47 protein-coding genes (1 of these 47 cut by a window edge) are annotated in these 57,671 nt (G+C 61.6%); 21 read left to right on the forward strand and 26 right to left on the reverse strand.

Annotated features, from left to right (window positions below; genetic code table 11):
* Both ACILSE_RS12220 and ACILSE_RS12225 read right to left on the reverse strand, forming a co-directional pair.
* Positions 1 to 3,007: the 5' portion of a DUF1553 domain-containing protein gene (locus ACILSE_RS12220; protein WP_395717678.1), read on the reverse strand. The gene continues 377 nt to the left of window position 1, outside the view; only the first 3,007 of its 3,384 coding nucleotides appear in the window; the start codon lies at positions 3,005 to 3,007; its stop codon lies beyond the left edge, outside the window.
* A 93-nt stretch (positions 3,008 to 3,100) separates the two neighbouring features.
* Entirely contained in the window at positions 3,101 to 3,511 is a 411-nt protein-coding gene (locus ACILSE_RS12225) for a type II secretion system protein (protein ID WP_395717679.1), read from the reverse strand.
* Between the two features lie 207 nt (positions 3,512 to 3,718).
* Here ACILSE_RS12225 and ACILSE_RS12230 point away from each other — a divergent pair, with 207 nt between their 5' ends.
* A complete protein-coding gene (locus ACILSE_RS12230; protein ID WP_395717680.1) occupies positions 3,719 to 6,613 on the forward strand; it encodes an alanine--tRNA ligase in 2,895 nt (964 codons plus the stop codon).
* Positions 6,614 to 6,640: 27 nt separating this feature from the next.
* On the opposite strand, the gene ACILSE_RS12235 is transcribed toward ACILSE_RS12230, so the two are convergent.
* On the reverse strand, positions 6,641 to 7,372 hold the full coding sequence (locus tag ACILSE_RS12235; RefSeq protein ID WP_395717681.1) for a zeta toxin family protein: 732 nt from the start codon (positions 7,370 to 7,372) through the stop codon (positions 6,641 to 6,643).
* 43 nt (positions 7,373 to 7,415) lie between these two features.
* Between ACILSE_RS12235 and ACILSE_RS12240 the strand changes: the two genes are divergently transcribed.
* Complete coding sequence (locus tag ACILSE_RS12240; RefSeq protein ID WP_395717682.1) at positions 7,416 to 8,111, forward strand: pseudouridine synthase; 696 nt, start codon at positions 7,416 to 7,418, stop codon at positions 8,109 to 8,111.
* A gap of 33 nt (positions 8,112 to 8,144) precedes the next feature.
* Here the strand turns inward: ACILSE_RS12240 and ACILSE_RS12245 are convergent, their stop codons facing one another.
* Complete coding sequence (locus ACILSE_RS12245; protein ID WP_395717683.1) at positions 8,145 to 8,405, reverse strand: hypothetical protein; 261 nt, start codon at positions 8,403 to 8,405, stop codon at positions 8,145 to 8,147.
* Between the two features lie 83 nt (positions 8,406 to 8,488).
* On the opposite strand from ACILSE_RS12245, the gene ACILSE_RS12250 reads away from it, so the two are divergent.
* Positions 8,489 to 9,181: a YceH family protein gene (locus tag ACILSE_RS12250; RefSeq protein WP_395717684.1), complete on the forward strand. Its 693-nt coding sequence runs from the start codon at positions 8,489 to 8,491 to the stop codon at positions 9,179 to 9,181.
* Between the two features lie 40 nt (positions 9,182 to 9,221).
* Entirely contained in the window at positions 9,222 to 11,036 is a 1,815-nt protein-coding gene (locus ACILSE_RS12255) for a hypothetical protein (RefSeq protein ID WP_395717685.1), read from the forward strand.
* 13 nt (positions 11,037 to 11,049) lie between these two features.
* Here ACILSE_RS12255 and ACILSE_RS12260 read toward each other — a convergent pair whose 3' ends face one another.
* Positions 11,050 to 12,600, reverse strand: a complete 1,551-nt coding sequence (locus tag ACILSE_RS12260; protein ID WP_395717686.1) for a PDZ domain-containing protein — start codon at positions 12,598 to 12,600, stop codon at positions 11,050 to 11,052.
* A 39-nt stretch (positions 12,601 to 12,639) separates the two neighbouring features.
* On the reverse strand, positions 12,640 to 14,142 hold the full coding sequence (locus tag ACILSE_RS12265) for a PDZ domain-containing protein (RefSeq protein WP_395717687.1): 1,503 nt from the start codon (positions 14,140 to 14,142) through the stop codon (positions 12,640 to 12,642).
* Positions 14,143 to 14,289: 147 nt separating this feature from the next.
* Here ACILSE_RS12265 and epsC point away from each other — a divergent pair, with 147 nt between their 5' ends.
* The 3 genes from epsC to ACILSE_RS12280 all read left to right on the forward strand — a co-directional run bounded on the left by epsC (position 14,290) and on the right by ACILSE_RS12280 (position 18,214).
* Entirely contained in the window at positions 14,290 to 15,168 is an 879-nt protein-coding gene (gene epsC, locus ACILSE_RS12270) for a serine O-acetyltransferase EpsC (protein ID WP_395717688.1), read from the forward strand.
* A 3-nt stretch (positions 15,169 to 15,171) separates the two neighbouring features.
* Complete coding sequence (locus tag ACILSE_RS12275) at positions 15,172 to 15,795, forward strand: SprT-like domain-containing protein (RefSeq protein ID WP_395717689.1); 624 nt, start codon at positions 15,172 to 15,174, stop codon at positions 15,793 to 15,795.
* Between the two features lie 97 nt (positions 15,796 to 15,892).
* Entirely contained in the window at positions 15,893 to 18,214 is a 2,322-nt protein-coding gene (locus tag ACILSE_RS12280) for a heparinase II/III family protein (RefSeq protein WP_395717690.1), read from the forward strand.
* Here the strand turns inward: ACILSE_RS12280 and xerA are convergent, their stop codons facing one another.
* The 3 genes from xerA to ACILSE_RS12295 are packed head-to-tail and all read right to left on the reverse strand — an operon-like array spanning position 18,215 to position 21,585.
* Entirely contained in the window at positions 18,215 to 19,135 is a 921-nt protein-coding gene (gene xerA / locus ACILSE_RS12285) for a site-specific tyrosine recombinase/integron integrase (RefSeq protein ID WP_395717691.1), read from the reverse strand.
* On the reverse strand, positions 19,108 to 19,896 hold the full coding sequence (locus ACILSE_RS12290) for a hypothetical protein (protein ID WP_395717692.1): 789 nt from the start codon (positions 19,894 to 19,896) through the stop codon (positions 19,108 to 19,110). The genes xerA and ACILSE_RS12290 overlap by 28 nt, the downstream gene beginning before the upstream one ends.
* 24 nt (positions 19,897 to 19,920) lie before the next feature.
* Complete coding sequence (locus ACILSE_RS12295; protein WP_395717693.1) at positions 19,921 to 21,585, reverse strand: FMN-binding protein; 1,665 nt, start codon at positions 21,583 to 21,585, stop codon at positions 19,921 to 19,923.
* Positions 21,586 to 21,687: 102 nt separating this feature from the next.
* Here ACILSE_RS12295 and ACILSE_RS12300 point away from each other — a divergent pair, with 102 nt between their 5' ends.
* Genes ACILSE_RS12300 through ACILSE_RS12325 form a run of 6 tightly spaced genes read left to right on the forward strand, consistent with a single transcriptional unit; the run spans position 21,688 to position 29,159 of the window.
* Positions 21,688 to 22,245 carry a YceI family protein gene (locus tag ACILSE_RS12300; protein ID WP_395717694.1) on the forward strand — a complete coding sequence of 186 codons (558 nt, stop codon included), beginning with the start codon at positions 21,688 to 21,690 and terminating at the stop codon, positions 22,243 to 22,245.
* Between the two features lie 6 nt (positions 22,246 to 22,251).
* Positions 22,252 to 23,415, forward strand: a complete 1,164-nt coding sequence (locus ACILSE_RS12305) for a type III polyketide synthase (protein WP_395717695.1) — start codon at positions 22,252 to 22,254, stop codon at positions 23,413 to 23,415.
* Between the two features lie 4 nt (positions 23,416 to 23,419).
* Entirely contained in the window at positions 23,420 to 25,390 is a 1,971-nt protein-coding gene (locus tag ACILSE_RS12310) for an FAD-dependent monooxygenase (RefSeq protein ID WP_395717696.1), read from the forward strand.
* A gap of 56 nt (positions 25,391 to 25,446) precedes the next feature.
* The gene (locus ACILSE_RS12315; RefSeq protein WP_395717697.1) at positions 25,447 to 26,094 is read left to right on the forward strand and encodes a hypothetical protein; all 648 of its coding nucleotides are present in this window, start codon (positions 25,447 to 25,449) and stop codon (positions 26,092 to 26,094) included.
* 29 nt (positions 26,095 to 26,123) lie between these two features.
* Positions 26,124 to 27,545 carry a sulfatase gene (locus tag ACILSE_RS12320; RefSeq protein ID WP_395717698.1) on the forward strand — a complete coding sequence of 474 codons (1,422 nt, stop codon included), beginning with the start codon at positions 26,124 to 26,126 and terminating at the stop codon, positions 27,543 to 27,545.
* A gap of 42 nt (positions 27,546 to 27,587) precedes the next feature.
* Entirely contained in the window at positions 27,588 to 29,159 is a 1,572-nt protein-coding gene (locus tag ACILSE_RS12325) for a hypothetical protein (RefSeq protein ID WP_395717699.1), read from the forward strand.
* Between the two features lie 84 nt (positions 29,160 to 29,243).
* Here the strand turns inward: ACILSE_RS12325 and ACILSE_RS12330 are convergent, their stop codons facing one another.
* Positions 29,244 to 30,818, reverse strand: coding sequence for a peptide ABC transporter substrate-binding protein (locus ACILSE_RS12330; RefSeq protein WP_395717700.1), 1,575 nt, complete (start codon positions 30,816 to 30,818; stop codon positions 29,244 to 29,246).
* A 106-nt stretch (positions 30,819 to 30,924) separates the two neighbouring features.
* Here ACILSE_RS12330 and ACILSE_RS12335 point away from each other — a divergent pair, with 106 nt between their 5' ends.
* Both ACILSE_RS12335 and ACILSE_RS12340 read left to right on the forward strand, forming a co-directional pair.
* Positions 30,925 to 32,595 (forward strand): sialate O-acetylesterase, encoded by a 1,671-nt coding sequence (locus tag ACILSE_RS12335; protein ID WP_395717701.1) that lies wholly within the window; start codon positions 30,925 to 30,927, stop codon positions 32,593 to 32,595.
* Positions 32,596 to 32,621: 26 nt separating this feature from the next.
* Positions 32,622 to 33,212 (forward strand): xanthan lyase, encoded by a 591-nt coding sequence (locus ACILSE_RS12340; protein WP_395717702.1) that lies wholly within the window; start codon positions 32,622 to 32,624, stop codon positions 33,210 to 33,212.
* Here ACILSE_RS12340 and ACILSE_RS12345 read toward each other — a convergent pair.
* Together ACILSE_RS12345 and ACILSE_RS12350 are read right to left on the reverse strand one after the other, a co-directional pair.
* The gene (locus tag ACILSE_RS12345; protein WP_395717703.1) at positions 33,206 to 33,790 is read right to left on the reverse strand and encodes a hypothetical protein; all 585 of its coding nucleotides are present in this window, start codon (positions 33,788 to 33,790) and stop codon (positions 33,206 to 33,208) included. The genes ACILSE_RS12340 and ACILSE_RS12345 overlap by 7 nt on opposite strands.
* A gap of 56 nt (positions 33,791 to 33,846) precedes the next feature.
* Positions 33,847 to 34,737, reverse strand: coding sequence for an RNA polymerase sigma factor RpoD/SigA (locus ACILSE_RS12350; protein WP_395717704.1), 891 nt, complete (start codon positions 34,735 to 34,737; stop codon positions 33,847 to 33,849).
* Positions 34,738 to 35,104: 367 nt separating this feature from the next.
* Between ACILSE_RS12350 and ACILSE_RS12355 the strand changes: the two genes are divergently transcribed.
* The 4 genes from ACILSE_RS12355 (at position 35,105) to ACILSE_RS12370 (ending at position 38,052) form a co-directional block, all read left to right on the forward strand.
* A complete protein-coding gene (locus ACILSE_RS12355) occupies positions 35,105 to 36,100 on the forward strand; it encodes an alpha-ketoacid dehydrogenase subunit beta (protein ID WP_395717705.1) in 996 nt (331 codons plus the stop codon).
* Positions 36,101 to 36,158: 58 nt separating this feature from the next.
* Positions 36,159 to 36,377: a type II toxin-antitoxin system HicB family antitoxin gene (locus tag ACILSE_RS12360; RefSeq protein ID WP_395717706.1), complete on the forward strand. Its 219-nt coding sequence runs from the start codon at positions 36,159 to 36,161 to the stop codon at positions 36,375 to 36,377.
* Positions 36,374 to 36,559: a type II toxin-antitoxin system HicA family toxin gene (locus ACILSE_RS12365; protein WP_395717707.1), complete on the forward strand. Its 186-nt coding sequence runs from the start codon at positions 36,374 to 36,376 to the stop codon at positions 36,557 to 36,559. The genes ACILSE_RS12360 and ACILSE_RS12365 overlap by 4 nt, the downstream gene beginning before the upstream one ends.
* Before the next feature lie 62 nt (positions 36,560 to 36,621).
* Positions 36,622 to 38,052 (forward strand): sulfatase, encoded by a 1,431-nt coding sequence (locus tag ACILSE_RS12370; protein ID WP_395717708.1) that lies wholly within the window; start codon positions 36,622 to 36,624, stop codon positions 38,050 to 38,052.
* On the opposite strand, the gene ACILSE_RS12375 is transcribed toward ACILSE_RS12370, so the two are convergent.
* Genes ACILSE_RS12375 through ACILSE_RS12385 form a run of 3 tightly spaced genes read right to left on the reverse strand, consistent with a single transcriptional unit; the run spans position 38,039 to position 45,165 of the window.
* Positions 38,039 to 40,219 carry a thioredoxin domain-containing protein gene (locus tag ACILSE_RS12375; protein WP_395717709.1) on the reverse strand — a complete coding sequence of 727 codons (2,181 nt, stop codon included), beginning with the start codon at positions 40,217 to 40,219 and terminating at the stop codon, positions 38,039 to 38,041. The two genes, ACILSE_RS12370 and ACILSE_RS12375, sit on opposite strands and share 14 nt — an antisense overlap.
* A 54-nt stretch (positions 40,220 to 40,273) precedes the next feature.
* Positions 40,274 to 42,199 (reverse strand): DUF3999 family protein, encoded by a 1,926-nt coding sequence (locus ACILSE_RS12380; RefSeq protein ID WP_395717710.1) that lies wholly within the window; start codon positions 42,197 to 42,199, stop codon positions 40,274 to 40,276.
* Positions 42,196 to 45,165, reverse strand: a complete 2,970-nt coding sequence (locus ACILSE_RS12385; RefSeq protein ID WP_395717711.1) for a DUF2339 domain-containing protein — start codon at positions 45,163 to 45,165, stop codon at positions 42,196 to 42,198. The genes ACILSE_RS12380 and ACILSE_RS12385 overlap by 4 nt, the downstream gene beginning before the upstream one ends.
* Before the next feature lie 92 nt (positions 45,166 to 45,257).
* Between ACILSE_RS12385 and ACILSE_RS12390 the strand changes: the two genes are divergently transcribed.
* Positions 45,258 to 46,133, forward strand: coding sequence for a LysR family transcriptional regulator (locus ACILSE_RS12390; protein ID WP_395717712.1), 876 nt, complete (start codon positions 45,258 to 45,260; stop codon positions 46,131 to 46,133).
* 18 nt (positions 46,134 to 46,151) lie between these two features.
* Here the strand turns inward: ACILSE_RS12390 and ACILSE_RS12395 are convergent, their stop codons facing one another.
* On the reverse strand, positions 46,152 to 47,423 hold the full coding sequence (locus tag ACILSE_RS12395) for an SGNH/GDSL hydrolase family protein (protein ID WP_395717713.1): 1,272 nt from the start codon (positions 47,421 to 47,423) through the stop codon (positions 46,152 to 46,154).
* Between the two features lie 48 nt (positions 47,424 to 47,471).
* Here ACILSE_RS12395 and ACILSE_RS12400 point away from each other — a divergent pair, with 48 nt between their 5' ends.
* Complete coding sequence (locus ACILSE_RS12400) at positions 47,472 to 48,491, forward strand: dihydrodipicolinate synthase family protein (RefSeq protein WP_395717714.1); 1,020 nt, start codon at positions 47,472 to 47,474, stop codon at positions 48,489 to 48,491.
* Here the strand turns inward: ACILSE_RS12400 and ACILSE_RS12405 are convergent, their stop codons facing one another.
* The 10 genes from ACILSE_RS12405 to infA form a co-directional block, all read right to left on the reverse strand.
* Positions 48,492 to 49,508, reverse strand: coding sequence for a C40 family peptidase (locus ACILSE_RS12405; RefSeq protein WP_395717715.1), 1,017 nt, complete (start codon positions 49,506 to 49,508; stop codon positions 48,492 to 48,494). It abuts the gene before it with no gap.
* A 44-nt stretch (positions 49,509 to 49,552) separates the two neighbouring features.
* Positions 49,553 to 50,500, reverse strand: a complete 948-nt coding sequence (locus ACILSE_RS12410; RefSeq protein ID WP_395717716.1) for an AEC family transporter — start codon at positions 50,498 to 50,500, stop codon at positions 49,553 to 49,555.
* 51 nt (positions 50,501 to 50,551) lie between these two features.
* Positions 50,552 to 51,154, reverse strand: coding sequence for a class I SAM-dependent methyltransferase (locus ACILSE_RS12415; RefSeq protein ID WP_395717717.1), 603 nt, complete (start codon positions 51,152 to 51,154; stop codon positions 50,552 to 50,554).
* Complete coding sequence (locus ACILSE_RS12420) at positions 51,151 to 52,200, reverse strand: NAD(P)/FAD-dependent oxidoreductase (protein WP_395717718.1); 1,050 nt, start codon at positions 52,198 to 52,200, stop codon at positions 51,151 to 51,153. Before ACILSE_RS12420 ends, ACILSE_RS12415 begins: the two co-directional genes overlap by 4 nt.
* Positions 52,201 to 52,219: 19 nt before the next feature.
* Entirely contained in the window at positions 52,220 to 53,023 is an 804-nt protein-coding gene (locus ACILSE_RS12425; protein ID WP_395717719.1) for a hypothetical protein, read from the reverse strand.
* Between the two features lie 12 nt (positions 53,024 to 53,035).
* Positions 53,036 to 54,886: a glutamine--fructose-6-phosphate transaminase (isomerizing) gene (gene glmS / locus ACILSE_RS12430; RefSeq protein ID WP_395717720.1), complete on the reverse strand. Its 1,851-nt coding sequence runs from the start codon at positions 54,884 to 54,886 to the stop codon at positions 53,036 to 53,038.
* A 108-nt stretch (positions 54,887 to 54,994) separates the two neighbouring features.
* On the reverse strand, positions 54,995 to 56,407 hold the full coding sequence (locus ACILSE_RS12435) for a DUF1501 domain-containing protein (protein WP_395717721.1): 1,413 nt from the start codon (positions 56,405 to 56,407) through the stop codon (positions 54,995 to 54,997).
* A gap of 49 nt (positions 56,408 to 56,456) precedes the next feature.
* A complete protein-coding gene (locus ACILSE_RS12440; RefSeq protein WP_395717722.1) occupies positions 56,457 to 56,861 on the reverse strand; it encodes a hypothetical protein in 405 nt (134 codons plus the stop codon).
* Complete coding sequence (locus ACILSE_RS12445) at positions 56,861 to 57,409, reverse strand: ribonuclease H-like domain-containing protein (protein WP_395717723.1); 549 nt, start codon at positions 57,407 to 57,409, stop codon at positions 56,861 to 56,863. Before ACILSE_RS12445 ends, ACILSE_RS12440 begins: the two co-directional genes overlap by 1 nt.
* A 21-nt stretch (positions 57,410 to 57,430) precedes the next feature.
* Positions 57,431 to 57,631 (reverse strand): translation initiation factor IF-1, encoded by a 201-nt coding sequence (gene infA / locus ACILSE_RS12450; RefSeq protein WP_395717750.1) that lies wholly within the window; start codon positions 57,629 to 57,631, stop codon positions 57,431 to 57,433.
* Positions 57,632 to 57,671 lie beyond the last annotated feature (40 nt).

Here is a 57,671-nt window from a genome sequence, read left to right on the forward strand (position 1 = left end):
TCATGCAGACCTCACGATTGCCGGCGTCGAAGGTGGTGAAGCTCGCATACGGCGAGTTGCGGCGCACTTCGGTGTAAAGGCTGCGGCGGTGCCCGTCCTCGCCTTTGCTGACTTCCCAGTCGTTGCTGCGACCAAACGCCGTGCTCAGGCCGAGGTTCGGCGTCATCGGCCGCACCGGCACGCCATACATCTTTTCTGAAAGTAGCCCGCTCACCGCGAGCGCTTGATCACGCACCTGCTCGCCGGTCGGGCGGAAACGCGGCCCGCGTGCCAGCAAGCGATTGTCGGGATCACGTTCGTTAAGTTCAGGCGTCGATTTGGAGTTCTGCTGATACGCCTGGCTCGTCACCATCAGATTGAGCAGGTGCTTGATGTCCCAGCCGCTGTCCATCAGCTCCGCAGCGAGCCAGTCGAGCAACTCCGGATGAAACGGCAGGTCACCTTGGCTGCCAAACTCCTCGCTGCTGCGCACGAGGCCGATGCCGAAAAGGCTTTCCCACAGGCGGTTCACTGTCACACGGGCCGTGAGAGGGTTGTCGCGGCTCACGAGCCATTTGGCCATCGTGAGGCGGTTTTTGGGCTCATTCGCCGGAAGCGGATGAAACACGGCCGGCGTGGCCTCGCTGACTTCATCGCCGAGCGACTGCCAGTTGCCGCGAAGCTGCACTTTCGTCACCCGACGCTGCTTTGGATCGAGATCGCGCATGATCGGCACGGTCACCGGCTTGATCGCGGCGAGTTCTTGGGTCGCGGCAGCGAGGCGCGTGCGCTCGGCGGCGGATTCCTTCGCGATGTTGCGCACATAATAATCCACGACGGCCTTCTGCTGGTCCGGTGTGCGTTTCGGCTGCGCCAGCGCGGCGATGACATTCGCGGGAATCTTTGCCGCTTGCTGCACACGGGCATCGCCGGTGAAGCTGAGGCGGAAGTTGCCGAGCGTGTGCTGCTTGAACTCGCTCTTTTGGTCCAAAATCACGCGCAGCTTCGCACCCGCAGGCACCACGATGGGTGAGTTCGTCAAAAGCGTGAGCGTGAGCGGCTTTTCCGCCGCTCCACCGACCGCCCAGCCCTTGCTTTTGGCTTCCAGGAACTTCGTCGCCTCAAAACCGCTCTGCGAATAATCCGCGAGGGTGGTCGTGAAGCTCAGAGCCACCGGCCCGCTGATCGCGAAGGCTTTTTCCTTCTCCGGCGCGGGCGTGGGATCGCTCTTCCACAGGATTTGACGCTTCTCATCGAGCAGCACCACGCGGAAGCCATCGAGACGCTTGCTCACGCCATCGAGCCGGTTCCACACCACCACGCGATCGACAGGCTTCGCGGCCTTCAGATCGACTTCCCACCACGGATCGTTGTCCGTGCCGGCCGTGTGCGACACGCTGCCTTTCTTGTAGTCGCCATCGGTGTTGCCATCGTTGGCACGCTTCGCCGCCGCGTCTTGATACTGGCTGCTGTGACTCGCCACGCCCTTCGGCGCGATGTTTTCCGCGCCGCTGAAAACCTGCACCTCGGCGAGTTGCAGCATCTTTTTCGGCCCCGGCAGCTCCACGCGAACAAATCGCGCCAGCGGAGCCGCCTTCGCATCCGGCGGCACCACCTCGGCTTTCAGGCTCGTGAGCACAAAATTGCCGAAACCGGCCTGCGGAGCCGTTTCGAGGCGCAGGGCGCTCAGTTTATCACCCGCGAGCGGCAGTTCGACGGTGTAGCTCGCCGTATCCTTGTTCTTCGCGAGGATCACGCGACCATCGTTTTCGATCTTCGCGCCGCTTTCGCTCACTTTCGACGGCTTCGGGCTCTGCCAGCCCAAATCCCGCGCAAAACCGCGATCCCACGCTTCGAGCCCCACGAGCCATTTCGCGTCCGGTTTACCAAATCGGGCTTCCAGCGCCGCGATCTCGGTTTTCAGCGCCTCGCGCTGCTTTTTCGTCTCCGGCGTGTCGAAGCTGTGCAGCGGCACCTCGTCTTTTTTGTCGCTATCGGCACTTTGATTGAGAAAGGCGTAGAACTGGAAGTACTCATTGATCGTGAGCGGATCGTATTTGTGCGTGTGGCACTGCGCACAGGCCATCGTGGTGCCCATCCACACCGCGAAGGTCGTGTTCACGCGGTCGATGATCGCCGCGTTGCGGAATTCCTCGTCATCCGTGCCGCCTTCGTTTTGCGTCATCGTGTTCCGGTGAAACGCCGTCGCGATGAGCTGGTCGTCCGTCGGATTCGGCAGCAGATCCCCCGCGAGCTGCTCGATGGTGAACTGATCAAACGGCATGTTCGCGTTCAGTGCGCGGATCACCCAGTCACGATAGGCCCAAATCTCCCGCGGCTGATCGCTAGGGTAGCCGGAGGAGTCCGCGTAGCGTGCGAGGTCCAGCCACTGGCGGGCCCAGTGCTCGCCGTAGGCGGGTTTGGCCAGATAATGCGCCACGATGTCGGACAGGTCGGACGAGTCTGACTTGTCTGACGTGAAGCGTGCGAGTTCCTCCAGCGTCGGCGGCAGCCCAGTCAAATCGAGCGCCACACGGCGAATCAGCGTGGCACGATCCGCCGCAGGCGAAAACGACAGCCCTTCCTTCTTCAGGCGCTGCGCCAAAAACGCATCCACGGGATTCTTCGCACCGGCAGGCACAGCCGGCCTCACCACCTTCTCATAGCTCCAATGCTTCCCCCACTTCGCGCCTTGCTTGATCCACTCTTTTAATAGAGCGATCTGCTCCGGCGAGATCGTCTTGTGCTGCTTAGGCGGCGGCATGACCTCATCGGGGTCCGTGCTCACGATGCGCTGGATGAGGGCGCTCTTCTCCGGATCACCCGGCACCACGGCAATGACGCCGTCGTGGTTCTTCTTCGCGGCGGCCTCGTCGTCGAGACGGAGGTCCGCCTCGCGTTTTTTATCGTCGGGACCGTGGCAGAAGAAACAGTTCTCGCTCAGGATCGGGCGGATCTGCTTGGAAAAGTCGATGGGCTCCGCGAGTGCGGACGAAACGAGAGTAAAAGTGATGAGGGGGCGAATCACGGTGGACAATACGTGCGTGAGGACGGCTTTTTGGCCCGACGATGGCATTCTCCATGTCTGGCGGTGGCCTGCGATCCGTCTCCAATGATTTGCTTACGGACTGCCGTTGCCGTCGAGGCGATACTGGAGTTCTGTGTCGTTGAGCGCCAGAAAGCGCATGGCTCCCGTGATCTCGGGCTCGCCTAAGCTTGGGAGTTGGAATAAACGGCCCTTCAGCGCACCACGTGTCGGGGCACATCCATTGCGCAAGTTTTCGATCGTTCCGCGTTCGTCGCCAACGACCACAAAGTCGGCACCGGCGGCATTGGCCATCGCCGCTATGCTGGCGATCTCTTGTGCATTGCGTTTGTCTTTTTGATCCTCGGCACCCTGCCGTGCGCCACCAAACGCACCTATCGCTATGGCCACGATGATGCTCAAGATCGCAATCGTTACCAACAACTCTATCAGGCTGAAACCAGCGTGGTCGCGGCCTGAATGGGGTGGCATATCTACGATTTGCATACTCGTTGTTAAAATTTGTCTATTTACAGAAATTTTACAAACGCTTTTTGGGAGCTCGTTTGGTTTTTGATCAGGGGGATCCTGGTCTGGCTGGCATTGCATCTTTGGCCCTGTTGTGGCCAATCCTGACACCTCTTGCCACTGGCCCTCATCCCGCCATAATCCGCGCTCCCTTTCCGGACCCTGCGTTCGTCATTCGTCATTCCCATGTCCAAGATCCCCACCGCCGCCGAAATCCGCGCCTCCTTCCTCGACTTCTTCAAGGAGAAGCAGCACACCATCGTGCCCAGCGACAACGTCGGCTACACCAGCCGCGACGGCGCGCGCATCTTCACGAACGCGGGCATGAACCAGTTCGTCCCCATCTTCCTCGGCGAGCGCAGCGCGGACGTGGATACTTGGCCCGGCGTCCTGCACAAAGGCCTGCCCACCCGCGCCGCGGACACGCAGAAGTGCATCCGCGCCGGCGGCAAGCACAACGACCTTGAGGACGTCGGCCTCGACACCTACCACCACACCCTCTTCGAGATGCTGGGGAACTGGTCCTTTGGCGACTACTTCAAAAAAGAGGCCATCTCCTGGGCCTGGGAGCTCGTCATCGAGCGCTGGAAATTCCCGCCCACCCGCGTCTATGCCACCATTTACCAGCCCGACAAATCAAAGGGCGACCCCGCTGACCGCGACCAGGAGGCCTGGGACATCTGGGCGGAAAAATTCCGCAGCATCGGCCTCGATCCCGACATCCACATCGTCAACGGCAACAAGAAGGACAACTTCTGGATGATGGGCGACACCGGCCCCTGCGGCCCCTGCACCGAAATCCACATCGACCTCACCCCCGGCGCCCCAAATCTCGACGAGGACCGCCAGCGTGAAGGCCGCAAGCTCGTCAACGGCAGCGACGCCAGCTGCATCGAGATCTGGAACAACGTCTTCATCCAATACAACGCCACGCCTGAGGGCACCTTCGAGCCGCTCCCTGCGAAGCACGTCGATACCGGCATGGGCTTCGAGCGCGTCTGCTCCATCATCCAGGGCACAAAAAACTTCACCGACTTCGAAAACGCGAAGGTCAGCAACTACGACACCGACGTCTTCCGCCCCATCTTTGACGAGCTGACCAAGATGTCCGGCAAAACCTACGCCAGCACGCTGCCCAAGGCCAACGAGCAGGGCCACGTCGTGCCCGTCACCGAGCAGGAAAAGATCGACGTCGCCTTCCGCGTCATCGCCGACCACATCCGCACGCTCAGCTTCGCCATCGCCGATGGCATCCAGCCCGGCAACAGCGACCGCAACTACACCCTCCGCCGCATCCTGCGCCGCGCCGTGAAATACGGCCGCACCCTCGACTTCAAAGAGCCCTTCTTCTACAAGCTCGTCGATGTCCTCGCCGCCCAGATGGGCGATGTCTTCCCCGAGCTGCGCGTGAAGAAGGAGCAGATCAAGAGCGTGCTGAAGATCGAGGAGGAGGCGTTTAACCGGACGCTGGATCGCGGGATAGCGATCTTTGAAGATATTGTGGAGTTCATTGAACGGTTTAATGAAAAACTTCGCCCGATCCCATCTGAAGGCGCAACGCTACTTACCGTTGACGAGAAATCGCTCATCGAACTCCGTGGTTACACAGTCGGACTTTCCTCGGAAGGAAAACTCCATCGAATGATTTCCGGCAAAGACGCTTTCCTGCTCTACGACACGTACGGCTTCCCGCTCGACCTTACCGAACTCATGGCGCGTGAACGCGGACTGACCGTCGAGATCGGAGTCTTCGATAAGTTAATGGAAGAACAACGCGAACGCGCTCGTGAAGCCGGGAAGAAGAACAAACAAGTGGTCTCCGTCTCCGAAATCGAAACGAAGGCCCCGACCAAGTTCATCGGTTACGACAACCTCGAAGCCGACGTGAAGGTTCTCGAAGTCGTCGAGATGAAGGACAAGACCGCCGTCGTGCTCGATGTCTCCACCTGCTACGCCGAAATGGGCGGCCAGATTGGCGACGCCGGCCAGCTCATCCTTGGCGCGAACACTTATCCCATCACCGCCACCACCAAGGTCGGCAACACCTGGCTCCACTTCCTCGGCGGCGACGAAGCCCCGCCCGTCGATGCCACCGTGAAGCTCGCCGTCGATGCGCCGCGCCGTCACGCCATCGAGCGTCACCACACCGTCACGCACATTTTGCACTGGGCGCTGCACGAGGTCGTCAGCAAGGACGCCACGCAGAAAGGCTCCTCCGTCACGCCGGACAAGCTCACCTTCGACTTCAACAGCGCCGCGCTCACCCCGCAGCAGCTCGCCGACATCGAGCGCCTCGTGAACGAGCGCATCGTCGCCAATGATCCCGTCTCCTGGAGCGAAGTGCCCTACGTCGAAGCGAAGGCCAACAACGGCATCATGGCCCTCTTTGGCGAAAAATACGGCGACCTCGTCCGCGTCGTGCAGATCGGCGGCCAGCCGCACAAGCTCGATGGTTGGAGCATGGAACTCTGCGGCGGCACCCACACCCGCCACACCGGTGAAATCGGCCTCTTCCGCCTCGTCGGCGAAGGCGCCGTCGCCGCCGGCGTGCGCCGCATCGAAGCCATCGCCGGCCTCGAAGCCTACAACGCCGCCAAAGCCGACGCCGACCTCCTCAAGCTCCTCGCCGGCAAAGTCAGCGCCCAAGGCACCGCCGACCTCGAGAAGAAGCTCGACCAGATCCTCACGCAGCAAAAAGAGCTCGAAAAAGCCCTCAAAGCCGCCCAGCAGCGCGAAGCCAGCGGCAAAGCGAAAGACCTCCTCGCCACCGCCGAAGGCAACGCCCTCATCGCCCACCTTGGCGACGTCGATGCCGATTACGCCATGGCCGTCAACGACGCCCTCAAGTCTCAATTCACCGGCATCATCGTCCTCGCCGCCACCGGTGGCGGAAACGTCACCCTCATGGCCAACGTCGGCAAAGAGCACCAGTCCAAAGTCCAGGCCGGCAAGATCATCCAAACCATCGCCCCCCTCGTCGGCGGCAAAGGCGGCGGAAAGCCGGATTTCGCCCGCGGCGGCGGCAAGGATGTCAGCAAGGTCGATGCGGCTCTCGCCGAGGCGCGGAAGCTGATTGGATAACGGAGCGCGGACACCCTCGTCCGCACTTCACCAAAACTCGAACGGCTTGAAAGCTGGCGGCGGTGAATCCGGCGCCAGCGTCATCTCCGGCGTCACCTTGATGCCCATGCGCTCATACAGGTCGAGCATCTTCGCCGTGGCCACGCGACTCGCTTCGAGTACGATCTCGTCCATCGACGAACTGGGCGCGGCAGTGGCCTCTTGAAGGTGGGAGTTGGCAATCATTGCACGTGCTTGCTCAGTGGTGTGCGTGGCGCTGCTAGCGACTTTTTGTACTGGAGACACTGCATTGTCCCACAAGCCCCATTCATCGGCAAGGGGCAGATAGTCGTCGAGAAAGTGCCGCACACTGCGCTGAAACCGGCGGCGGATGTCGTCCTCCGGCACGTGGTGGCCGCCGGTGAGCACACGCAGGCGCACACGCTCCACCGCCTGCGTGGCCGAGCCGATCATGAGGTAGTGCAGCACCACATGATAGCCGCGTTCCTTCGCCTCCCGCAGCAGTTTCACATAGGTTTTGCCGCTGAGGGTCGATTCGATGGCGAAACTGCTTTTCGTGTCGATGAGAGCAGCCGCTTCCTCCAAAAGCCGACGGCCCGCCGCAAAGGCCACCAGCTCCGGATTCACCGGCGAGAGGCCCTTTGCGATCAAATCCGCGTTCAGGAAGCGCCCGATGCCCAGACGCGGCAGGAGCTCACGCGCCAGCGTGGACTTTCCCGCGCCGTTGCAGCCGCCGATGATGCAAATCGTGGATGACATGACGCGGCGAGCATGCAGCATCCGCGCTGCTTTGCCAAATCTCATGCGCCGCCTCGACCAACTGCTCTCCTCTCTCGGCTACTGCTCGCGCCGTGAGGCCGTGGCGTTGGTGAAAGCGGGTCGTGTGAGGCAGAACGATGTTGTTTTGACCAAAGCGGATCAAAAGGTCGATCCACACGCCATCACGCTCGATGGCGAACCGCTTGACGCGCCGGATGGCTTGCTCGCGATGCTGCACAAGCCGGTGGGCTACGTTTGCACGCATGGCGATGGCGAAGGACCGACGATTTACGAGCTGCTGCCGGATCAGTGGCTACGGCGCAACCCGGCGGTGACGAGCGTGGGCCGACTCGACAAGGAAACCAGCGGCTTGCTGCTCGTCACCGACATCGGCAGCCTCGTGCATCGTTTCACATCACCCAAAGCCGAGGTGGAGAAGGTTTATCTGGCCGAACTCGACCGTGATCTTGATCCACAACTCGTCGAAATCTTTGCGCGAGGCGATTTGATGCTGCGCAGCGAGGACAAGCCGTGTCTGCCAGCGAAACTGGAAATCGTTTCAGCGAGAACAGCGCGTCTCACGATCACGGAAGGCCGCTATCATCAGGTCAGGCGCATGTTCGCCAGCCAGGGATGGCATGTGGAGAAGCTGCATCGCGAGCGCTTTGGCCCGCACGCGCTGGCTGATCTCGCGGAGGGCGAGTGGCGGATGATTCCGGTGGAATCACGGCCTGGTTGACCGGCCTGCACAGCGCGTGCTGCCCGAGGTCGATCAATGCCAGCCGTGATGCACACGGCCGAATCCGCCATTGCAAACCGGAGGCCGGGGAGCGCAGTGCGAATAGCCGCCGAAACCGCGTGTCGGATAAACGACGGGGCGTGGATAGAGCACAGGGCTGGGACAAAAGCCCGGACGATACACCGGCGCGGGGCAGGGGGCGCCCCAGGTCAGCGGATCATCATAGACGTAGCAGGAGGTGAGGCTGGTGGCGAGAAGGAGCGCACCGAGGGCGGGGAGGAGTTTCCTTTTCATAGGTGCTGGCTTCGACGGGAGACTTCACGGGCTATTCAGAGAAAGTTGCGCCCATCTCCGTGCGCGGCATCATCGACGCACGCATGTCCGCAGAATCCGCCACGCCAGCCATCCTCTTCACCCTTTCATCCGAGGAGGCGCGTGTGCTCGGCTGCTTGATCGAAAAGGAGATCACGCTGCCGGATTACTATCCGATGACGCTGAACGCGCTCGTCACCGCCTGCAACCAGACGACGAACCGCGACCCCATCGTGCGCTACGACGAGCGCACCGTGCTGCGGGCGCTGGAGTCGATGAAATCTCACGGCTATGCCTTTGAGGTGAACATCGTGGGCGGCAGGGCTCTGAAATACCGCCACAACATGAAAGGCAGGCTTCCCGGCCTGGAGCGCCCGCACATGGCGTTGCTGTGCCTGCTGCTGCTGCGTGGTCCGCAGACCGCGGGCGAGCTGCGGCAGCGCACCGAGCGGCTGCATGAGTTTCCCGACATGCCGTCCGTGGAGAACACGCTGGCGGAATTGATCGGCTACAAGGAAGGACCGCTGGTGCAGTGCATCCCCGCAGGGCCGGGACAACGTGTGGCGCAGTTCATGCATCTCTTTTGCGGCGAGGTGGCAGGCACGCCTGCTTCCTCGATGGTCATCAGCGCGGCTGAAGCTCCCGTGATGGCGGAGAAGGCCGCTGATGATGACTGGCGCCGAAAAATCGAGGCGGAGATCGCACTGCTCCAGGCGCAGGTGTCCCGGCTCCAGACGCTGGTGGGCGCGGTTAAGTGAAGTTCTTGCCAAGAACTGCCGGAGCCTGAATGATCGGGCCATGCGATTCCCCCTGGCTCTACTGAGTTTGCTGTTGGCTTTCTCGCTCCTCAGCGCTGAGGAAGGAGTGGAGGAGTTCGTTTTCCCCAAGGACGAGCTCAATGCCCTCATTCGCGAGACGGCTGCAAAGATCGAAGAGCGATTCAAGTCAGAGCACGCCGAGGCAGAGGGGCTGGTGCGGCGCGTGGAGGAAATCCTGGCTCTTCCTTCCCCTGTAAAGCCCGATGAAGGAGACCGCCCAAGGTGGCTCGCGTCGAAGCTGACGCTGGTGAACGCGCAGGCCGGTTTCAACAGCTCCATTACTGGAGTCCGCGGGGCGATTTTCGATGATAGCGAGATCGGCCATTTGCAGCGCTACCATGACCAGGAGCATGCGTCGGCGAAAGATGCGGCGGAAGTGTGGCGGTGGCTGGAGATGGCGCAGTCAGCCCGGCACCTGAAGTGGAAGGACAAGGAGCAGATGTGCGAGGAGCGTGCCATCGGTGCTGCACGGGCGTTCATTTCACGTGAGCCGAAGAATGCTCTGGCGCATGCGATGCTCGGAGTCGCGCTGGACTGGGGCGCGGAGAAGTTCGCCACGCTGAAAACCGCGCTAAAGCTCGATTCACAGCAATTGCTGGCCTCGTATGCCATGCTCGACAGAAGAGTGGATCTTGCCTTCGAGTCTGCGGTGCTGCGTCGTGAGATCAGCATGGATGAAAAGGCCAGGGATGTTCAGGAGCTCTACCAGGCCCTGTTTGCTCATGCCTTGACCGACGAGGAGCGGAATGTGTGGCTGAAGCAGCAGGATGGTTTGCGCCGCGAGGTGGTCGCTCTGCTCAAGCTGGCGCACGAAAAACGTGATTTGACGGTCTTCCTGAAAGCGGTGGGCCTTCTGAACTTTCTGCCCCTGCAGCAGACCAGGATGATGCTTGCGTCGAAGCGTGGCGCGGATGACACCTTTCAGAACTTCGAGGGCAGGATGCACATGGCGATGATGGAATACATGTTTTCGGTTTTTCGAAACGACGAGCTTCTTGCCGCGGCACTGGATTTGGCCTCTGATGATCCCGAGTCCATGGGCGCGGTGTTGCTCATTGCGCTGGTGGGTGATGGAATGCATGTGATGCGCGATCAGCAGCGGCCATCGAAAACGCGTGATGAGATCCTGGGACGCACTCTGAAGCACCTCCTCGACATGGCCGCCGCCGATGAGAGCCTGCGTGCGGCGCATGCCGCAGAAGCCGCGTTCATGATGGAGTGTGCGATGAGCATGCTCCGGCAGCGCGGGCCGGAGCACATGGAGCTTCTCCTTCGGGCCATCAAGCTCGACCCATTCCGCCTGCGAACCCAGAAGATGCTTGCGATGGCCTGCATGGGCATGCCCGGCACCAAGGAGAACAAGCCAGCCGCCGTAGCCCTCATGCAGACACAGCTGGCCCTCATGCCCAATCTGCAAACCCGGCGCATGTGTGCTGGCGCGATGTCGATGCTGGAAGCCTGGCCAGAGGCGCATAAGATGCTGGACGACTGCCTCAAGGAAAAGCCGGATGATCTGGGTCTGCTGAATCAAAAAGCGGTGACTTATCTGCGGGAGAACCAATCCAGGGCCACGCAGAAGAAGGTGGAGGCAATTTTCCGCAAAATGGACGCGCTACGCACCCAATCTCTCTCCGACACCGACAAGGAGTCACTGAAGCTGGTCACGAGGAATCACATCCTCTTCCTCATGATCGGTGGAAAGAACGAGGCCGCTCGAGAGCAGCTTGCCGTGGCTGGGCGCGACAAACTCCTGGAAGAGAAAGAATGCCAAGAACTGGAGGGATTGCTCCGCTGAGCTCCGTGACGGCTTACTCCAGCCGCTTCAGGCTGCCGATGCGGTAGGCGCCGCTGAGGAGGCGCATGTTGTCGCGCTCGGCGTTGAAGGTGTCGAGGTAGAGGATGTGCGGGAAGTCGTCGAGTTCGATGACATGCCAGGTGTCCTTGGCGTTTTTGAAGGCCTCGGCCAGATCGTTGAGGTCGTTGATGGCCTTGCCGTTGACCTTGTTGATGACCTGGCCGCCGAGCTTGTCATAGCCCTGGGCGCTCGGGGTGGGCAGCACCATGCTGAGGAAGACGAGCTTTTTGCGGCCGGCCTCCTCGTATTTGTCCGGATGCGTGGCGATGCGTGCCAGGCGCAGGATGGCGCCGCCGCGCTGCTCCTCGCCGAAGGAGTCGAGATATGGGCGGGACAACTCCTGGAAGAGCATGCCGCCCATGAGAACATAGCGCGGACCTTTGTCGAACAGGTAAGGCAGCACGAGATGCTCGTCCGGACTGCGGCGTGAGAGCTGGCCTTTCAGCGTGACTTCTTTTCCCTCTCGCAGGACTTTGATCTCCACATTGTCGCCGACATAGGCTCGTCCGCGCACGAGGTGGCTGGAGCTGAGCGGGCCGTATTGCGGGTCTTTGTAGTCGCCGCGGGTGTCGATGCTGAAGCCGTTGATGGAGACGAGCACGTCGCCTTTTTTCATGCCGGTCTTCTCGGCGGAGCCGCCTTTGACCACGGCGGAGATGAGCACGCCGGGCGCATCCGGTTTGAGGCCCAGGTACTCGCGGAACTGCTCGTCCTGGGTGGATTGCATCTCCATGCCGAGGCCGGGGAAGCCCTCGTAGCTGCCATCACTCACATCCTGCAGGAAATGCTCGATGATGGGCGCGGGCAGGATGGTGGTGACCTGGTTCTTCGAGTCGTAGCTGAGCAGCAGGCCGACGAGCTTGTCCCCCTTCACCACGGGCAGGGTGAAGCTGTTTGCCTCGCTGCGCACGATACCGGTGGTCTCATAGACGAGGAAGTTCGAGCCATCGACGATGTAGCGGCGGGTGAGCACCTTGTTGATCGTCAGGGGGCTGGTGATCAGCTCGCCCACGCGGCCGGTTTGCAGCACCTCGACGCTGTCCTTGATGCGCGCGGAGGTGTCGATGCTCATCGGCTTCAGTCCGGCGAAGAACGTCTTCTGCTTGTCGGAGGGCGGTGCCTCCAGGAGCGCGAGATTTGCCTCGTAATCGACCGCCACGACCTTCGCGGGGATTTTCTGGCCGCTCTCCGGCAGCTCGAGCTCGATGTAGGTGGCGTCCGCGGCCATCTGCGCGGTGACGAGCACGCGGTTGCCCGCCAGCACGACGCCGAGACCTCTGCGGCCGGAGGGGGACTCCTTCTGCCAGGGCAGATGCAGATTGTAGGCCTGCGAGGTGGCGTTCACCTTCACCAGCGAGCTGTTTTGACCTGCGGGACGTGACGCGCCGCCACTTTCAGCGGGCGGGGCGGCACGTTTCTTTTTGGGAGTCTCGGCGGCGGGTGTCTGCGCCTGCAAGGAGACGGCGCAGGTCGTGAACAGGAGGAAAAACGGAAGGAGCTTCATGGAGTCTCGTGACAAAGGGTTCAGCGGGCGGAGAGGCGGCTATTCATCGCCCAGGTAGGCGTCGGCGGGGATGTTGTAGGTCTGCATGATGCGCGCGTGGGCGGTCTCGGCGAGTTCGCGCTTGAGCACGAGCGGCCGGTTTTTCTCCAGCAGACGGATTTCGATGAAGGGCTTGTCCTTTTTCGCGAGCGCGGTCTGCACGTCCTTGAGAGACTGGATTTTCACACCGTTGATCTCATCGACGATGCTGTGCGCGTAGGGCGTGAGCCAGGTGTTCACCTCGTCCGGCAGCACGTTGGTGAGCACCACCGGCTCGGGGCGTTCGACATAGAGCTTGTCGGTGAGGAAGTTGTCAAAAACGTAGTTCACCGTGCTGTCGCGGATCTGGTGCGCGTCCATCAGGTTGCGGTCCAGCGGCTGGAAGACGACGCCGGCATGCACGATGTAGCGCGGGCGCTGATTGTACTGCGCGCCGAGGCGGACGTAGGGGTCGAAGCGCTTCAGCTTCACGGTGGCCTCCTGCTTTTTGCCGTCGCGTTGGAAGGCCAGCTTGATGGTGTCGCCCGCGAACTTGCGCTCGACGATCTCGTTCATGTCCATCAGCTCGCCCTCGAAGCGGACGAGGCCGTTGTTGAGCACGGGGTTGTCATCAATGCTCAGGATGACGTCGCCGACCTTCAAAATCTCGCCCACGCTGCCTGCGGGCTCCACATCCCCGACCATGACGCCGATGCCGTCGCCATTGATACCGAGTGCCTTGGCCTGTGCTGGATTTTCGATGGGGAAATCACTCGCGGCGAGATCGACGTAGTGGTCATAACGGCCGTCCTCCACGTCTTTGAGGAAGCGCTTGATCACGGGCACCGGGATCATGTAGCCGACATTCTGCGCCACACGGCCGCTGAAGCCCTGGAAGGCCACGCCGACGACTTTCCCGCCCTGCATCACAGGACCGCCGGAGTTGCCGGGATTGATCGCCGCGTCCACCTGGATGGCGAGATGCGAGTCCACGCTCGTGTGACTGTAGGGGCGGAAGTCGATGCGCGAAACGACGCCGCGTGTCACGGAGATACGATCACCGCCGATGGGATAGCCGATGGCAATCACCTCCGTGTTGAGCTGCGGGATGCCGCCGAAATCGAGCGGCGTGAGCTTTTCAAAGTGCTTCGCGTCCTCCGCCTCGATCAGCGCCAGGTCACAATCATGCGCGATGTGGACAATCTTCGCGGGATGCGGCTCAGGGTCGTTGCTGGTGCGGATCAAAATGCGCGTGGCATTGCTCACGACGTGCGCGTTCGTCAAAAAGCGGTTCTTCCCGATCAAAAAGCCCGTGCCGCTGCCGCCGCTCGGCTGTCCGGCATTCCACGGCTCGCGGTAGTCCGGGAAGAGCACCGAGACATCGATGTTCACCACCCCGTCCCAGGCTCCCGAGGCCACATCGATCGCCTGACTGGCCGTGGCGGTTTCCGGAGCCGGTTGCGCCATGACTGGCGGCAGGATGGCGAAGGCGAGGAACGGGAGGAGCAGGCGGTGATTCATCATGAAAGCAGCGTGAAGCCCAAACATACGCGGCCCGTTGCCGGAAACACAAGCGCGGTGATGAAATATTGAGCCGCGCCAACTTATTCACAGCATTCACCGCACGCCCGTGCTTGAAACCATTCTGCCACGCGGTATCGCTGGCGCACTTTGAAGGACTGCCGCCAGGATGAGATCGTTAAAAGCCTCATGGCCTCGTATCACGAGGTCGGGGGTATCAATCATGTCGATTGCGGAAATCTGCCGTCGAAGCACGCGATCGCGGCGTTGTGCGAGGATTTGCTGCAAATCCTGTTTCCCGGCTTCTTCTCCGAGGAGGCGGTGACGTCGGACGAGCTGCAGCTCATGACGCATGAGCTCGTCGCGGGCATCCGTCAGCGTATGAATGTCGAGGTGCGCCGCACGGTGCGTCTGAACGGCGATTCGCATCAAGCAGACAGCGAGGGCCTCGTGTGCCGCTTCATGCTGGAGCTTCCGAAGGTGCGCGCGTTGTTGCAAACCGATGTGGAGGCCGCGTTTGAGGGCGATCCTGCCGCCCGCAGCTTTGAGGAGATCATTCTGGCCTATCCGGGCCTGGAGGCGATCGCGATCCAGCGCACGGCGCATGTGCTTTACAAAGAAAACGTGCCGCTCATCCCGCGCATGATGACGGAGTGGGCGCATGGCCGCACGGGCATCGACATCCATCCCGGCGCGGAGATCGGCACGCATTTCTTCATCGACCACGGCACCGGTGTGGTGATCGGCGAGACGGCGACGCTGGGCAATCATGTGAAGCTGTATCAAGGCGTGGGCCTCGTGGCGCGCTCATTGGCCGCCGGGCAGGCGCTGCGAGGCAAGAAACGTCATCCGACGCTCGAGGATCACGTCACCGTGTATGCGAACGCGACGATTGTCGGTGGCGACACAGTCATCGGCGCCCGCAGCACCATCGGCGCGAATGTGTTCATCCTCGAATCCGTGCCGCCGGACATGCTTTATGCGCTCGGCGAGCAGTCGCATCAGGTGAAGGAGAAAAAGAAGAAGTGACGCATGCGTGATTTTTCCCAGCTCTGCTTCGACTTCACGGCATCGCCGGTCTGGACGCCGTTCCAGTCGGTCCGTGATCTCGAGCCGGTGGAACCGCCGGAATCGGGCGAAGAAGCCGCGCTGGAGGGCCGCGATGATGATTTGGAGGCTCTGGCGCGCGAGTGGCTGCTCGCCCTGGAGCTGCCGGGCGGCGCGAGACTTGTCACGGTGACGTGGAATGCGCGTCTGCGCAGCACGGCGGGCTATGCGCGTTATCCGAAGTGGGAAATCGAGCTGAATCCTCTGCTGCGCGACTTTGAAGGACAGGTGGAGCGCACGCTGAAGCATGAGCTGGCGCATTTGATCGCCTACCATCGCAGCGGGCGCCGCCGCATCGAGCCGCACGGCCGTGAATGGCGCCAGGCATGCGTGGATCTCGGCATCGCCGGTGAGAAGGCGCACCATCGCCTGCCGCTGCCGCGCAAAGCGGTGGAGCGGAAGCTCGCCTACGCCTGCCCGGCCTGCCGGACGGTCGTGCATCGCGTGCGGAAGTTCCGCCGTCCGACCGCCTGCCTACACTGCTGCAACCGGCACGCGGGGGGCCGTTACGACGGGCGTTTCCGGCTGGCATTGGTCACAGGTGCGTAAACTCGCGTCGAATCCGCAAAACTGCGGCCTTCCACCTGCGTTTAGGCTTGACCATCAAACTGCAAGGCGCTGCTTTAACCGCAATCCGAATCCCGTCATGAAAACCACCACGCGTTTCCTCAACCTGGCCGCCGCCGGCCTGTTCATCGCTCCCAGTCTCCGTGCCCAGGTCGCGGAGGAGTATCGCATGTGGACAAACACCGCCGGCAAGCAGGTCGAGGCCACCTTTGTCTCCGTGGACGCGGTCGCGAAGACCGTGAAGATCAAGATGAAGGACGGCAAAGAATTTGATGTGCCCATCGCCAGCCTCATCCCGGCCGATTTTGAATACGCAAAGGCACGCTACGCCGCCATGCAGGCCGCTCCTGCCGCCCCGGCCACGCCGATGCCGGCGACTCCAGCCGGAACACCGCCTGCCGCGGCGCCTCCAGCCGCCGCTCCGAAGGGCAAGGCACCCGCCGTGGCCAGCAAGCCCGCCCCGCCCCGTCCTGCGATCAAAATCATCCCCGCCTCTGCCTTCAAGGCACCCGCCGCGAATGATTACCTCAGCGGCATCGCCAAAACACGTCCCCGTCTCATCCACAACGCAGCGAGCTGGGGCTTCCTGAAGACCCAGATCGCCGCCGATCCGGTGCTGACGAAGATGATGGACGCGCTGAAGGCCTCCGGCGAAGACCTGCTGCAAGACCCTGGCCTCACCCGCATCAACGGCGACACCGGCGGTGAAGGACCGAAGGCCATCTACCGCATCGCCCTCGTCGGCGCGCTGCACTTCTGCGACGGTGACTTGAAGTGGCTGGACAAAGGCGCGCAGGAAGTCATCTCCCTCACCGACAAGGTCGCCTTCCGCGACTGGCATCCTGAGCTCGTGGACAACGTGGCGGACATGGTCGTGGCCACCAGCCTCGGTTACGACTGGTTTTACAGCGCCCTCAATGCGCAGCAGAAGACCGAAATCCGCACCTACCTCACGCAAAAAGGCATCGAGGCGCTCATTGCCCACCTGGAAGGCGACGAGATCCCCGAGACTGCCAAAGGCACCTCCGGCGGCCAGACCGCTGCTCCCAAAGCCAAGGCGGCTCCCAAAAAAGCGCCTGCCAAAGACGACGGGAAATCCCCTCCTGACAGCAAGCAAATGGCCGCCGCCACCGCGCTCTTGATCGCCGCTGTCTGCCTCGTGGACGACGAGCCTGCCGTCGCGAAAAAAGCCGCCGACGCAGGCGCGAAGGTTTTTGGCAAAGGCATCACACGCTTCGCCCCCGGCGGCGTCTGGCCCGGTGGTTTGCAAGCCGGAGAGGAAGTGATGGATTATGTCGCCATGCTCTCGCAGACGCTCAAATCCGCCGCAGGCCGCGATTTCGGCATCAGCCTGCTGGAAGGCATCCCGCAGTTCGGCGTCGCGCGCATGCACCTTGTCGGGCCCACCGGACAACTGTTTAATTTTGGCGACAGCAAAGGCGCCGCCTCCAATCGTCCTTGGGTCGCCACCTGGCTCTGCGGCCAGCATGGCAATCCCGGCATTCGCGCCGTCGCCGCCGTCGGCAAGCAAGGCGTCGCTTCCAACTACTTCGGACCGCTGGTCGGCAACTTCCTTTACTACAACCCGCACGCCGCCGGAGACGGCACCGCCGACTCGCTCGACTACGCGCAGCCCGGCGGCTTCGTCGCCACCTCCCGTTCCGGCTGGACCAAGGACGACTACTTCATCGCCGTCAAAGGTGGCGAGAACGAGGACCATACCGCCCAACTCGACATTGGCAGCTTCGTGCTCGAAGCCGGCGGCCAGCGCTGGGGCATCGAACTGGGAATGGAAGGCGACCGTGTCGCCGGTTATGAGGTCAAACCGGGTGCCGACCGCACCAAACGCTTCGGTTATTACCTCGCGGGCACCGCAGGCCAGAACACCCTGATGTTTGACGAGAATCAGGATCTCGAGGCCCGCGCTGGCGTTCTCATCGGTGCCTCCACGCCGGAGCGCGGCTCGGCTGTGATCGACATGACGAAAGCCTACTCGAAAGACGCGAAGGACGTGCATCGCGGCGTCATGGTCGTGCGCGGCGCGACGCCCTATGTCGTTATCCAGGACGATCTGCAGGTGAAGAACAGCAAGACGCTCAACTGGAACATGCAGACCGACGCTGAGATCGCCGTCGATGGCAAAACGGCCAAACTGACCAAAGGAGGCAAAACACTCCTGGCCACCATCGTCTCCCCCGCCAGCGCCACCTTCACCAGCGCCAAGCCGCCGGAGCCGGCCAATCCGAATCCACAGGCCCGCGACCTCACCAAGATCAATGTGCTCAGGGCCTCCGTTCCGGAGGCCAAAGGTCCGCAGAGCCTCTGCATCACCTTCACCACCGCCCTCGAAGCGCCTGCGCACACGCCTCAGCCGATCGCCGAATGGGTGAAGGTGAAGTGATCACGCTCTCGGATGGGATTTCTCATAAACTTCCTTCATCCGCTGCGTTGAGACGTGCGTGTAGATCTGCGTCGTCGATAGGCTCGCATGACCCAGCAGCTCCTGCACGCTGCGCAGGTCCGCGCCGTTGTTCAGCAGATGCGTGGCGAAGCTGTGCCGCAGCTTGTGCGGTGTGAGGTGAATCGGAAGCCCTGAGGCGCGCCAGTATTTCTTCACCACGTCGTCCACCGCCTGCGTTGTGATGCGCCGGCGCAGCTTGCTCAGAAACAACGCCCCGCCATGCACACCGGCCTTCGCGCGGTAGCGCTGCACCGCCTCCAGCGCTGCGCTGCCCACCGGGCAGAGGCGTTCCTTGCTGCCCTTGCCGAAAACTCGCACCGTCTCAGTGTAAGTGTCGATGTCCTCCACATTCAGCGCCACCAGCTCACTCAGACGCATGCCCGTGCTGTAAAACAGCTCCAGGATCGCCACGTCACGCTCGGGGGCCCACACCGCGTCGCGTTTCGACTTCTCCATCGTCAGCGGCAGGTTCAGCATCTGCTCGATCTGTGCCACCGTCAGCACCACGGGCAGTTTTTTCTCGCGCTTGGGCAGTTGCACCTCCAGCAGCGGATTCGTCTTCCAGCCGCGCCGACGCGTCAGCCATTTGAAAAAACTGCGTAGCGCCGCGAACTGCAGCCGGATCGTCGCGCGCCCGCGTTCTTTCTTCATCAGGTCGAACAAGAACGCGCGGAAGTCATCCGCCGTGAGCTTGTCCCAGCCTTTGAACGGCTCCCGCCACTCGCGGAACTGCCGCAGCGCGAGTTCGTAGTTCGTCAGCGTGCGTTCTGACGAGCGCCGCTCCGAACTCATGAACTCCAGGAACGCGTCGGCCAGCGGATCGTCCACGGCGCTCAACCTCCGTTGCGTTTCGCGCGGCATTCGCCGCAGATTTCATCGCCCGAGTCCAGCACGCGGAACTCCAGATGCGGATTGTCGATCTCCGTCTTTTTGCAGACCGAGCACTGGTGGAAAAACGCGTCCTGCGGCAGTTGCGCCGACTCGAAACGGCTGCGTCGCGCCGCCACTTTCCCCCGCTGCATCCATATCTTCAGGAAGTGCGGGCCGAACGCCGCCAGGAAGTTCAGGTTCGCAAACACGATCAGAAAAATCGCCGATGGAGACCCCAGGAACATGAAAAACATCGCCGCCGCGTCCAGAAGCGCGATCCATTTCATCTTCACCGGGATGATGAAGAACAGCAGGATCTCCTCGTTCGGGATCAGCGCCGCCACGGCGAAGAGCAGGGTGTTCAGCAGCCAATAGCTCGACAGCGGGAAGCCGAAGAACAGGCTCCACACACCCAGGCTTAGCACCAGCCAGATCACATAAAGATTCACACGAAACGCCCCCCAGGCGTCCTCCAGCACACGCCCAAGCCACAATGTGAACCAGGAGGTCAGCAGGCATGCGAACGGGCTGCTGAACGGCGGCACCAGCACATGCGAAAGCAGCAGCCAGACCTGCCCCGCGTAGATTTTTTCCGCCTGCGGCATCACCGCCAGCAGCGCGCCTGTTTTCATCTCCGCCGGCCCCGCGTAAAGCATGAGGAACACGATGATCTGCAAGATCGCGATGATCTGCACCAGACCTGGAATGGCGAAGCGGCCGAACTTGGACTCTAAGGTGGAGATGATGGACATGCGCAGCCTGTTGGTAGCCGGGTTTCAGCCAGGAGCAAAGAGAAGAACGGCTGCGACACATGCCGCGGCCAGCCAGTCCCGCATGCCAAAACGATCCGCATCACCCGTGAAACGCAGCAGCTTGAACAACGCCCCCGTCGGGCAGCCATAGCGGCAGTAGGCCAGCGGCGTCACCAGCGACCAGATCACGCCGGCCACCGCGATCACGATGCTGGCCCATCCGGCCACGCGAAACACATACGCGTCGAACGGCTCCAGCGCGTTCAGATCCACCGGCAGCGCGAACGCCACACTGCTCAGCACAAATGCGAGCAAAACGAACGGCATCTTCGTCAGAGCACGCTCCACCTGTTTGGAAGGCGACCATTGAAACCGCAGTCGTCGCGCCAAAAGCTGCTGCAGGGCCCCGTGCGGGCAGATGTGATGACAATAGAGCTGTTTGCTCGTGAAAACCGGCCCCAGCAATGCCACGGCGGTCAACAACACCAGCCCGGATGCATTTCGCCACGGCGTGCCATGCGCCGCCCAGCCCGCGAGCAATCCCTGCGAGAGCAATTCGCCCGCGATGAAGCCGCCGTAGATCACCAGCAGCACATGGTGCGCATGACGGCCCCACGCGATGCCACGCAGTCGCGTGAACGCCATCACCAATGCCGCCAGAATCACCGTTACATGCCCGGTGTCCTGCCAGCGCCACCGAATCCGCGTCCACCAGCCGCGTTTCGCCTCCTTTTCCTTCAACAGCGACTGTGCGCGCACACGCACGCCCTCCGCCACACCATAGCTCGTTTGCGTCGCGCCGGAAACGCCTTCCACACCCGCTTTCGCAAAGTCGATGTTCGCGATCTGCTCCAGAGCCATGCCGTCAAACGTCTTCAAAAACGCCGGATCACCTGTCACATAGCCAACATAGACCTCCGTGTCATAGCTGCGGCGCAAAGCCAGGCCTCGCAGCTTCGAACCTCCCGCATCCATCAGCATGAACGTGTCGCTCGGTCCTTTGTAGCCCACGATTCCATCCGCAGCCGGTGCCGTGCGCACGGCGAGCGCGATCACGTTGCCATTCGCATCGAGAACTTCCTGCGAACCCGGATGCGTTTTCGATTCGCGCAGTTTCACGGCCTTTGGTTCCAGTTTCTGCACTTCATCGAGTGTGATCGCATCAGGAAACCGCAGCGAGGTCGTCGCGCTCTTGCCGAGACGACGCAAAACACCTTCCGCGATCGCGCTGCTGGTCAATGTCGCGCCCGAAACCGCGTCCACCTTCATTCCCGCCGCCTCGGTGGCCTTTTTGCCGGTGAACTGCTTGAAGAACGAGCGCTCGCCCACCACCTCCGCCACATGATCCGTCGTGTCAGCGCTGTGCAGGATGCGCAGGCCGAGCACTTTGCCGCGCGAGTCGAGCGCGATGAGCGTGTTCGTCGGCCCCGAGTAACCGATGATGTCATCCGCCTCGGGTGAGGTCTGCATCACATGACCGAGCGTGATGCCGGACGCGTCCTTCACGACCTGCATGCCGCTTTGCGATGTCAAAACGGCCGCCGCGGGAAAAAAGTCCCGCACACGCTCCACGGTCATCTCCAGCATCTCCGTCTGCTGCGTGCGCCGGATCGCGATCACCGCCACCGCCAGCAACGCCACACGCCAGAGGCGCAGCACGATGGATTTCCAGTGTTGGGATGACGACATGCACAAATTCGTAGCAGTGTCCCACAGGAAATGAAATGAGATTGCGTATCAGGGTGGATATTGGGTTCCAAGTGGTTGGCTGCATGTATTTTTGCTGCCTACATGAGCATTCGTTTTCTTTGTTGTTACGGGCTGCTGGCTTCGTGCCTCTTTGCAGATGTTTCCACCTGGTCTGGTAGCAGCCAGATCAGGTTTGACGGAACCTCCACGCTTCATGACTGGGGCGGCAAAGTCTCCGCCCAGCCTTTCAAGGCGCAAGTCACCATGAATGGCGACAAACCGCAGCGCATCGTCTCCACCGTCACGGTCAAAGCCGCCGAGATGGTCACCGAGGAGGCGAAACGCGATGAAAACATGCGCAAGGCCATGAAGGTGGCCGATCACCCGCTGATCGTCGGCAAGATCGACGCGAAGTTTTCCGAGGTGGCTGCCGCGGGCACGCCAACGAAGCTGCCGATCGAGCTGAATCTGCTCGGCACGCCGCAAAACGTCACCGGCACGATCTCAAACTGGAAGCTCAGCGGTAACAAGGCGACCTTCGATCTTGATTTCCCCGTCTCCATGAAGGCCAGCGGCATTAGCGTCCCCACGGTGCTCATATTCATCCGCGTAGGGGATGGTGTGAAGGTTCATGCGTCGGTTACACTTACTCGAAACTGAATTCTCATGTCCGCCTACATCCACCACATAGCCACCCGGACGCCGGGCTACACTTACAGCCAGGCCTACACGCGTGACCGCCTGAAAAGCTGGACCAGTGATCCCAAGACCAAACGTTTGATCCACGCGATCTACAACCGCAGCGGCATCGAGACGCGGCACAGCGTCACGGGTGACTTCGTCGAAGATGCCGAGGCGGCGCTGTTTCGCACGGTGGAGGACGGCACGCTGATCTCACCGGGCACCGGGGCGCGCAACGCGTGCTATGCGCGTGAGTCGCGCAAGCTGGCCGTCGCCGTCGCGCGGCAGGCTTTGCAAGACGCGCCGGGATTCACCGCGCAGGATGTCACGCACATCGTGTTCACCTCCTGCACCGGTTTTGCGAATCCGGGGCCGGATTATCACATCATCCGTGAGCTGGGCCTGCGCGAGGACGTGCAGCGCTACACGCTGGGCTTCATGGGCTGCTACGCAGCGTTTCCCTCGCTGCGCATGGCGGCGCAGTTTTGTGAAGCGGATGCCAACGCCGTGGTGCTCGTAGTGTGCCTGGAGCTTTGCACGCTGCACATGCAGGTGAATGACGCGCCGGATTCCATCCTCGCGAACTCCCTGTTTGCCGATGGCGCGGCGGCGGCCATCGTGAGCGCCCGCGTGCCGGAACCACGTAGCGCCGCGTACCGCCTGCATGGCTTTGAATCCGCGCTCGTGGCATCCAGCGAGCAGGAGATGGCTTGGGAGATCGGCGATGAAGGTTTCAACATCGTGCTTTCCAGCTATGTCCCGGACATCATCGGGGCCAACATTCGCGCCTTGCTCGGCGGCGTGTTGCAACGGCAGAATCTCGCTTTCGACAAGATCGACGAATGGGCGGTGCATCCCGGCGGACGCGCGATCTTGGACAAGGTGCAGCAGAGCCTGGCGCTGAAACCTGAAGCGCTGGACGCCTCGCGCTCGATTTTGCGTGATTACGGCAACATGAGCAGCGCCACGATCCTGTTTGTGCTCAAAGAGCTGCTTGATGAAGCCGAGAGCGAACCGGCGATGACCTGCGCGATGGCCTTCGGCCCCGGCCTCACGGTCGAAACGGCCGTGCTGGAGCGTCTGGGCTGCACGGTGCCTTCGGCCGAGGCTCAGGCGGCACAAACACTCTCCAGCGGCGTCACCGCTTGATGCCATGCATGCAACATCAACGCCGCTTTACACACCTGCGCAGCGCTGGGTAGCTCTGGGTTATGGCTTGCTGAGTCATGCGCTGTTCCTGGCCTCCATCGTGGTGATGTTTGTCAGCCTGTATCGCGGTTTGTCGTTTGGGCTGCTGCATCTGCATGGCTGGGCGGCGGTGATGGATGATGTGCTGCTCGTGGCGCAGTTTGCCGTGGGGCACTCGCTGCTGCTGTCGGACAAAGGCAGGCGCTTCATGACGAAACTCGCGCCGCTGAACCTTGGCCGCGATCTTTCGACGACGGTGTTCGCCGGCCTCGCCTCGCTGCAACTGCTGGCGGTGTTTCTGCTGTGGTCGCCCTCGAACGTGGTCTGGGCCGCGCCGGAAGGCTGGATCAACAACGTGCTGACGACGCTGTATGCCATCTCCTGGCTGCTGCTGGCGAAGTCGATGAGCGACGCGGGACTTGGCACGCAGATCGGCAGTGTCGGCTGGCGCTCGGTGTGGAGCGGACAGCGTCCGGTTTATCAGCCGTTTGCGCGCACGGGCATGTTTCGCCACAGCCGGCAGCCGATTTACTCGTCCTTCACGCTGATCCTCTGGACCGCGCCGGTGTGGACGCTGGATCATCTGTTCATCGCCATCACCTGGAGCGCCTACTGTGTGCTGGCGCCGGTTATCAAAGAACGCCGCTACCTGCGCTGGTATGGAGCGGCGTATGCACGCTATCGGCAGCGCGTGTCGTATTGGTTTCCGGCCAAAGTGCGCTCCATCAAGTCTCCCACCATGAAACCCACGGATCATGATATCGCCATCGTCGGTGCGGGACCGGTCGGTTTGCTGCTCGCTGGGCTGTTGGGGCAGAAGGGACTGCGAGTGCTCATCGTGGACAAGCGCACCGAGCCGCTCATGCATTCGCAGGCCATCGGCATCACGCCGCCGTCGTTGGAAATCCTCGCGCGTCTCGGCCTTGATGAGGAGTTTGTCCGTCGCGGCGTGCCGATTCGCGATTGTCATGTGCATGGGCAGTCGGGTTATCTCGGTTGCGCGTCGTTTCGTGAGATTCCGGGCGCGCATCGTTATATCCTCTCGCTGCCGCAGCAGATAACGCTCTCGTTGCTGGAGTCAAAGATCGCCACGATGCCGAATGTCACGCTGCATCGCGGGATGGAGATCACGCAGATCGAGCAGGATGCCGAACTGGTGACGCTGAGCGGTGCCAACTTCACCACGACCGCCCGCTGGCTCGTCGGCTGCGACGGGCACAAGAGCCGCGTGCGTGAGCTGATCAAGATGCGCGGCAAGGGCGCGCCCTATGGCTGCCATTTCCTCATGGGCGATTTCATCGACCACACCGCGCTCGGGGATGACGCGCATCTGTGGTTCACGCAGGATGGCGCGGTGGAGTCTTTTCCTCTGCCCGAAGGCCGCCGCCGCTGGATTGTGCAGACCAAGCAAGCCATGCCAGAAACGAAACGCGGCTTCATCAGCGACATCGTGCGCAAGCGCACCGGTCTTGATCTGCCCGCCGAGGATCAGCAAAACCAGAGCCCGTTTTCGCCCCGCTGGATGCAGACCGAGCAGTATCACGACGGGCGTGTCATTCTCTGCGGCGATGCCGCGCATCTGATGAGCCCCATCGGCGGCCAGGGCATGAACACCGGCTGGGCGGACGCCGAATTCCTCGCCGAGGCGCTGCTCGCCATCGAGCAACGCAGCCAGCCCGCGCTGCCCTTGCTCGAAGCATATGACCGCTGCCGCCACAGCGCCTCAAACGCCGCCACCGCTCGTGCCGCGCGCGGCATGTGGCTCGGCACCCGCACCGGACGCATCCAGTCCTGGCTGCGCGATGTCTTCATGCGCGAGTGCTTGTTCAAAGGCCCGCTTTCCCGCCGCATCGGCCCGTACTTCGCGATGCTGACGATTCCTTACAACACGGTGAAGCGCGTGCCGGCGAAGCTGTGGGAAAAAGTCTCGTCGTGAGGCTCGCCACGCTGCCTTTGCTTGCCTTCCGGCCGCCAAACGTGCAACACAGCGCCATGCGCGCGCGTGTCATCGAGCAGGAGCTGCTGGAAATCTACCCCGAGGATCATCCTGATGCGATCTGCGGACGTGAAGATCTCCTGCTGGTGAACGCGGTGATGGGAAATCATCGCTGGATGGAGCGCATGCTGCGGCGCTGGCACCAGCCCGGATGGCGCATCACCGAGATCGGCGCGGGAGATGGCGCGTTGTCGCTGCGGTTCAAAGAACGCGGGATTTGCGAAGCCAAGGATTTGCACGCGTTTGATCTCGCCGCTCGTCCGTCACGCTGGCCGTCAGAGGCCGCATGGACTCAGGGTGATTTTTTTCAGCATCCACTGCCTGACAGCGAGGTGCTGGTGGCCAATCTGATTCTGCATCACTTCCGCGACGAGCAACTGCGCGTGCTCGGCAGCCGCATCTCATCGAAAACGCGGCTGATTCTGGCCGCTGAACCGGCGCGGCAGCGTATTCACACCTGGCTGGGCCGTTTCTTCTGCTGGCTGGCCGAGCTCAACCACATCACCGCCTACGACATGCAGGTGAGCATCCGCGCCGGGTTTCGCGGTGATGAATTGAGAGAAGCGCTGGGTCTGGCTGACGAGTGGCGTGTTGAAGCGTGCGTGCATCCGCTCGGAGGTTATCGTTTCATCGCCAGGCGGTGAGAATTCGACGCTCGTGGCGTTTCAGCAGCATGATTCGCCTGCTACTGTGCCTTCTTCTGCCGGGTGTTTTGCATGCCGCGCCGCCAAACATCCTGCTGCTCATCGGCGACAACTGGTCCTACGAGCATGCGGGGGCGAATGGGGACAAGGCGGTGCGTACGCCGGTGTTTGACCGCATATGCCGGGATGGCATGCGTTTCACGAATGCGTTCTGTCCGGTGCCCTCGTGCTCGCCGACGCGTTCATGCATCGTCACGGGCCGTGCTGCGCATCAGTTGGAAGATGCAGCGAGCTTGTGGAGCAAGTTCCCACGCAAGTTCCGGGTGTTTGGCGATGACTTGAGCAAAGCGGGCTGGCACGTCGGGTTTACCGGCAAGGGATGGTCGCCGGGCAACTTCAAGGACTTTGGACGCGAGTTGAATCCCGTGGGCGCGGAGTTCAAGGACTTCGGGAGTTACTTGGAAGCTCGGAAGGACAAGCAGCCATTCTTTTTCTGGTTTGGATCGACGCACACGTCGCTGAACAAGTGGAAGGCAGGCCTGGGGAAAGAGCGCGGCATTGATCCGGCCCGGGTGCGCGTGCCGACAGCGCTGCCCGATGTGCCTGAGGTGCGCGAAGAAATCGCGGATTATCTCGCGCAGGTGGAGCTGATGGATGCCGCGTTTGGCGATGCGATTGCGCTGCTCGAACAAAACGGCGAGCTGGATAACACGGTCGTGATTTGCACCAGCGACAACGGATGGCAGATGCCGCACGGTCTCGCGCATTGTTATGACGACGGCACGCACGTGCCACTGGCGGTGCGTTGGCCGCGACAGGTAAAGCCAGGGACCGTGAGGGATGATTTCATCTCGTTGACGGACTTCGCACCGACGTTTTTGGAGATGGCCGGTCTCAAAGCGTGGCCGGAGATGACGGGGCGCAGTTTTGTGGATGTTCTCTGCGGAAAACCATCCGGCGTGAAGCGAGACGTGGTCTTCATCGAGCGCGAACGGCACGCCAATGTGCGGAAGGGTGATCTGAGCTATCCCGTGCGTGGAGTCCGCACGGCGGAGTTTTTGTACCTGCGCAATCTGCGTCCGGAGCGCTGGCCGGCGGGAGATCCGGAGCTGTATTTTGCCGTGGGGCCGTATGGCGACATCGACGGTTCGCGCACGAAGGCGTTCATGATGGCGCATGCGGATGATCCGGCGGTGAAACCACTTTTTGAGATCAGCTTTGGCAAACGCCCCGCCGAGGAGCTGTACGATTTGAAGAGCGATCCCGATCAAATCGTGAATTTGGCCGCCGATCCGCGTTTTGCGCAGGCGAAGGCCGAGCTCGGAGCCAAGGTGGATGCCTGGATGCGCGAGACGAATGATCCGCGCGCTGTCGATCCCGCGACGAACGTCTGGGACGCGTATCCATATTTCGGCGGGAAGGCGAAGGAGCCGCGAGCGACGAAAAAATGACGCACGTTGCCGCAGGACCTAACCGCGTTCATAATGCGGCACATGATCCGGCCCCACACGCCGAAAGAAACTCCTGCTGGCAAACCCGCGCGTGGCGGTGATGGCGGTGGCGCGTGGACATCCCCCTGGGGGCTCGACCAGGAATGGCACGACGCGCCTCCGGCGAAAAAGAGCCGTAAATTCGAGGAGAGCGGCGATGAGACTGTTCCGGCCCGCAGACCTGAACCAGAGTCTCCAACGAAAGCACACACGCCCTCGCCACGGGCCGTGGAGGCAGCGCCGAGAGCCTTTCCGCAGCCTTCCCGCCAGCCTTCGCCACAGCGGCAAGTGCCTCTGCCGACGGAACGCGAGGCATCGTGGGGCACTTTGATCATTCTCTGCATGGGCTTGCTGGCGTTTGTGTTCATCGCCTGGATTTACATCGAGGACGAGAATCCTGGTTTTGACGAAGACCTGCTGTTCCGGCCGCCGGTGGACCAGGCGCAGACGATCCGCACGCCGGAGAAATTGAAGAAGTTTCTCGCGTCGCTGGCTTCGTTCCAAAATGCGGTGCCAAATGGCCGGCCGCCGTGGCTGTGGGACACGCCCACGCTTTCGCGCATTGTGCAGTCGAACGGCGCGGCGCTCGACAATCTGCGTGATTTGCTCGAAGATCCCGACTGGCATCCGAATCACTCCGCGTGGCATGCGGAGGATGTGTGCGGTGATGCGCGCTGGCATCAGGCGCTGCTTTTGAAGCAAGTGGAGGCCGCATATCTCTCGCGCAGGCAATTGGAGGAGGAGGCGTTCACCGCGGCGATCGACCTGGCGGAGATCGGCTGGAGGTTGGAGCAGATTCACGCGTGGCCGTCGTGCTATCAGCGTTCGCTGGACGCCCAGACGCTCGCCGCGCAGACGCTCGCGGACTTGCTGCGGCAGACGAAACTGCCGGAGGCGACGCTGCGGCAGTTTCAACGCCAGTTCAGCGTGTGCCAGCCCACCCGCGAGATGCTGCTAAGCGCGCTGAACGCGTTCTACGTGCATGAAAAGAAGCTCATTCTCGGTCCGGAGAGCAAGGAGCTGGCGGACACCATGCCGGGCGGCGCGCAGTTGAAGAGGCCGGGACGTTTGTTCTTCAAACCGCATGAAACCGTGCGGTTGTTTGCGACCGCGTTCCGGCAGTTGAAAGACGATGCGAAGGCTCCGCTGGCGCAGACATCCGACATCCGCCTCAAAGATGCACCCGCTGTCGAAGGATCGCTCCAGCCGAACTCGGAAGGCCGGCTGTATTTCATGCGGCGCATGAAGACCTACACGCCGCTGCCCGCCTTTCTAGATCTGGTGCGCACGCGGGGGAATCTTATCGTCACGTTGTTCGCGATCCGGCGCTGCATCGCGGAGAAAAAGACGCTGCCTGCGACGCTGGAGCAACTGCGCGCCTTCAACTACCTCCTCGACGTGCCGATAGATCCTTACACCAGCGCTCCGCTGCAATACAATCTCACTCGCGGCCTATTATGGTCAGTCGGCAACGATTTGAAATCCGCAGGCGGCATTTTTTCCGAGCCGCCGATGAACGACGCGACGGAGCCGACGCTGGAGATCGGCATCGCCGTGGCGGGTGCGGTGAAGTGAGCATGCCGACCGCGTCGATGCGCCGCTGTGCGAAAAAGCCCGGCTGTTGCACAACCGGCTCGGACTTTATTGCACGCAAGAAGGCTACTTTTTCCACCGCATGCAGCGGAAGGGATGATCGTCGATCATGTTCGGCTGCACGCCGGCGAGGCGGTCGGCGTGGTAGAACTGGACGCCGACGTAATGGTAGATCGGCAGGATGACACAGTCGTCGGTGACGAGGAGCTTCTCCGCCTGCTGGAAGATCGTTTTGCGCCGGTTCAAATCGGGTTCTCTGGCGGCGGCGGCGATGAGCTCGTCGTATTTCGCGTTGCTCCAGCCGGTGCGGTTGTTGCCGCTGCTGGAGAGAAACATCTCCAGGAAAGTGCCGGGGTCGTTGTAGTCGCCCACCCAACTGCTGCGGCAGAGGTGGTAGTTCTTTTCCTTCATCGAGGCGAGGTAGATCTTCCATTCCTGCTTCACGAGATCGACGCTGATGCCGAGATGCTCCTTCCACATGGCCTGCAGCTCGACGGCGATGTTGCGCTCGACAGGCTTTGGAAAGTAGAGGTATTCGACACGCGGGAAGCCTTTGCCGCCGGGATAACCGGCTTCGGCAAGAAGCTGTTGCGCGCGTTTGGGGTCAAACGTGGGGCCGGGCGGGGGTTGGTAGTCCTGGCCTGCTCCCGGCGGGGTGAGGCTGTAGGCGTTGCGCTCGCCGAGCTGGGTGATTTTTTCAGTCACGCGATGGCGATCGATCGCCAGGGAGAAGGCGAGACGAATCTTGGGATTGTCAAATGGGGCGCGATGCACGTTGAAGCGTGTGAAGTAGCTGCCGAGGAACGGACCGGTGTGGAAGTAGGGCTGCTGCTTGAGCTTCGCGGTAAGCGACGTGGGCACCATGCCTTTGTCCATGATGAGATCAGCCTGGCCGGTGAGAAAGTAATTGATCGCGGTGTTCGGCTCGGAAATCGGCAGCACTTCGATGACGCGCATCGGCACATTCGCGGCGTCCCAGTAGCGTTCGTTGCGGCGCAGCACGATGCGGTCGTCCAGCAGCCAGTCTTCGAGCGTGTATGAGCCGTTACCGATCAAAACGCCCGGCTTGATCCAGGCGGTGCCATGCTTTTCAACGACGCGCCTTGGCACCGGTTGAAAAGCGGTGAAGGCGCAGAGGTCGATGAAGTAGGGAGTTGGATTTTCGAGCTCGACTCGAAGCGTGTGATCATCCAGCGCGGTGACACCGACCTGCGTGAAGTCTGTCAGTTTGCCCTCGTGAAAATCGCGGGCGTTTTTGATCACGTAGAGCTGGCTGGCGTAGTCGGCGCCGAAGTTCGGATCGAGCACACGATGCCACGAATAAACGAAATCATGCATCGTCAGCGGCACGCCGTCGCTCCAGGTCGCGTTCGGACGCAGATGGAAGGTGTAGATTTTGCGGTCCGGAGAGATGTCCCAGCGTTCTGCCATGCCGGGCTGCGGTCTGCCGGCCTCGTCGATGCGGCACAGGCCCTCAAACAACGCCGAGGCGATGCGCATGCCCACTTGGTCGGTCACAATCGCGGGATCGATGCTCTCCGGCTCCGCGCCATTGATGAACACAAGATCCGCACGCGGACGCGATTTCCCGCAGGAGGCGAGAGTCAGTAGAAGCGCGGCGGCGAAGACAAAACGAATCACGGCGGAACGCTAGCACACGGTTGTGGCGGTTCGCAGCACAAACCTTGCTCCATCTGCAATGAACAGTGCCTGCGCCGCGTTCCAACCGCCCAACTTTTCTCCCACCATGCGTTCCCTCTGCCTCCTACTCGCCAGTCTCTCGCTTGCCGCTCACGCGGAATTGAAACTCCCGGCCATCATCGGCGACAACATGGTGCTGCAGCAGAAACAGGCGAACCCGGTCTGGGGCTGGGATGCGCCGGGCACGGAGGTGACTGTGACCTTCGCGGGTCAAACCAAGACCGCCAAAGCCGATGCGAAGGGCAAATGGACCGTGAAACTCGACGCGGTGCCCGCGAACGCGACACCGGCGACTATCACGATCAAGGGCAGCAGCACGCGCGAACTGAAAAACGTGCTCGTGGGCGAGGTGTGGGTCTGCTCCGGCCAGTCGAACATGGGTTTCAATGTCGGCAGCACCTGGGACGCCGATTTGGACATCGCGCAGGCGAAACATCCGCTGATTCACATCATTTCGGTGCCGCAGGTCGGCACGCAGGAGATTCAAGACGACTTCAAAGGCCAGTGGGAAGAGTGCAGCCCGGCGAATGTCGGGCAGTTTACGGCGGTGGGTTATCATTTCGGCCGGGTGCTTCATGAAATGCTCGGCGTGCCGGTCGGGCTCATCGACAACGCCTGGGGTGGCAGCGCCTGCGAAGCGTGGGTGAAGCGTGATCTACTGGAGAAAGACCCTCGCTTTGCCTCCATCATCGCGAAGTGGAAGCAAACCGAGGCCACCTTCACGCAGGCGGCTTTCGACAAGCAGGTCGCCGACCATAAAGCCAAAGTCGATGCCTGGGCCTTGGCTCGGAAAGAAGCCCTCAAGGCGGGAAAGCCAGTGCCGGCCAATCCGCCGCGTGCGCCGCAGAATCCGCTGACCGGCCAGCATCGCCCCGGCAATCTCTACGCAGGCGTGTTGCATCCGACGATCGGCTACGGCATCAAGGGCGCGATCTGGTATCAGGGCGAGTCGAATGCCAGCCGTGCAAAGGAATATCGCGATCTCTTCCCCTTCATGATTGAGCATTGGCGCAAAGAATGGCAGCAGGGTGATTTCCCGTTTTACTGGGTGCAGCTTGCCGACTACAAGCCCTATCAGACCGAACCCGGCGACAGCGACTGGGCTGAATTGCGTGAGGCACAAACTCTCACGATGAAAAAGCTGCCGCACACCGGCCAGTGCGTCATCACCGACCTCGGCGAGGCGAATGACATTCATCCCAAGAACAAGCGCGACGTGGCCGAGCGCCTCGCCCGCTGGGCTTTGGTCAACGACTACGGCCAGAAGCTGGTTTATCGCAGCCCCGAACTGAAGGACGTGAAGTTCGACGGCGGCAAAGCGCTGCTGACCTTCGATTTCGCGCCAAACGGACTGCGCACCGTCGATATTGACGAGCCGCAGGGCTTTGCGATCTGCGGCGAGGACAGGAAATGGGTGTGGGCGAAGGCCAGCATCATCGGCGGCTCGAAGAAAGGTACCAACCAGATCGAAGTCAGCAGCCCTGCCGTGCCAAAGCCTCTCGCCGTGCGTTATGCGTGGGCTGACAATCCGATTTGCAACGTTTATTCCGCCGAAGGCCTGCCCGTCACGCCCTTCCGGACCGATGACTTCCCGATGATCACCGATTCGGCCAATCCAAACAGCGTTGAGGCCCAGAATGCGAAGCGAGCAGAGGATTTGAAGAAGCTGATGGAGGCCCGGAAAAAAGCGGCCAAGGCGAAGGCTGGGAATAAGTGATTGGGGTTCGCTGCATCCGGCTTGGCATGACCACACGCTTTCCTGGCATTGCTCTTTTGTTTCTCGGGGCATCCCTGGCCTCAGAGGCTCTGAAACCACATCCGCAGGCGCTTCCCAACAAGCATGCGCCGGGTGAAGTGGACCGGCCGGAAATGGTGAAGTTTTGCGAGACGGATACGAAGTCGCTGCCCGGCATCGTGGTCGATGAAACGAGAGCGGAACTCGTCGGCGAGTGGGAGTACTCGACTCACACGCCCCCGTACGTCGGCCTTGGCTACCTGCATGACATGAAGGCGGGCAAGGGAGCCAAATCGGTGACTTTCACACCCGATCTGCCAAAGGCCGGCTGGTATGAGGTGCGGCTGGCGCATTGCTACAATGTGCGTCGCTCGACGAAGACGCCGGTGACGGTTCATCATGCGGATGGCGAGACGAAGACGCGCATCAACCAACAGCAGGAGGCGGAGCATGGACGTTTGTTCCGCACGCTGGGCACGTTTCGATTTGAAGCCGGACGCAAGGGCTGGGTGCGTGTGTCGAATGACGGAACGGAAGCGGACAAAGTCGTGATTGCGGACGCGGTGCAGTTTTTGCCAGCGAAGCCGCCTGTTCACTGAACGTTCGTGCCAGCAAGTGGGTTCTCATCAATCCAGAATGGGGCTCCCCTTGTTTTCGGCGTGATGATTCCATGCTTGCTTGGGAACCAGCCGTATTTGCTGTTTTTCGGGACTGGCAGCTTCAGTTGCGACAACTGTGCAGTGATGGAAACACGCCTTTCCTCGCGGTCTCCTTCTCTTCCTTCAAAGATGACCTGATCGTGGGTCAATTGCTTCACCGTCTTCTGGTTTGGCTTGCCCACGAAACGCTTCAAGAAATCCGAGTTGGTGCCTTCGATGGTATATCGGTAGAGATTTCCCTCCAGCTCCCATCTTCCCCAGACCAGCACAACCTCATGAGGTTTGTCGAAGTCATAGGCCAGGTACTCTTTTTTGGCATAACGACCGTCCGCATGCCGGTCCACGATCCAGTAGCCGACAGGTACGGTGTCTGATTTCCAGCGTCCGACCAAACTCGGCGTGCTACTCGTGTCGGTGGTGGTGATTTCCTCCCATGGCGCCTTGTACACCGTGGAGCATGAAGCCGCACAGATGAGAAGGATGGCGATGGTGATCTGGCGCATGGCAATCATGTTCATGAAAAACAAAAGCCGGAGTCTCGCGACTCCGGCTTTGTGTGATTCTTTGGAAAAGACTACTCCTCAGCGGCTTCGGCGGCGGCCTTCTTTTTCTTCTTCTTGCCGCCGGCGTTGCGCAAAGCCTTCGGAATCGGGTCTTCCTTCTTCTGCAGGGCACGGCGCAGCTTGCGCAGCGCGATGTTTTGAAGCTGGCGGATACGTTCGCGTGTGACGCCAAACTCCTGGCCGACTTCTTCCAGCGTGCGCGGCTTTTGACCGGCGAGGCCGAAGCGGGCGTCGATGATCTTGCGTTCGCGTTCGTCGAGAACGGTGAGCAGACCATCGAGCTGGCCGTGCATGTTCTTGTGCGAGAGCAGCTCGAAAGGCGTCTGGGCGTTTTCGTCGCCGACGATTTCACCGAACTCGGTGCTGTCGTCGTCGCTGATCGGCGCGTCGAGCGAGGCCGGACGCATCGAGGCGACCTTGAGCTGGCTCAGCTTGGCGCGGTCGATGCCGATTTCCTCGGAGAGTTCGTCGTCGGTCGGTTCGCGGCCGAGTTCCTCGGACATCGCCATCGCGACGCGGCGCATCTTGCTGATTTTGTCCACCATGTGGACGGGCAGACGGATGGTCTTGGACTGGTTGGCCAGGGCGCGCTTGATGGACTGTTTGATCCACCAAGCGGCATAAGTTGAGAGTTTGCCGCCCTTGTTTGGGTCGAAGCGCTCCACGGCCTTCATGAGGCCGATGTTGCCTTCGGAAATAAGGTCGAGAAGTGGCAGACCGTAGTTGGCGTAATCTTGGGCGATCTTCACGACGAGGCGGAGGTTCGCACGGATCATGTGCGAACGGGCCTCGGGGTCGCCACGCTTGATGCGTTCGGCAAGCTCGACCTCCTGGTCGGGAGTCAGCAAGTCAGTCTTGCCGATCTCTCGCAGGTAAATCTTGATGCCTCCGTCGAGTTCCATGTTGATCAATCTATAAGGGTATTACGAAGCAAAGAGCAAAGTCCTTGCCCCCGGCGGGACGCAGGGGGTGTCGAGTATAAAAGAAGATTCGCACTTCGCTCGTCTTTTTTGAGCAAGTTTGCGGCCAGAAGCAGGGCGTGAACTGAGCGAAAGTGGCACAGGCGGTGAATTTGCAGGCTCTCTTCAACTAAACTTTGAGGCCCTCGTCAATATCATTTCTGGGAAAAGTTAAGATTTGCTAAGTAAAACGCCCTGAGACGGCCATTTTGTGTCGATTTTGGACTGTTTGCTGCATTGCAGGCCCTTCTGCCGCCCGGCTTGACACCGCCCCCGGTCTCTCCGACTAACTGCCCCCTCAAAACCTGCCATGCCCCGCCGAATCACCTACCGCGACGCCATCCGTGAAGCCCTCGACGAAGAAATCGCCCGCGACCCCATGGTCGTGGTGATGGGGGAGGAAGTCGCCCAATACAACGGCGCTTACAAAGTCACCCAGGGCCTTTGGGACAAATGGGGCGACAAGCGCCTCGTGGACACCCCCATCAGCGAGGCCGGTTTCATCGGCATGGGCATCGGCGCCAGCATGCTCGGCGTGCGTCCGGTGATGGAACTCATGTTTTGGAGCTTCTACACCGTGGCCTGGGACCAGATCGTGAACAACGGCGCGATGGTCCGCTACATGTCCGGCGGCAAGATCAACTGCCCCATCGTCATCCGCGGTCCGGCCAACGGCGGCACCAGCGTCGGCGCGACCCATTCCCACACGCCGGAAAACATCATGGCGAACTTCCCCGGCATGAAGTGCGTCTGCCCCAGCAACGCCTACGACGCCAAGGGCCTCATGAAGGCCGCCATCCGTGACAACGACCCGGTGATGTTCATGGAGAGCACCAAACTCTACGGCGAAGAATGGGACGTCCCCTCCAACGACGAAATCCCCGGTGGCGATCTCTTTATCCCGCTCGGCCTCGCCGATGTGAAACGCGTGGGCTCCGACATCAGCCTCATCGCCCACGGCAAAGCCGTCATCACCTGCCTCGAAGCCGCCCGCATCCTCGAAGAAGAGCACGGCATCAACGCCGAGGTCGTCGATCTCCGCACCATCCGCCCGCTCGATGAGGACACCATCCTCGAATCCGTCGCCAAGACGCACCGCGCCATCTACGTCGAAGAAAACAAGCCCTACTGCGGCATCGGTGCCCAGATCGCCTACATGATCCAGGAGCGCATCTTCGACGAACTCGACGCCCCCGTGCAACGTGTGTGCAGCCTCGACGCCCCCGCCATCTACAGCCCGCCGCTCGAAGCGATCCAGCTTCCGACCGCGGACGTCGTGGTGGCGAAGGCGCTCGGCATTTGCTGATCGCGGGATCGTTTCAAGTTTCAGGTTCCAAGTTTCAAGTTGGTGCTAAGCTCGAACCATGAAACTCACCCAAGTCTTCAAAAAGATGCCCGAGGGCTACATTGGCTTCGTGGAGGAACTGCCCGGAGCCAACACCCAGGGAGCCACGCTTGAAGAAACCCGTGCCAACCTCCGTGAGGCCATTGAGCTTGTGATGGAGGCCAACCGCATCCTCGCGGAAGAAGAAATCGGCAACGAGGAGGTGTTTCGTGAAACCCTTCTCCTTGCCGTTGCGTGAAGCTCCGCGACCTCCTCAAGCACCTGCATGAGCACGGGTGCGAGTTCTTGCGCGAAGGCGGGAACCACAGCGTCTATGTGAACCGCCGCGCCCGAAAAAGCTCCGCCGTTCCACGGCATCGTGAGATCAATGACTTCCTTGTGAACAAGATCTGCAAAGACCTGGAGATTCCGAAGCCCTGATTGAGGATTCGCTTCAAGTCAGGTCACAAGTTTCAAGACGGAGCCGCGTTTTGCCTCCACGCATGAAACTCGGAACTCTCGCCTGCCTCCTTTCGTCTTTCCTCATTCTGGTTTCGTCATTCGCGGCGGAGCCGCGCCCCAACATCGTCGTCATCCTCTGCGACAACCTCGGCAATGGCGACATCGCGTGCTTCAATCCGCAAACGAAGCATCGCACGCCGAATCTCGACCGCATGGCGGCGGAGGGGCGCAAGTTCACCAGCTTCTACTCCGCCAGCGGCGTCTGTACACCGAGTCGCGCCGCACTCATGACTGGTTGCTACCCACGACGCATCGGCCTGCACATCAGCGCCATCGGCGCGGCGGTTTTGCAGCCCGTCGCCACACGCGGCATCCATCCGGGCGAGGAGACGATGGCGGAGTTGTTGAAGCAAAACGGCTACGCCACCGCCTGCTTCGGCAAATGGCACCTCGGCGATCAACCGAACTTCCTACCCACCCGCAACGGCTTCGATACCTTCCTCGGCATTCCCTACAGCGAGGACATGGTCCACGACAAATTCCCCGAGAAGAACTGGCCGCCGCTGCCACTCATGCAGGACGAATTCGTCATCGACGCTCCCGTCGCCGCCGAAACACTCACCAAACGCCTCACCGAGGCCGCCGTGAAATTCATCGGCGAGCATCGCGAGCAGCCCTTCTTCCTCTACTTCCCCGAAGCCGGACCCGGCAGCCGCAAAGAATGCTATCCCGGCCCCGAGTTCCGCGGCAAATCCGCCAACGGCCTTTACGGCGATTCCATTGAAGAACTCGACTGGTCCGCCGGCGAGATCCTCAAAGCCCTCAAAGACAACCACCTCGACGACAACACCCTCGTCATCTGGACCAACGACAACGGCGCCGTGAACCGCAACCCGCCGCAGGGCAGCAACGCGCCCTACAAAGGCATGGGCTACAGCACCAGCGAAGGCGGCCAGCGCATGCCCTGCATCGCCCGCTGGCCCGGCAAAGTGCCCGCAGGCACCACCTGCACGCAGCTTTGCACCATGATGGACCTGCTGCCGACACTCGCCGCCATCACCGGCTCCAAAGCACCGACAAAGCCCATCGACGGCCGCGACATCCGCCCGCTGCTCTTCGATGAAAAGAACGCCCGCTCGCCCTACGACGGCACCGGCTTCTACTACTACAACGTCACCCAGCTCCAAGCCGTCCGTGAGGGCGATTGGAAGCTCTACCTCCCGCTCGACGGCAAAACCGGCCTCGGCAAAGCCGCCAAAAAGCCCGCCCCACAAAAACTCGCCCTCTACAACGTCCAAACCGACCTCACTGAGCAACACGACCTCTCCGCCGCCCATCCCGACATCGTCAATCGCCTCCAAACCTACGCCCAAACCGCCCGCCAAACCCTCGGTGATGGCGAAATCCGCGGCACCGAGCAACGCGACGCCGGGCATGTGGAGAAGCCGACGCCGCGCATCAAGCAGCCTTGAGCACCTTCTCCAAATCCTCCACCGTCGTCACGGGAGCCTGGCAGGTGAAGTTTTGGCAGACGTAGGCGGCGGGCTTGTTGCCGACGGGTTTCATGCCGGCGACGGCTTCGTTGTGCGTGGCGAGCCATTGCTGTCCTGCGCCGCCATCGGCGTGGAGGAGGGCGGCGTTGGGCAGGAACTTGCGGCGGAGGTGGTTGGCGAGCGTTTTGAACTCGGGGGTGATTGAATCACCCGCGAGGACGATTTGCTGCTTGCCGCGATGGTGCAGATCGAAGGCCATGGTCATCACGGGCACGGCGGAGGGGCTGTCTTTCAGCGTCGAGCCAAAGAGAGCGAAGATCTTTTCGGCCTGTTGCTTGTGGCTGTCCTTCGCGAGCAAGGCGCTGAGCCGCCCGAGGTTGAGAGCGGCGAGCGAGTTCGGCGAGGGCTCGGCACCGTCGTAGTCCTCCTTGATGCGCAAGACGGTGTTCGGCATGTCGGTGTGGACGCTGTAGTAGCCGCCGTTTTTCGCGTCGAGGAACAGCGAGTCCATCTCGCTTTGCAATGCGACAGCCCATTGCAGCCATTTCACGTCGAATCCAGCCTCGTAGAGATCGAGCATGCCGTGAATGAGGCAGGCGTAGTCGATGGCAAAGGCCTTCGGGCCGCGCTGACCTTCACGCCAGGAACGATGCAGCTCCTTGCCGGGCGTGGCACAAAGCTGGTCGTGGAGGAATTGCGCGGCACCGGCGGCAAGTTTGATCATTTCTTCGTCGGCCAGCGCGGCACCGGCACGTGCGAGACCGGAAATCATGAGTCCGTTCCACGCAGCGATGATTTTGTCGTCGAGATGCGGACGCGGACGCTTGCCGCGTGCCTCAAAAAGCTTCTTCATGCCGTCGTCGATGATGGCTTTGACTTCCTCCGGCGACTTTTTGAAGAACTCGCCAGTCTTCTTGAAGGAGACAGCACGGTAGAGTGTGTTCAGGCCTTTGAGTTCGCCCTGCGGATCGCTTTCAGGCCGTGCGTTGCCATCACGACGCGCGCCGTAGGCATAGCGGAAGATGTTGCCGTTCTCTTTGCCGAGGACTTCGTCGATCTCGGCCGCTCTCCAGACGTAGAACGCGCCTTCGGTCTTGTGCGCGGCATCGGCGGTGGCGAGGCTGTCGGCATCCTCGGCGGAGAAGAAGCCGCCGTCTTTGTGACGCAGATCCCGCTTCGCATACTCGACGGTGCTGCGGATGATGCCTTCAAACAGCGCGTTCTGCGTTAGCTTCCACCCTTCTGCATAGGCGCTGAGGAGCTGGCCCTGATCGTAGAGCATCTTCTCGTAGTGCGGGATGTGCCAGTAGCCATCCACGCTGTACCGATGAAAGCCGCCGCCAATGTGGTCGCGCATGCCGCCGTTCGCCATGCCTCGCAGTGTCTTCACGGTCATCTCCATGGCCCAGTCGCTCTCGGAGGAGCGATCCTCGCCTTTTTTCTCGGCAAGGATGCGATGAATGCGCATGAGCAGGTTCAGCGTGGAAGGACGTGGGAACTTCGGCGCACTGCCGAAACCGCCTTCGTGGTAATCAAAGCTGCCGGAGAGGTCGTCGTAGGCTTTCTGAATGACCTTGTCGTGATCAAGGCCGCTGACGGCAGTGTTTTCATTGTCGAGGTGCTCCTGCAGCTTCTCGACGGATCGGTTGGCGCGATCCTCGATCCCCTTGCGATCCTCCGTCCAAACCTTCGTCAGCTCGGTGAGCAGTGATTTGAAACCAATGCGCCCCGGCGTGGTCTCCGGTGGATAATACGTGCCGCCATAAAACGGCTTCAGCTCCGGCGTGAGGAAGACGCTCATCGGCCAGCCGCCGTGGCCGCTGGCGGCCTGGACATAGGTCATGTAAGTCAGATCGACATCGGGACGCTCCTCGCGGTCCACCTTCACCGGAATGAAGTTTTCGTTGATCTGCTTCGCGATCTCCTCGTTCTCGAACGACTCGCGCTCCATCACGTGGCACCAGTGACAGGTCGAGTAGCCGGAGGAGAGAAAGATCGGCTTGTCCTCGGCCTTCGCTTTCGCAAACGCCTCCTCGCCCCACGGCAGCCAGTTCACGGGATTGTGCGCATGTTGCAAAAGATAGGGCGAGCGCTCCTTGGCGAGGGCGTTGGTGAATTTGGGCGGCTGGGCGGTCGTTTCGCTCATGGTGGGGGTGGTGAGAGAACGTTCACGCGGAGGGCGGGGTTGCAAGGCGGGTGTTCAACTGCCTGACGTCTGCTTTGGCAGCATTTTCGCCACGACCCACAGCAGCGCACCGACAACCAAGGCAAGCGCGGCCCACAGCCATGGCGAGCCTTTGCCGCTGATGAGCGGATCCGCCTCGTAACCGGGCAGCTTTTCCTCATCACCGAATGTGGCGGCGACCTTGGTGGCGGTTTCAAATTCGCGGCGGACGAGCTGAAGGTCGTAGCGGGCGCGAGGGGCGCGGCGGTTGCCGTAGCAGATGTGAAGCGGCTTCGTGTCGGGCACGCGGAACAGCAGACGCACCACCGGATAGACGACGCGCACGGAGGTGATTTGCAGCGGCGCGTTGTCGCCATTGTCGGTGCCGAGGCGGATCGTGTCGGCTCTGGGGGCGGTGTAGAGCGGGAGGTGAAAGGTGATGGGTGCCTGCCCTGGCGTGCGCTGCCAGTTGGCGGTGCCGAGAATGCGTTCGAAGCGGCCCTGCTCGTTGTGGATGTGTTCGCTGACGCTCAGAGTGCGCCGGAACAAGGGCGTGGGCGAGTCGAGAAGCAGGGTGCTGGCTGGAAAATTGGGGAAAGGCATGGTGATGTCCCACTTGGACCAGCTTGGTGTCTTTGGATCGGCGACTTCGACGAAAGGCACGGCTCTTTCGCGTTCCAGTCCCGGCTTGATCGCGAGGAAGGGAACTTGCCGCCCTTCGCGGACGATCCGCACGTCATTGAGATCATTCTCGCAACGGGCGAGCACGGCGGGATCGAGCTCGAGTTCAATGACGCCGGCTTCGCTGAACTGAATCAATCGTTGGAAAGACCACGCGGAGACATCGATGGCCGCGCCTGTTTCTCCGACTTCGGGCGCGGTGGCGGTCTTGCGGAACTCCGCGTTCGCGGCAACGGCGCTTGCCGTGGCGTTGTTGGCGGTCGCATCGCGCAGCTTGTCTGCGAGAGCGGCGATGTCGTAACGCGGCTCGCTGGCCTGCGCATTGCCGATGTAGAGCTGCCATTCGCCGGGCGCGTCGGCTTGAAACACGACCGGCACCGCATGCCGCGTGGCCTCGATCCGGTCGATGCGAAGTGGCGGGCTGTCGCCGTTGCGGATGACAAGCTCGACTTCGCGCGTCGTGGCGAGCTGATGCACGGGGATTTCGATTTCCTCGCCGGTGAAGCCATCATGCTTGAGGCGGAAAAGTGTGCTGTGGGCGATCATCAGCGTCGCTTCGCGTTGAAACACCGGCTCCGGCGTGTGAACGTGCACGGTCCCGAGCAGAACGTTCGCGGAGCCGAGGTCGAGCGTGAGCTTGGTACTGCCGTTTTCCTCCTTGCGGGAACGAAGGGTGACGGGATTCGCCACGGTGCGCAGCTCCGGCAGCTCGCGCACGATCTGCGCGCCGGTGAAAGGCACGGGCGCGCTGCGGGCGTCGTCGATGGTGACGCGGAAGTACTTCCAAGCGGCCGGAGCGATGGGAATGCGCAGGCGCTCGGTGCCAGACTGACGGCAAAGTACCTCGCCGCTGCTGAGCGTCTGCCAGGTGGCACCGTCGCTGCTCGCCTCGAGCGTGGCGGCCTTGATGAAATCATGCGCGGACGTTTGTAGCAGCACTTCCTTGATCATGTCGCGCTCACGAGGCTGGAAGTCGAGCACGGTGGTGGCCGCATTGAGCGTGGCTTTGAACTGCACGGCATCGATACGCTCCGGCCGCATCACGCGTGGCAGGGCCACCACGTAAGGCGTCTCGATTCCCGCAGGACTGATGACGCGAAGGTCATGAAACGGTGCGCCGCCAGTCGTGCGGGAGGCGTCAAGAAGCGCTGGCTCAAGCTCGATGCGCGTGAGGCCGGGCTGCGTGATGCGCACGGTCTGTCGATGCGTCCACGCGGCGAAGTCGGCGGCGCTGGCGGTCGAGGAGAGGCACAGGGCGATGAAAAGGGACTTCGGGTTCATGATTTGTCTTCAGTAAGGAAACGTTGATACAGAAACGAGGCGACAAGCGCGATGATGGCCACGCCGATCAGCGCGCCGATGCGGTAGCCGCTGTCGATGTTCGCAAGATCGTGCAGGAAGAGCTTCAGCAACGTGACGGCGAGCAACCCGATGCCGGCGTAGCGTGTGGGCGGATTGCGCTTCCAGATGCCAAGCACGAGCAGCGTGAGCGCGAACAAGGCCCACGAGATCGTGTAAGTCATGTCGCGGGCCAGACTGCCGTCGAAGTCGAACGCGATGGAGCGTTCACCGGCTGGCGTGAAGGCGTCGGCGATTTCGATGTTGAGCAGCAGGAAGAGCAAAATGCCGCCGAGCGAGCAGAACAGGCCGCGCAGGTTCACTTTCTGCCAGTAATGATTCGGCGGTGTGAGCCAGAACGCAGCGAAGAACATCGCGAGCGCGGAGAGGCTGTAGGCGTAGAGCTGCCAGTTAAGGATGGGCGTTTCGCCGCGTGTTTGATACTGCAAAACGGCTGGATTGAGCGCGAGACGCACGAAAGAGGCAACGAGCAGCACGGTCCCCGTGGCGCGCAGGCCGGGATGCGGCACGCGGCGGAAGAGCCAGCACAGAGCGGCTCCTTCCAAGGCCCAGCCGAGCGTTATCCACTGCTTCTCGAACTGGATCGGGAAGATGAGCGTGATGAAAAACAGCGCCACACCGCCAAACCAGGCGAGCTGGGTGAGCCGTGCGGGATTTTCAGCGCCGTGCTGTTTTAAAACGAACACGAGGCTGAGCAGCGGAGCGATGGCGAAGGCGACCGGCAGCAGGCCCATCGAGTCATTGGGCCAGGCTTGGCCGACAAGACGATACACGAGGCTGAAGGTGCCGACTCCCGCCGCGGCGGAAGTGATCCATGGCAGTTGGCGTGTGGCGAACTGCTTCTGAAACACGAGCGGGAACGCGGTGAAGAGCGCATAAAAGCCGAGATACCAGAGCAGCGGCATCGTCGCATGATCCGCACTGAAACTTTGCTGATGCCAGGCCCATTCGAGCGCGAGCACGCAGCCCAACGCCGTCGGCGCGAGCGCGGTGATGCCGCTGATGCGCACGAGGCCGACCAGGAACAACACGAGCAGCAAAGCGAGGCCGAACACGGGCGATGGGTCGGCGATTTTCAAACGCAGCGTGGCGAGAATGAGCAGCAGGAAGGGCAGCACGGCCGAACTGACCGGCAGCAGCGAGGCAAACGGCGCCTTGGGCAGTTTGCGGAAGAGAAAGCTGCTGGCGATGCCAAACAGCACGGCGAATCCGCCGAGCACGAAGAGGAACGGCAGCAGCGAGAAGCCGATCTCACGCGGCCAGCGGAACAGCCACGCGGCGGCGGTGATGAGGGTGAGCGCCAGAGCCGCTAGCACAGGCAGCAGGCGTCCGCTGACGACTGCGAGGCCGATGATGAGCAGATCGACGATCAAAATCACCGGCCAGATGAAAAGGGACATCGCGTCGAGACACAGCACGGGCATCATCAACAGCACGAGCGTGATCACGGGCACCCAGCCCGCGAGCGGCAACTGGTTCGGCGACTTGCGCTCCATCAGCACCGCCAGGGCGGTGTGCAGCAGTCCAAAGACGAGGTAGATGCCCAGCGCATGCGGCAGCAGCTCGGTGGTGAGCCGGTCAGCCGTCCAGATCGAAAGATGGATGAACGTGAGCATGCCGACGATGCCCTGTGCCATGCCGACACGCGATTGATACCAAACGACGCGCAGTGCGATGGCGTTGATGCCAATCACGAAGGTGTAGAGCACCAGCGGACGCTCCGTGATGGCTCCGTAGCCGAGGAAGATGAACGCGGTGAACATCGCGCTGCCGCAAAGCGCGAGCGCGGAGCCTGCGGGGAAGAGATCGTCGGCGTCTCGTTGCTTCGACCACCAGGCGGCGAGTGAGAACAGCGCCGCGAAGCCGAGAAACACGCTCACCGGCACCCAGGTGGCCGAACCGATGGCGTATTGCGATGCGCGGAAGAATTTCGCCATCCATCCAGCCTGCATGAAAATCGTGCCTGCGGCCGCCAGGGCCGTGAGATGCAGCCAGCGCTTGTTTTTGGCGACAGCGAGCACGCCGATGTCGAGCAGCGCGATGAAGCTGAACAGGCCGAACGGATTGTCGCGGCCGGTGGAGCAGAGGATGGGCGTCAAGAAGCCGCCGAGCATGCCCAGCACCGCCACGACCTGCGCATTGAGACGAACCGCGAGCAGAAACGCCGCGCCAGTGATGAGCGACATCAGCGCAAAGGCGACCAATGGCTGGTCGAGCGGTGGAATGCGCCAGATCGAGTGCGCGGCAAAAGCCACGCCGTAAAGCATGACAATGCCAGTGGCGCAGAGCGTGTTTGCCAGCGTGGCATAGCGCTCGCGGCGGTGCATGACCACGCCGCCGCCCACGAGGCCAGTGCCGATCACAAAACCGATGGCGGTGCGCAGCTCGGGTGAAATCCAGCCGCGCTCGATGCTGAGCTTCACAAAGAAGATGACACCGAGGAAAAGTGCCAGCCCGCCGACCCATGCGAAGAGCTTCGCGCCCATGAATTGCTCGAGGTTGATGCTCGGGCGCGGCTTGTGCATAGCAGGAGGGACGAATTCGCGGCGTGGCGGCGGAATCGGTGGCGGGGCCGGTTTTTCGATCACGGGTGCCACGACAGGCTCCACGGGCTTTGCGCTGATGAATTCACGCGGCGTGACGGGTGGTGCGAATTTGGCCGCCGCTTCCACAGCAGGCTTTTCTTCTTCACGCGGCGGCTTGTCCGGGTTTTCGAGCCGTTCGACACGTTCTTTGAGCCGGACGTTCTGTTCGCGCAGGAAGCCGACCTGTTTGTCGAGCTCCTCCGCCTGACGGCGTGCATTGCGGGCGATGACGAAGGTCGAAATGGGCAGCACGAGCACAAGGCCGCCGATGATCAGCAGGATGAAGATGATGAGTTCTTCCATAATGCCGCGAATTGTCTCAGGATCGGCGGGCAATGGAAATTGATATTTCCAGGTGGCACCATTGATAAAAGGCATAGCATTCCACCCGGCCCATGAACGTCCATCACCTCGAACTTTTTTATTACGTCGCCAAAAACGGCGGTGTGAGCGCGGCGGCGCGGGCGATGCCGTATGGCATCCAGCAGCCGGCGATCAGCGCGCAGATCTTGCAGCTCGAGGACTCGCTGGGCGTCACGCTTTATCAGCGGCGGCCGTTCCAGCTCACGCGGGAAGGGCAGACGCTTTATGATTTCATCTCGCCGTTCTTTGGCGGGCTGGCGGAGGTGGGAGACCGCCTGCGCGGCGGTGGTGAGAACCGTCTGCGCATCGCCTCGGCGGAGGTCGTGCAGCGGGATTATCTGCCGGAGTTGCTCGCACGCATGCGGCGGCGGGTGAAGGGTTTTCATTTCACGCTCACGCACGGCCGGCAGCAGGAAATCGAGACATTGCTGGCTGCGCAGGAGATCGACATCGGCCTCAGCACGCTGATGGACAAGACGGCGGCGAACATCGAGGCACGCGAGCTGCTGCGCCTGCCGATGGTGCTGCTGGTGCCGAAACAAAGCGGCTTCACAAAGGCGGCGCAGATTTTTGAGAAGGACCGCATCGACCTGCCGCTGGTGAGCCTGGAGGCGAAGGATGTGCTCTCACGCTCGTTCCAGGCCGCGCTGCGGCAACGCGGTGTGGAATGGCTGCCCAGTCTCGAAGTGGGCAGCCTCGATCTCGTGCTGCGCTACGTGGCGGAAGGGTTTGGCGCGGGTCTGGCGCTGCGGCATCCGCGTGTGGAGCTCCCTCCGGGCGTCAAATCGCTCGCGCTGGATGATTTTCCACCGCTGAGCTTCGGTGTGCTGTGGACTGGGCGTTTGTCCTCGCTCGGCGAGGTGTTTCTGGCCGAGGCAACGGCTGTGGCGGGCGAGCTGGCGGCGTGATCGTGGCTTCAGCGGCGCTTACTTCACGATTTCACCCACGAGCAGAATCGCACCGGGATAAAACGCGGTGCCTTCGAAGCGCTTCGGGTCGTCGATCTTGTTACCGTTTTTGGCGAGGATCTTCGCCTTGTCCGGCACTTCGGGGCTGATTTCGATTTTCACGGTGTGGACCGCGTCCGGCAGCTCGCTGCCGAGGCTGAGCGTGGCGAGACGATGGTAGGTGCAGTAGGCGTCGATGCGCGGCACGAGCCTCACAAGCTGATCATCGACGGTGACGCTCACCTGGCCGCAGTCCGGGCCGATGATGTCATAGATCGAGGCACGGGTGCCTTTAAACTTGAAGGTGAGCACGTCGCCAGGCTTCGCGGCCTTGTGCAGGGCGCTCATGCGATTGCTCCAGCGCTTCGCGAAGTCTGCGGGAGCGGGCTGGAAGCCGCCGGAGAGCGTGGCGGCGGTGATGGGCACGAGTTTGGCCTGCTCGTAATTTGTGGCGATGAATGGCACGCCCAAGGTGTGCGCTGCAGGTGATTTTGAGGCCGCTTGAATCGGCTCCAGCGAACGCACGATGGCCTGGAGATACAATTCGTGCCCGGTTTCGACATGCGGATGCACGCTGTCCGGCGCGAAGACGAATTTGCCTTCGAGAGCCTTCTTCTCCTCGTCCGTCTTCTGCAGCTTCGCCTTCCACACCAGCTTGCCTTCTTTCGCCAGCTTCGCGACCTCCATCGCCATGTGAATCGTCGGGATGCCGTAATGATCGGCGATCTTCTCCATCGCGCTCGCGGAGCGCTGGAACTTGCCGTCGAGCATCGCGGGCGCGAGTGCCTCTGTCAGCGTGTAAACGAAGCAGATGTCGCATTCCGGCAGCGCCTTCCACGTCTGGCGCACGATGCCCTCCATGCAGCGGAAGATTTGCTCTGGCATCGCACCCCCGTCATTCACGGCGAATTCGACGAAAAGCAGGTCCGGCTTGTGATCCAGCACGTCCTGCTTCAGGCGAAAAACGCCGAGATCGGAGCCTGTGCCGCCGATGGCCGCGTTGATCTCGTTGAACTTCGCCTGCGGCCACGTTTTCTGGAAATGCGCCAGCGTCTTCGGCCGCCAGCCGTTCTGCGCGGTGATCGAGCCGCCGAGGTAGCCGATTTTGATGTCCGTGCCTGCCTTGTTCGCTTTCGCGAGGAAGTTTGGCAGTCCGTTGCGAGGACGGCATTCCTTCGCTTCGACGAGCGGAAAATCCTCCGCGGCCTGAAGCGTGACGACAGAAAGCAAAATCAGCAGATGACGCAGCATAAAGGGTGAATTGAAAGGTTTCGCCGCCATCATGCGAAGCAACCACGCATGAACAACCCCGACTTCAAGCCGCTGCTTCAACACGGCGTCGCCATCCCCGCGCATCCGCTTGCGTTGAACGCGCGGCGTCAGCTCGATGAACGGCGGCAGCGGGCGCTCTCACGCTACTACATCGCCGCAGGGGTCGGCGGACTCGCTGTTGGCGTGCATACGACGCAGTTTGCGATTCGTGATCCGAAGATCGGCTTGTTCCGACCGGTGCTCGAACTCGCCAAAGAGGAAATGGATCGTGCCGCGAAGCCGCTTGTGCGCATCGGCGGCATCTGCGGAATAACGAAACAAGCGGCGAGCGAGGCCGAATTGCTGCGCTCACTCGGTTATCACGCCGGTTTGCTCAGTCTTGGCGCGATGCGTGATGCCTCCGAGGACGAAATGATCACGCATTGCCGAACCGTGGCGGAGATTTTGCCTGTCGTGGGCTTTTATCTTCAGCCCAGCGTCGGTGGACGTGTGCTGCGTCATTCATTCTGGCGTCGCTTCGCGGAAATCAGCAATGTCGTCGCCATCAAGATCGCGCCGTTCAACCGCTACCAGACCATCGACGTCGTCCGCGCTGTGATCGAAGCCGGACGCGATGACATCGCGCTCTACACTGGCAACGACGACAGCATCGTCACCGATTTCCTCACGCCGTTCCGCTTTGCCGGCAAGGAGCACCGCATCGTCGGCGGTCTTCTCGGTCACTGGTCCGTGTGGACGAAGCGTGCAGTCGAGCTGCTCGAAAAATGCCGCAATGCTGACGCCACGCCCGAGTTGATGCGCCTTGGCATCGAAGTGACCGACAGCAACGCGGCCTTCTTCGACGCTGCGAACGGCTTTCGCGGTTGCATCGCCGGCCTGCATGAAGTTCTGCGTCGTCAGGGCCTGCTCGAAGGCCTCTGGTGCCTCGACGAGCATGAAACGCTCAGCCCGGGCCAGCTTGAGGAGATCGACCGTGTTCATGCAGCCTACCCGCATCTGAACGACGACGAATTCGTCGCCGAGCATCGCGACGAGTGGCTGCGGTGACTACTGGCGGAAGAAACGCCGCACGGAATTGACAGCGTTGTCGATGGTTCTCTCGACGCTGCTCTTTGTGGGAGGCTGCGGGGTTTTCTTCTTCACCGTTGTCTTGGTGGATTTTTTCACCGTGCCGGTGCTGCTCTTCGGTTTTGTGCTGGTCGTGGTGGATTTGGGTTTCGTCTCGGTGACCACCGCCTTTTTCGCTTCTTCCTTCGGTTCTGGCTTCGCCTCTGTGACGATGGCGACCGCCTTGCGCACTTCTTCTTTTGGCTTGGCCGGCGGTTGCTCGGGTTTTTCCACAACGGGAACCGGTTTTGTTTCAGCGATGACGACCGGTTTGGTTTCGACCGGCAGCAAACCGGGCGCGGTGCCGTAACCGTGAAAGCGCGTCGTGCTGTCCGCCTTCGGGAGATGAAAATCAAACACGCTCACGCCGCTGCGGCGCTGGCCGGCGAAGCTGCGGCCGTCGCTGGCGCCGAAGACGACGCGCTTGCCGCTCTTTTTGAGTTTGCCGAGGTAAATCATGACGTGTGTCACGGGCAGCTTGCGCTTCGTCTCGGCCGTATTCGTCCAGAACAGCAGGTCGCCGGGTTTCAAGTTGGCAAACTCGTCTCTGTCGAAGGCGGTGGCGGTGTGCGTGAGGTGGAGCTGCGTTTTCTTTTCCACCCACTGGCACATCTCGTCTGACTGGCGGGGCACGTCCTTCAAGCCCTGGAACTTGAGCACATGATAAACGGTGCCGGAACAGTCCATGCCGCCCTTCGCCGGCTCGTGGGAACCGTAGAGGTAGCCGAGTTCGAGATGCGTGAGAGCCAGCGCGCTCTGCACGAGGCTTTGCACCTGCTTCGGATAATCATCAAAGCCGCTGAGGTCCTCGATGCTCACCGTGGAGACGGCGGCGGGCGGCGGCGTTTCGGTTTTGGGTTCGTCCTTCGGACCGGGGTTGGATTTGTTCACCACCTCCGCGTGGGAGAACGAAATCGCGGGCAGCAGGAACATCAGGAGGCGCGTGGGAGTGTGCATGGCGGCGGGGTTTGGGCTTTGGACGGCCTGAGGCCGCGATTTGATCAACCATTCACCAATTTCAGCCCCCACGCGATGACGAGCGGCGTGGTGACGCAGCTCACGACCGTGGTGGCGATGACGACCTGCACCGCCGTGGGCGCATGACCGCCGTAAAGGCGGGCGATCATGATGTTGAAGACGGCGGAAGGCATCGCTCCCTGCACGATGATGACGCGCTTCAATTCCGTCGTGACGGGTAAAAAATACGCGGCGGCGAGAAAGGCCAGCGGAATGACGAAGAGCCGCAGCAACGGGCTGAGCACCGCGACTTTCCACTGCATCGCCCCCTGGCTCCAGATGTCCGCGATGGACGCGCCGATGAGCAGCACCGCCAGCGGCACCGCGCACGCGCCGAGCATGGCGAAGGTGTTGTGCGCGACCTGCGGCACATGCGCATGCCAGCCGGTGAAGTTCAGCAGCAGCGAAACGAGGATCGTGATGACGGGCGCGTTCAGCGCGAGACGCCACGGCGCTTTGTCAAAACCCGTCAGCATGCCGACACCGGCGGTCCAGCACGCGATCTCGACACCGAGCGTGAAGGTGAACAGCACACCGAGCGTTCCCTTGTCTGGAAACAAGGCCGTCACCAGCGGAATGGCCACGAAGCCGTAGTTTTGCAGCCCGCAGGCCACACTGAACGTGCGGCGGCCCTCGCCACGTCTCAAACCGATGAGCGGCGCGACGATATAGGTGAACGCGATGCCGATGACGACCAGCGTGAAGCCCAGACCTGACGCGATGAGCACCGGGCCGAGCTTCATCACCGATGCATTGCCGACGACACGCTCGATGATCAGCGCTGGCGTCAGCAGCATCACGGAGAGCTTCATGAGGCTCGTGTCCGCCTCCGGCTTCAACAAACCGGTGCGCCGCGCCATCGCCCCTGCCGCCATCGTGAGATACACCGGCACGGCCACGGAGAGAATGCTGAAGAAGTCGAGGTTCGACATGCGCGTGCTCCAGCTAGGCGGTGAAACGCGAACACGCAAGCGAGACGGCGTTCACCCGCGCTTCCACACCACCCACAGCTCCGGCGGTGATGCCGCCCGGTTCACCGGACGCAGATGCTGCACCTCAAACCGCCGCGAATCGAGCGATGCGGCCCATTCGGCGATTTGGCGGCCCTCCTCGGCTCCGCCCTCGTGGCCGGGATAAACCGTGACGGTGAGCATTCCGGACGGCTTCAGCAGCTCCAGTGCCTCACGCACCGCGATCATGGTCGTTTCGGTGCGCGTGATGAGTGCTTTGTCCGTGCCGGGCAGGTAACCGAGGTTGAACATCACCGCGCTGATCTTTCCATGCAGCTCCGGTGGCAGATGCGCGCGCATGGTTTCGTGTCCGGCGTGAATCAGCGTCGTCATCTCCGCCGGCACGCGCTTTCGCGTCTCGATCAAAGCCGTCTCCTGCACATCGAACGCGAACACATGCCCGCCCGGAGCCACGCTCTGTGTCAGAAACAACGTGTCGTGCCCGTTGCCCATCGTCGCATCGACTGCCACGTCACCCGGCCGCAGACGATCCTTCAAGATCAACTGCGCCCACAGCACCGACGACGGCAGGCCGCCGTTCGGGCTGGCGAGTTTGGGTTTGGGATCGCTGTTCATACCGAGTTCTGCTGCAAATCCATCTCCGCGTCGATCGGAGCGCCATCAAGCAGATGTTCGACGAGATGACGCGCGAGCCACGGAGAGCGAAGGGAGCCTTTGGAACCGAGGCCGTTGAGGAAGGCGACGCGTGGATGGGTGGGATGTGTGCCCATCAAAGCCTGACGGCCTTTGATGATAGGCCGCACGGCGGTTTGGGTGGCGATGACTTCAGCGGGCGCGATCATCAACGCACGCAACGTCGCCTCAAGATTCCGAACTTGCCCGGGCGAGGGCGTGTTCGGATCGTTGAAGGTCCATTCATAGGTGGAACCGGCCCGCGAAGTGCCGTCGTTGCGTGGCAGGAGCCAGCAGCCGCGATTCACGATGCGCTTTTCACCGTGGAGATCGGTTTTGACGCTGAGAATCGTGCCGAGCGCCGATTGAAACGGCACCCAATGCAGCAGCGGATGTTTTTGCGCGCTCCAGCCCTGCGCCCAAATGACGTGGGAGAAACGCTGGGCATTCCAAGTGACGCCATCGGCGTCGTCGTGCACGTCTTCGGGCCGCACATCGGCTTTGCGCCATGCGTCGAGCGATTCAAAAAAAACGCGGCTGGCCTGAAGATATGCGGTGGTGTCCAGCCATGCGGCGTGACGTTGCTGAAAGCCGTTTTGCGGATCGTGAAACACGTCGGTACTTAACTCGGGATCACGCGGGAGCAGAAAACGCGGCATGTCGGGATCACGGCGTCGCTTTTGCCATTTGGCGAGTTCCTGGTCGTTCTTGAGCAGCCGCACATAACCGCGTGGGAAGAAGAAGCGCTGTTTGAGCCGCTTGCCGCAGTCGCGGAAGAAGCGCAGAGCGTCGCGGTAAAACATCTCGTAGCGCCAGCTCACGGTGAGGCGCATACCGGTGATCGGCGTGATCAAACCTGCGGCGACTTTGGAGCTGGTGAGCGGCTCGTCGCGATCGACGATGACAAACGGTGTGTTGCGTTCCCGCAAACGCCACGCCAGCGCGGTTCCGGCAAGTCCCTGGCCGATGATGAGGATGCGGGCAGACATTCTCGTGCCGGGAACGGGATTACTTTGTGATCAGCTCCTGCATCAGCTCCTTGAGCTTTTCGTTCGTCTTCACGGCCTGGGCCTGAGTGATGGTCACTTTGTCGAGATCCTGCCAGGAGACGCAGGTTTCATCGATGACGGCACACACACGGACCAGAAGCGGCAGACCACGTTTCTCGGCGCTGATGAGGTCGAAGTCCTTGCGCAGTTCCCGCAGCAACACAGGTGAATCGCGTCCAAGAGGACCCATGTCGCTCTCCGGCGCGGCGATGATGACGGCGGAGACGATCTCCAGCAACCGCAGGCCGACGCCGACGTCGATGAGCAGCGCGAGATCCTCGTCCTTTTGCTCGCGTAGCAATCTGACGGCTTCCTGATGACCATCCACCAGCTCCTGCCGCAGGTCTTTCCAGGCTGTTTGCTCGGCCAGATTTCCCTGCGTCATGAGGCGCGGGGTGAGCTTCTCGCCAAGCCCGAGTGTGCGGCAGTAGGCGAGCACGTCCTGGTTGTTGTTTCGGAACTGCTGCGCATCGCCGGCCTGCAGGACGAGGAGGCTGTCGCCGATCAACGTGCCGAGGATCAACGCGGCACGTGCGCGGTCCGCAGGCGGCGTGGGCGGCGGTCCACGGAAAAGGAGGCGCCAGCGCACCTTGGTGTGATTGCCGACTGCGTCGAGAAAATCGGCGGCGTTTTGTTCCGTGATGGCGGGCGTGGAAGTGTTCTCGACCGCGGCGGCAGGTTCCTGGGCTTTCGCCGCGCACACACAACTCCCCAGCATGATGAGGAAGATTGTGCGGCGAAATCGGGAAAGGAGGGCAGGCATGCGAGCCCACTATTACTCAACTGTCACGCTTTTCGCCAAGTTTCTCGGCTTATCCACATCGCAGCCGCGGGCGACGGCGGTGTAGTAACTCAAGAGCTGGAGCGGGATGACGTTGAGGATCGGCGTCAGGTAGCTGGGGCAGTCCGGCACGTAGATGACGTCCTGGGTGAGCCTTTCGAGCTCGGTGCGACCCTCGGTGGTGACGGCGATGACCGGGCCTTTGCGGGCGAGGACCTCTTCGATGTTGCTCACGTTCTTATCGAAAACGGCATCACCGGGAGCGATGAACACACTCGGCATGTCCGGCTTCACCAGGGCGATCACGCCGTGCTTCAGCTCGGCGCTCGGATGGCCGCTGGCGTAAATGTAACTGATTTCCTTCATCTTCAGCGCCCCTTCGAGAGCGACTGGATAATTTGCCTGGCGGCCCATGAAGAGCATGCCCTCGGCGTGGCAGTGCTTTTCGGCGATGGCTTTGATCTTGTCCGCCTGCTTCAAAATGGACACGATCTTGTCCGGCAAGGCTTCGAGCTGATCGATCATCTCCAAACCATCCACGCTGGAAAGGTGGTGGATGCGGCCGAGCAGCAAGCTGAGCAGCGTGAGGATGGTGACCTGCGAAGTGAAGGTCTTCGTGGCTGCCACGCCGATCTCAGGTCCGGCATGAATGTAAACGCCGCCATCGCTCTCGCGGGCGATGGTGCTGCCGACGGTGTTCACGATGCCGAGGCAGCGGATGCCCTTGCGCTGGCCTTCGCGCATGGCGGCGAGCGTGTCAATGGTCTCGCCGCTCTGGCTCATGACAAACTGCAGCGTGTTCTTGTTCGCGGGCACGTTGCGGTAGCGGAACTCGCTGGCGATCTCGACCTCGGTGGGCACACGGGCGAGGGTTTCGATCAAATACTCACCCACCATGGCGGCGTGGTAGGCCGTGCCGCAGCCGGCGAGGATGATGCGGTCGATTTGAGCCAGCTCACGCGGCGTCATGTTCAGGCCGCCAAGCACGGCGGTGCATTCATCGCGGGAAAGACGGCCGCGCATCGCATTGCGCAGGCTCTGCGGCTGCTCGTAGATTTCTTTGAGCATGAAGTGCGGGAAGTCGCCCTTCTCCGCGTCGTCGGCGCTGAATTCCACGCGGCTCACCTTCACCTCGGCGGGCGTGCCTTGATGCGATTGCACATCGTAGCTGTCCTTCGTGATCGTGACGATGTCGTAGTCGTTCAGATACACCACATCACGCGTGTGATTCACCACGGCGGCCACATCGCTGGCCAGGAAATGCTCGTTTTTGCCCAGACCGATGATCAACGGGCTGCCTAGTCGCGCACCGACGATCACGCCCGGCAGGTCCGCATGCATCACGGCGATGCCGTAGGTGCCTTTCACGCGGGCGAGAGCGGCCTTCACCGCGTTCACGAGGCGCAGCGTACCGTCTTTCTCCGTCGATTCGTCAAAGTAAGTGCCGACGAGATGCGAAAGGACCTCTGTGTCGGTTTGCGAGTGGAAGACGTGTCCCTTCGCGGCGAGTTGATCACGCAGCGCCTGGTAGTTCTCGATCACGCCGTTGTGAACGAGCACCAGCTTGCCGCCCTGATCGGGATGCGGGTGAGCATTTTCATCGGTGGCGGGACCGTGCGTGGCCCAGCGGGTGTGAGAGATGCCCACGGTGCCTTCCGGCTTCGCCTCTTCGACCGCGAGGCGCAGGTTGTCGATGCGACCGGCTTTCTTCACCGTGTGCAAACCGCCCGTGCCGCAGAGCGCCATGCCGGCCGAGTCATAGCCGCGATATTCCAGACGACGAAGACCATCGAGAAGGATGGAGCTGGCCTGACGAGTTCCGATGTAACCGACGATTCCGCACATGTGATTCTGAGGGGGTTTGAAAAAGGGGCCAAAATCTACGGTCCAGCGCAGGTCGGCGCCAGCAGTTCATGCCCCTACTTTGATGTTTATTGGAACAAAGTCCCCCGTTCAGGCCATGATTCCATTCACCAGTTCCCCATGCACGTCCGTGAGGCGGAAATCGCGGCCTTGGTAGCGGAAGGTGAGGCGCTCGTGATCGAGTCCGAGCAAATGCAGCACGGTGGCGTTGAGATCGTGCGTGTGGACCGGGTTTTCGGCGATGTTGAAGCCGAACTCGTCGGTCTTTCCGTAAACCGTGCCCGGTTTGATACCACCGCCTGCCATCCACATCGTGTAGGCATCCTTGTGGTGATCGCGACCGGCGGAGGTCTTGGTGCCGTCAGCGTTAGCTCCCTGGCGCAGCGGCGTGCGGCCGAATTCGCCACCCCAGACGACCAGCGTCTCGTCCAGCAGGCCGCGTTGCTTCAAATCGCGCACCAGCGCGGCCATCGGGCGGTCCACGTCCTTCGCCTTGGCGGTGAGGCGCTGCTTGAGGCCGCCGTGGTGGTCCCAGTCGGAATCAAAGAGCTGCACCATGCGCACGCCGCGTTCGATGAGGCGGCGGGCGAGCAGGCAGTTGTTCGCAAACGACGCCTTGCCCGGCTGTGCGCCATACATGTCGAGCGTGGCCTTGTTTTCCTGTGAGATGTCCATCAGCTCCGGCACGCTGGCCTGCATGCGATAAGCCATCTCATACTGGCTGATGCGCGTGGCGATCTCCGGATCGCCGACGATGCCGAGTTGCTGCTCATTGAGCGCCTTGACTGCATCGAGCACACGGCGGCGGTCTTTCGTGCTGTGGCCCGCGGGGTTGCCGAGGAACAGCACCGGTTCGCCGCTGCCGCGGAATTGAATGCCTTGGTAAACGCTGGGCAAAAATCCCGTGCTCCACAGCGACGTACCCGCGCCGCCGGGCGGACCCGAAAGCAGCACGACGTAGGCTGGCAGGTCGCGATTCTCCGCGCCGAGGCCATACGTCACCCATGCGCCGAGGCTTGGGCGTCCTCCCTGGCCGAAACCGGTGTGGAGAAACATCTGCGCCGGCGCGTGATTGATCTCGTTCGTGTGCAGTGATTTCACCACACAGATGTCGTCCGCCACCGTGCCGAGATTTGGCAGAAGCTCGCTCAATTCGAGCCCGCTCCGGCCATGGCGCTGAAATTTGAACTCCGTGCCCGCCAGGGTCATCTCGCCGCCGATGAAGGCGAAGCGCTTGCCTTTGGTGAGCTCCTCCGGGCACTTCTGGCCGTCCATCTTCTGCAGCAGCGGCTTGTAGTCGAAAAGATCGAGCTGCGACGGCGCGCCGATCATGTGGAGGTAGATGACGTTCTTCGCCTTCGGCGCAAAATGCGGCCGCGGAGCCGCCGCTGCGGGCAGATCACGCGCTAGCAAAGACCCCAGCGCCGCCGAGCCAAGTCCGAAACCGGACTGGCGGAAGAACTGGCGGCGCGAGACATGGAGGAAGTCTGGGGCGACGGTCATGACGTGGCGGAAACGGTGAGATGCAGCCGCAAGTTTCCTGATTTGAGGCTCAAGCCGGTTTGCGCACGCAGCGCACGATGAACAATCCTGCCAGCGTGGTCAGCGCGCCGGTGGCGTCAGCAATGAGGTCGCGCATGGTTTCGTGGATGCTGTGCTGGATGCGCGTGTGATAGACGACATCGGAGAAGAGCTCCGCGAACTCCCAGAACAACCCGACGGTGCAGGCGAGGGCAAAGGTGAAGACATAACGCGCGAAAGGCGTCAGCGTGCCGAACCACGACGCAAAGCAGTCGAGCGCATGCCAGAGGAAGAAGGAGATCGCGACTCCGCCGCTGTAGTGCATGGCGAAGTCGAGCGGCTGCCGCCAGGGCGTGTTGAACACAATGCGGTGGAAGATCAAGACGGCCACAGGAGCCCAGCCAGCACGAAGAATGAGCTGGAAGAGCGGTTTCATCAGACGCCCCAGTTCACCTTCACGCTTTGCTCACGGCCGTTTCGGTCGTGGTACTTCACGTGGCCGTGCTGCGCGCCGTATTCGTGGACGCACTTGGTCACCTTCACGTCGTAGCAGCAGTATTCGGCGATCTTGGCGACTTCACCCTGCTGCCACCATTTCAGCGCGTCGAGTCCGTCGGCGGTCTTCCCCGTCCCGAGCGTGGCGGCGGCGACGGCGTCCAGTTTGATGCGATGGCCGAGGGCCTTTTCGAGGTCGATCAGCAGATCCAGGCTGTGAGGCAGGTCGGCGGGATCGAACATGATGTCGTGGCCCTTCAGCACCTCGTAGTCGAAGCCGATGTGGTTGAAGCCGACGACGAGATCGGCCGCCTTGAGCTGCTTGATGAGCGCAGGAGCCTCGTCCTGCGTGTAGATGGCGTACTCGTTGTTCTTTGTGCTGAACGTGACGGCCACGGAGATGCCCATCAGGTGCTTGTTGCCCCAGCCGCCCACGTCGTTCGCGGTGCGGCGTGTTTCGAGGTCAAAGTAAACGATGTCGCCGGCCATGATCGCGGTCTGGAGCGAAAATCAGCCGATGCGGTAAACGATGCGCGCCTTGTCCATGTCGTAGGGCGACATTTCGATCTTCACAGCGTCGCCGATGACGAGGCGGATGAACTTTTTGCGCATCTTGCCGGAAATGTGGGCGAGCACCTCGTGGCCGTTGCGCAGCTTCACGCGGAACATGGTGCCCGCGAGCACGGCGGCGATCACGCCGTCGAGTTCGATGGCTTCTTCCTTGGCCTTGCCACCTTCGTCGGGTTCCGGT

Source organism: Prosthecobacter sp., assembly GCF_044236155.1.
GTDB lineage: Bacteria > Verrucomicrobiota > Verrucomicrobiia > Verrucomicrobiales > Verrucomicrobiaceae > Prosthecobacter.

Coding starts and splice junctions, on each gene's coding strand:
- ACILSE_RS12225 (WP_395717679.1), bottom strand. CDS start 3,511: ATGCAAATCGTAGATATGCCACCCCATTCAGGCCGCGACCACGCTGGT.
- ACILSE_RS12230 (WP_395717680.1), top strand. CDS start 3,719: ATGTCCAAGATCCCCACCGCCGCCGAAATCCGCGCCTCCTTCCTCGAC.
- ACILSE_RS12235 (WP_395717681.1), bottom strand. CDS start 7,372: ATGTCATCCACGATTTGCATCATCGGCGGCTGCAACGGCGCGGGAAAG.
- ACILSE_RS12240 (WP_395717682.1), top strand. CDS start 7,416: ATGCGCCGCCTCGACCAACTGCTCTCCTCTCTCGGCTACTGCTCGCGC.
- ACILSE_RS12245 (WP_395717683.1), bottom strand. CDS start 8,405: ATGAAAAGGAAACTCCTCCCCGCCCTCGGTGCGCTCCTTCTCGCCACC.
- ACILSE_RS12250 (WP_395717684.1), top strand. CDS start 8,489: ATGTCCGCAGAATCCGCCACGCCAGCCATCCTCTTCACCCTTTCATCC.
- ACILSE_RS12255 (WP_395717685.1), top strand. CDS start 9,222: ATGCGATTCCCCCTGGCTCTACTGAGTTTGCTGTTGGCTTTCTCGCTC.
- ACILSE_RS12260 (WP_395717686.1), bottom strand. CDS start 12,600: ATGAAGCTCCTTCCGTTTTTCCTCCTGTTCACGACCTGCGCCGTCTCC.
- ACILSE_RS12265 (WP_395717687.1), bottom strand. CDS start 14,142: ATGATGAATCACCGCCTGCTCCTCCCGTTCCTCGCCTTCGCCATCCTG.
- ACILSE_RS12275 (WP_395717689.1), top strand. CDS start 15,172: ATGCGTGATTTTTCCCAGCTCTGCTTCGACTTCACGGCATCGCCGGTC.
- ACILSE_RS12280 (WP_395717690.1), top strand. CDS start 15,893: ATGAAAACCACCACGCGTTTCCTCAACCTGGCCGCCGCCGGCCTGTTC.
- xerA (WP_395717691.1), bottom strand. CDS start 19,135: ATGCCGCGCGAAACGCAACGGAGGTTGAGCGCCGTGGACGATCCGCTG.
- ACILSE_RS12290 (WP_395717692.1), bottom strand. CDS start 19,896: ATGTCCATCATCTCCACCTTAGAGTCCAAGTTCGGCCGCTTCGCCATT.
- ACILSE_RS12295 (WP_395717693.1), bottom strand. CDS start 21,585: ATGTCGTCATCCCAACACTGGAAATCCATCGTGCTGCGCCTCTGGCGT.
- ACILSE_RS12300 (WP_395717694.1), top strand. CDS start 21,688: ATGAGCATTCGTTTTCTTTGTTGTTACGGGCTGCTGGCTTCGTGCCTC.
- ACILSE_RS12305 (WP_395717695.1), top strand. CDS start 22,252: ATGTCCGCCTACATCCACCACATAGCCACCCGGACGCCGGGCTACACT.
- ACILSE_RS12310 (WP_395717696.1), top strand. CDS start 23,420: ATGCATGCAACATCAACGCCGCTTTACACACCTGCGCAGCGCTGGGTA.
- ACILSE_RS12315 (WP_395717697.1), top strand. CDS start 25,447: ATGCGCGCGCGTGTCATCGAGCAGGAGCTGCTGGAAATCTACCCCGAG.
- ACILSE_RS12320 (WP_395717698.1), top strand. CDS start 26,124: ATGATTCGCCTGCTACTGTGCCTTCTTCTGCCGGGTGTTTTGCATGCC.
- ACILSE_RS12325 (WP_395717699.1), top strand. CDS start 27,588: ATGATCCGGCCCCACACGCCGAAAGAAACTCCTGCTGGCAAACCCGCG.
- ACILSE_RS12335 (WP_395717701.1), top strand. CDS start 30,925: ATGCGTTCCCTCTGCCTCCTACTCGCCAGTCTCTCGCTTGCCGCTCAC.
- ACILSE_RS12340 (WP_395717702.1), top strand. CDS start 32,622: ATGACCACACGCTTTCCTGGCATTGCTCTTTTGTTTCTCGGGGCATCC.
- ACILSE_RS12345 (WP_395717703.1), bottom strand. CDS start 33,790: ATGAACATGATTGCCATGCGCCAGATCACCATCGCCATCCTTCTCATC.
- ACILSE_RS12350 (WP_395717704.1), bottom strand. CDS start 34,737: ATGGAACTCGACGGAGGCATCAAGATTTACCTGCGAGAGATCGGCAAG.
- ACILSE_RS12355 (WP_395717705.1), top strand. CDS start 35,105: ATGCCCCGCCGAATCACCTACCGCGACGCCATCCGTGAAGCCCTCGAC.
- ACILSE_RS12360 (WP_395717706.1), top strand. CDS start 36,159: ATGAAACTCACCCAAGTCTTCAAAAAGATGCCCGAGGGCTACATTGGC.
- ACILSE_RS12370 (WP_395717708.1), top strand. CDS start 36,622: ATGAAACTCGGAACTCTCGCCTGCCTCCTTTCGTCTTTCCTCATTCTG.
- ACILSE_RS12375 (WP_395717709.1), bottom strand. CDS start 40,219: ATGAGCGAAACGACCGCCCAGCCGCCCAAATTCACCAACGCCCTCGCC.
- ACILSE_RS12380 (WP_395717710.1), bottom strand. CDS start 42,199: ATGAACCCGAAGTCCCTTTTCATCGCCCTGTGCCTCTCCTCGACCGCC.
- ACILSE_RS12385 (WP_395717711.1), bottom strand. CDS start 45,165: ATGGAAGAACTCATCATCTTCATCCTGCTGATCATCGGCGGCCTTGTG.
- ACILSE_RS12390 (WP_395717712.1), top strand. CDS start 45,258: ATGAACGTCCATCACCTCGAACTTTTTTATTACGTCGCCAAAAACGGC.
- ACILSE_RS12395 (WP_395717713.1), bottom strand. CDS start 47,423: ATGCTGCGTCATCTGCTGATTTTGCTTTCTGTCGTCACGCTTCAGGCC.
- ACILSE_RS12400 (WP_395717714.1), top strand. CDS start 47,472: ATGAACAACCCCGACTTCAAGCCGCTGCTTCAACACGGCGTCGCCATC.
- ACILSE_RS12405 (WP_395717715.1), bottom strand. CDS start 49,508: ATGCACACTCCCACGCGCCTCCTGATGTTCCTGCTGCCCGCGATTTCG.
- ACILSE_RS12410 (WP_395717716.1), bottom strand. CDS start 50,500: ATGTCGAACCTCGACTTCTTCAGCATTCTCTCCGTGGCCGTGCCGGTG.
- ACILSE_RS12415 (WP_395717717.1), bottom strand. CDS start 51,154: ATGAACAGCGATCCCAAACCCAAACTCGCCAGCCCGAACGGCGGCCTG.
- ACILSE_RS12420 (WP_395717718.1), bottom strand. CDS start 52,200: ATGTCTGCCCGCATCCTCATCATCGGCCAGGGACTTGCCGGAACCGCG.
- ACILSE_RS12425 (WP_395717719.1), bottom strand. CDS start 53,023: ATGCCTGCCCTCCTTTCCCGATTTCGCCGCACAATCTTCCTCATCATG.
- glmS (WP_395717720.1), bottom strand. CDS start 54,886: ATGTGCGGAATCGTCGGTTACATCGGAACTCGTCAGGCCAGCTCCATC.
- ACILSE_RS12435 (WP_395717721.1), bottom strand. CDS start 56,407: ATGACCGTCGCCCCAGACTTCCTCCATGTCTCGCGCCGCCAGTTCTTC.
- ACILSE_RS12440 (WP_395717722.1), bottom strand. CDS start 56,861: ATGAAACCGCTCTTCCAGCTCATTCTTCGTGCTGGCTGGGCTCCTGTG.
- ACILSE_RS12445 (WP_395717723.1), bottom strand. CDS start 57,409: ATGGCCGGCGACATCGTTTACTTTGACCTCGAAACACGCCGCACCGCG.